This window comes from Paenibacillus anseongensis (genome assembly GCF_009757995.1).
GTDB lineage: Bacteria > Bacillota > Bacilli > Paenibacillales > NBRC-103111 > Paenibacillus_E > Paenibacillus_E chondroitinus.
Genome location: NZ_WSEM01000016.1, coordinates 807,402 through 864,602, shown reverse-complemented (window position 1 = coordinate 864,602; position 57,201 = coordinate 807,402). Strand labels below are relative to the sequence as shown.

Annotated in this window: 63 protein-coding genes and 1 pseudogene (2 of these 64 running past the window's edge); 60 read left to right on the top strand and 4 right to left on the bottom strand. The window is 44.3% G+C overall.

Features of this window, described 5'->3' with window-relative positions:
• On the top strand, positions 1-59 hold the 3' end of the coding sequence (locus tag GON05_RS20260; RefSeq protein WP_157321322.1) for a stalk domain-containing protein. Its footprint begins 595 nt before the window's first position; only the last 59 of its 654 coding nucleotides appear in the window; the start codon falls outside the window, past its left edge; its stop codon occupies positions 57-59.
• Between the two features lie 943 nt (positions 60-1,002).
• Positions 1,003-1,314 (top strand): hypothetical protein, encoded by a 312-nt coding sequence (locus GON05_RS20255; RefSeq protein ID WP_181646155.1) that lies wholly within the window; start codon positions 1,003-1,005, stop codon positions 1,312-1,314.
• A 44-nt stretch (positions 1,315-1,358) separates the two neighbouring features.
• On the opposite strand, the gene GON05_RS20250 is transcribed toward GON05_RS20255, so the two are convergent.
• Complete coding sequence (locus GON05_RS20250) at positions 1,359-1,913, bottom strand: hypothetical protein (protein ID WP_157321317.1); 555 nt, start codon at positions 1,911-1,913, stop codon at positions 1,359-1,361.
• 226 nt (positions 1,914-2,139) lie between these two features.
• On the opposite strand from GON05_RS20250, the gene GON05_RS20245 reads away from it, so the two are divergent.
• From GON05_RS20245 to GON05_RS39385, 6 genes and pseudogenes are all read left to right on the top strand, one after another.
• Complete coding sequence (locus GON05_RS20245) at positions 2,140-2,850, top strand: stalk domain-containing protein (RefSeq protein WP_157321315.1); 711 nt, start codon at positions 2,140-2,142, stop codon at positions 2,848-2,850.
• Positions 2,851-2,920: 70 nt separating this feature from the next.
• On the top strand, positions 2,921-3,214 hold the full coding sequence (locus tag GON05_RS20240; protein WP_157321312.1) for a hypothetical protein: 294 nt from the start codon (positions 2,921-2,923) through the stop codon (positions 3,212-3,214).
• A 561-nt stretch (positions 3,215-3,775) separates the two neighbouring features.
• On the top strand, positions 3,776-5,314 hold the full coding sequence (locus GON05_RS20235) for a stalk domain-containing protein (protein WP_157321310.1): 1,539 nt from the start codon (positions 3,776-3,778) through the stop codon (positions 5,312-5,314).
• A 223-nt stretch (positions 5,315-5,537) separates the two neighbouring features.
• Positions 5,538-5,728 (top strand): annotated as a pseudogene (locus GON05_RS39390) (hypothetical protein).
• Positions 5,729-5,793: 65 nt separating this feature from the next.
• Entirely contained in the window at positions 5,794-6,591 is a 798-nt protein-coding gene (locus tag GON05_RS20230; RefSeq protein ID WP_157321308.1) for a stalk domain-containing protein, read from the top strand.
• A 65-nt stretch (positions 6,592-6,656) separates the two neighbouring features.
• Positions 6,657-6,812, top strand: a complete 156-nt coding sequence (locus GON05_RS39385; RefSeq protein ID WP_246239270.1) for a phage terminase small subunit-related protein — start codon at positions 6,657-6,659, stop codon at positions 6,810-6,812.
• Between the two features lie 596 nt (positions 6,813-7,408).
• On the opposite strand, the gene GON05_RS20220 is transcribed toward GON05_RS39385, so the two are convergent.
• Entirely contained in the window at positions 7,409-7,588 is a 180-nt protein-coding gene (locus GON05_RS20220) for a DUF2524 domain-containing protein (protein ID WP_157321305.1), read from the bottom strand.
• Positions 7,589-8,301: 713 nt separating this feature from the next.
• On the opposite strand from GON05_RS20220, the gene rsmD reads away from it, so the two are divergent.
• Complete coding sequence (gene rsmD / locus GON05_RS20215; RefSeq protein WP_157321303.1) at positions 8,302-8,865, top strand: 16S rRNA (guanine(966)-N(2))-methyltransferase RsmD; 564 nt, start codon at positions 8,302-8,304, stop codon at positions 8,863-8,865.
• A 22-nt stretch (positions 8,866-8,887) separates the two neighbouring features.
• Positions 8,888-9,391 (top strand): pantetheine-phosphate adenylyltransferase, encoded by a 504-nt coding sequence (gene coaD, locus GON05_RS20210; RefSeq protein ID WP_157321302.1) that lies wholly within the window; start codon positions 8,888-8,890, stop codon positions 9,389-9,391.
• A gap of 12 nt (positions 9,392-9,403) precedes the next feature.
• Here coaD and GON05_RS20205 read toward each other — a convergent pair whose 3' ends face one another.
• A complete protein-coding gene (locus GON05_RS20205) occupies positions 9,404-10,684 on the bottom strand; it encodes a nucleoside recognition domain-containing protein (RefSeq protein WP_157321300.1) in 1,281 nt (426 codons plus the stop codon).
• A 126-nt stretch (positions 10,685-10,810) separates the two neighbouring features.
• Here GON05_RS20205 and GON05_RS20200 point away from each other — a divergent pair, with 126 nt between their 5' ends.
• The 26 genes from GON05_RS20200 (at position 10,811) to GON05_RS20075 (ending at position 33,590) form a co-directional block, all read left to right on the top strand.
• A complete protein-coding gene (locus GON05_RS20200; protein ID WP_157321298.1) occupies positions 10,811-11,935 on the top strand; it encodes a SepM family pheromone-processing serine protease in 1,125 nt (374 codons plus the stop codon).
• Positions 11,936-12,025: 90 nt separating this feature from the next.
• Complete coding sequence (locus GON05_RS20195) at positions 12,026-12,535, top strand: YceD family protein (protein ID WP_157321296.1); 510 nt, start codon at positions 12,026-12,028, stop codon at positions 12,533-12,535.
• 38 nt (positions 12,536-12,573) lie between these two features.
• Positions 12,574-12,747, top strand: a complete 174-nt coding sequence (rpmF, locus tag GON05_RS20190; protein WP_029195321.1) for a 50S ribosomal protein L32 — start codon at positions 12,574-12,576, stop codon at positions 12,745-12,747.
• Between the two features lie 119 nt (positions 12,748-12,866).
• A complete protein-coding gene (gene fapR, locus GON05_RS20185) occupies positions 12,867-13,481 on the top strand; it encodes a transcription factor FapR (RefSeq protein WP_164819829.1) in 615 nt (204 codons plus the stop codon).
• Entirely contained in the window at positions 13,465-14,469 is a 1,005-nt protein-coding gene (gene plsX / locus GON05_RS20180; protein ID WP_127458421.1) for a phosphate acyltransferase PlsX, read from the top strand. Before fapR ends, plsX begins: the two co-directional genes overlap by 17 nt.
• On the top strand, positions 14,466-15,452 hold the full coding sequence (locus tag GON05_RS20175) for a beta-ketoacyl-ACP synthase III (RefSeq protein ID WP_127458422.1): 987 nt from the start codon (positions 14,466-14,468) through the stop codon (positions 15,450-15,452). Before plsX ends, GON05_RS20175 begins: the two co-directional genes overlap by 4 nt.
• 72 nt (positions 15,453-15,524) lie before the next feature.
• The gene (fabD, locus tag GON05_RS20170) at positions 15,525-16,460 is read left to right on the top strand and encodes an ACP S-malonyltransferase (RefSeq protein ID WP_157321294.1); all 936 of its coding nucleotides are present in this window, start codon (positions 15,525-15,527) and stop codon (positions 16,458-16,460) included.
• Between the two features lies 1 nt (position 16,461).
• Complete coding sequence (fabG, locus tag GON05_RS20165) at positions 16,462-17,202, top strand: 3-oxoacyl-[acyl-carrier-protein] reductase (protein ID WP_157321292.1); 741 nt, start codon at positions 16,462-16,464, stop codon at positions 17,200-17,202.
• Positions 17,203-17,286: 84 nt separating this feature from the next.
• A complete protein-coding gene (gene acpP / locus GON05_RS20160) occupies positions 17,287-17,520 on the top strand; it encodes an acyl carrier protein (RefSeq protein WP_028558238.1) in 234 nt (77 codons plus the stop codon).
• Positions 17,521-17,614: 94 nt separating this feature from the next.
• Positions 17,615-18,850 (top strand): beta-ketoacyl-ACP synthase II, encoded by a 1,236-nt coding sequence (gene fabF / locus GON05_RS20155; protein ID WP_157321290.1) that lies wholly within the window; start codon positions 17,615-17,617, stop codon positions 18,848-18,850.
• 60 nt (positions 18,851-18,910) lie between these two features.
• Complete coding sequence (gene rnc, locus GON05_RS20150; protein ID WP_127458426.1) at positions 18,911-19,612, top strand: ribonuclease III; 702 nt, start codon at positions 18,911-18,913, stop codon at positions 19,610-19,612.
• A 95-nt stretch (positions 19,613-19,707) separates the two neighbouring features.
• Positions 19,708-23,283: a chromosome segregation protein SMC gene (gene smc, locus GON05_RS20145; protein WP_157321288.1), complete on the top strand. Its 3,576-nt coding sequence runs from the start codon at positions 19,708-19,710 to the stop codon at positions 23,281-23,283.
• A gap of 69 nt (positions 23,284-23,352) precedes the next feature.
• The gene (gene ftsY, locus GON05_RS20140) at positions 23,353-24,339 is read left to right on the top strand and encodes a signal recognition particle-docking protein FtsY (protein ID WP_127458428.1); all 987 of its coding nucleotides are present in this window, start codon (positions 23,353-23,355) and stop codon (positions 24,337-24,339) included.
• A 154-nt stretch (positions 24,340-24,493) separates the two neighbouring features.
• The gene (locus GON05_RS20135) at positions 24,494-24,844 is read left to right on the top strand and encodes a putative DNA-binding protein (protein ID WP_127458429.1); all 351 of its coding nucleotides are present in this window, start codon (positions 24,494-24,496) and stop codon (positions 24,842-24,844) included.
• Between the two features lie 25 nt (positions 24,845-24,869).
• The gene (gene ffh / locus GON05_RS20130) at positions 24,870-26,228 is read left to right on the top strand and encodes a signal recognition particle protein (protein ID WP_157321287.1); all 1,359 of its coding nucleotides are present in this window, start codon (positions 24,870-24,872) and stop codon (positions 26,226-26,228) included.
• Positions 26,229-26,264: 36 nt separating this feature from the next.
• Positions 26,265-26,537, top strand: coding sequence for a 30S ribosomal protein S16 (gene rpsP, locus GON05_RS20125; RefSeq protein WP_127458431.1), 273 nt, complete (start codon positions 26,265-26,267; stop codon positions 26,535-26,537).
• A gap of 26 nt (positions 26,538-26,563) precedes the next feature.
• Complete coding sequence (locus tag GON05_RS20120; protein WP_047672782.1) at positions 26,564-26,794, top strand: KH domain-containing protein; 231 nt, start codon at positions 26,564-26,566, stop codon at positions 26,792-26,794.
• A gap of 83 nt (positions 26,795-26,877) precedes the next feature.
• The gene (gene rimM / locus GON05_RS20115; protein WP_157321284.1) at positions 26,878-27,393 is read left to right on the top strand and encodes a ribosome maturation factor RimM; all 516 of its coding nucleotides are present in this window, start codon (positions 26,878-26,880) and stop codon (positions 27,391-27,393) included.
• Complete coding sequence (gene trmD, locus GON05_RS20110; protein ID WP_157321282.1) at positions 27,390-28,142, top strand: tRNA (guanosine(37)-N1)-methyltransferase TrmD; 753 nt, start codon at positions 27,390-27,392, stop codon at positions 28,140-28,142. Before rimM ends, trmD begins: the two co-directional genes overlap by 4 nt.
• A gap of 168 nt (positions 28,143-28,310) precedes the next feature.
• The gene (gene rplS / locus GON05_RS20105) at positions 28,311-28,652 is read left to right on the top strand and encodes a 50S ribosomal protein L19 (protein WP_127458434.1); all 342 of its coding nucleotides are present in this window, start codon (positions 28,311-28,313) and stop codon (positions 28,650-28,652) included.
• 93 nt (positions 28,653-28,745) lie between these two features.
• Positions 28,746-29,372, top strand: coding sequence for a signal peptidase I (gene lepB, locus GON05_RS20100; RefSeq protein WP_127458435.1), 627 nt, complete (start codon positions 28,746-28,748; stop codon positions 29,370-29,372).
• 11 nt (positions 29,373-29,383) lie between these two features.
• Positions 29,384-30,247 carry a ribosome biogenesis GTPase YlqF gene (ylqF, locus tag GON05_RS20095; RefSeq protein ID WP_127458436.1) on the top strand — a complete coding sequence of 288 codons (864 nt, stop codon included), beginning with the start codon at positions 29,384-29,386 and terminating at the stop codon, positions 30,245-30,247.
• Between the two features lie 136 nt (positions 30,248-30,383).
• Complete coding sequence (locus GON05_RS20090) at positions 30,384-31,031, top strand: ribonuclease HII (RefSeq protein ID WP_157321279.1); 648 nt, start codon at positions 30,384-30,386, stop codon at positions 31,029-31,031.
• A 74-nt stretch (positions 31,032-31,105) separates the two neighbouring features.
• Positions 31,106-32,902: a hypothetical protein gene (locus GON05_RS20085; RefSeq protein ID WP_157321277.1), complete on the top strand. Its 1,797-nt coding sequence runs from the start codon at positions 31,106-31,108 to the stop codon at positions 32,900-32,902.
• On the top strand, positions 32,899-33,213 hold the full coding sequence (locus tag GON05_RS20080; protein ID WP_157321275.1) for an EscU/YscU/HrcU family type III secretion system export apparatus switch protein: 315 nt from the start codon (positions 32,899-32,901) through the stop codon (positions 33,211-33,213). The genes GON05_RS20085 and GON05_RS20080 overlap by 4 nt, the downstream gene beginning before the upstream one ends.
• The gene (locus GON05_RS20075) at positions 33,213-33,590 is read left to right on the top strand and encodes a YraN family protein (RefSeq protein WP_157321273.1); all 378 of its coding nucleotides are present in this window, start codon (positions 33,213-33,215) and stop codon (positions 33,588-33,590) included. Before GON05_RS20080 ends, GON05_RS20075 begins: the two co-directional genes overlap by 1 nt.
• A gap of 48 nt (positions 33,591-33,638) precedes the next feature.
• On the opposite strand, the gene GON05_RS20070 is transcribed toward GON05_RS20075, so the two are convergent.
• On the bottom strand, positions 33,639-35,210 hold the full coding sequence (locus GON05_RS20070) for a YifB family Mg chelatase-like AAA ATPase (protein ID WP_157321271.1): 1,572 nt from the start codon (positions 35,208-35,210) through the stop codon (positions 33,639-33,641).
• 192 nt (positions 35,211-35,402) lie between these two features.
• Here GON05_RS20070 and GON05_RS20065 point away from each other — a divergent pair, with 192 nt between their 5' ends.
• The 24 genes from GON05_RS20065 to GON05_RS19950 form a co-directional block, all read left to right on the top strand.
• Complete coding sequence (locus GON05_RS20065) at positions 35,403-35,660, top strand: hypothetical protein (RefSeq protein ID WP_127451112.1); 258 nt, start codon at positions 35,403-35,405, stop codon at positions 35,658-35,660.
• 322 nt (positions 35,661-35,982) lie between these two features.
• A complete protein-coding gene (gene sucC / locus GON05_RS20060; RefSeq protein ID WP_157321269.1) occupies positions 35,983-37,143 on the top strand; it encodes an ADP-forming succinate--CoA ligase subunit beta in 1,161 nt (386 codons plus the stop codon).
• A 49-nt stretch (positions 37,144-37,192) separates the two neighbouring features.
• Positions 37,193-38,125: a succinate--CoA ligase subunit alpha gene (sucD, locus tag GON05_RS20055; RefSeq protein ID WP_157321267.1), complete on the top strand. Its 933-nt coding sequence runs from the start codon at positions 37,193-37,195 to the stop codon at positions 38,123-38,125.
• A 115-nt stretch (positions 38,126-38,240) separates the two neighbouring features.
• Positions 38,241-39,332 carry a DNA-processing protein DprA gene (gene dprA / locus GON05_RS20050; RefSeq protein ID WP_157321265.1) on the top strand — a complete coding sequence of 364 codons (1,092 nt, stop codon included), beginning with the start codon at positions 38,241-38,243 and terminating at the stop codon, positions 39,330-39,332.
• A gap of 69 nt (positions 39,333-39,401) precedes the next feature.
• Positions 39,402-41,504, top strand: coding sequence for a type I DNA topoisomerase (gene topA / locus GON05_RS20045; protein WP_157321263.1), 2,103 nt, complete (start codon positions 39,402-39,404; stop codon positions 41,502-41,504).
• 12 nt (positions 41,505-41,516) lie between these two features.
• Positions 41,517-42,833, top strand: a complete 1,317-nt coding sequence (gene trmFO, locus GON05_RS20040) for an FADH(2)-oxidizing methylenetetrahydrofolate--tRNA-(uracil(54)-C(5))-methyltransferase TrmFO (RefSeq protein WP_157321260.1) — start codon at positions 41,517-41,519, stop codon at positions 42,831-42,833.
• A 198-nt stretch (positions 42,834-43,031) separates the two neighbouring features.
• Positions 43,032-43,586: an ATP-dependent protease subunit HslV gene (gene hslV / locus GON05_RS20035; protein ID WP_127451100.1), complete on the top strand. Its 555-nt coding sequence runs from the start codon at positions 43,032-43,034 to the stop codon at positions 43,584-43,586.
• Positions 43,587-43,625: 39 nt separating this feature from the next.
• Positions 43,626-45,023, top strand: a complete 1,398-nt coding sequence (gene hslU, locus GON05_RS20030) for an ATP-dependent protease ATPase subunit HslU (RefSeq protein ID WP_127451098.1) — start codon at positions 43,626-43,628, stop codon at positions 45,021-45,023.
• A 38-nt stretch (positions 45,024-45,061) separates the two neighbouring features.
• Positions 45,062-45,847, top strand: a complete 786-nt coding sequence (codY, locus tag GON05_RS20025) for a GTP-sensing pleiotropic transcriptional regulator CodY (RefSeq protein WP_157321258.1) — start codon at positions 45,062-45,064, stop codon at positions 45,845-45,847.
• Positions 45,848-46,072: 225 nt separating this feature from the next.
• Entirely contained in the window at positions 46,073-46,480 is a 408-nt protein-coding gene (flgB, locus tag GON05_RS20020) for a flagellar basal body rod protein FlgB (protein WP_127451094.1), read from the top strand.
• Positions 46,481-46,486: 6 nt separating this feature from the next.
• Positions 46,487-46,936, top strand: a complete 450-nt coding sequence (gene flgC / locus GON05_RS20015; protein ID WP_157321256.1) for a flagellar basal body rod protein FlgC — start codon at positions 46,487-46,489, stop codon at positions 46,934-46,936.
• A gap of 19 nt (positions 46,937-46,955) precedes the next feature.
• Positions 46,956-47,264 carry a flagellar hook-basal body complex protein FliE gene (fliE, locus tag GON05_RS20010; protein ID WP_127451090.1) on the top strand — a complete coding sequence of 103 codons (309 nt, stop codon included), beginning with the start codon at positions 46,956-46,958 and terminating at the stop codon, positions 47,262-47,264.
• A gap of 43 nt (positions 47,265-47,307) precedes the next feature.
• Entirely contained in the window at positions 47,308-48,891 is a 1,584-nt protein-coding gene (fliF, locus tag GON05_RS20005; protein WP_181646154.1) for a flagellar basal-body MS-ring/collar protein FliF, read from the top strand.
• Between the two features lie 12 nt (positions 48,892-48,903).
• Positions 48,904-49,920, top strand: coding sequence for a flagellar motor switch protein FliG (gene fliG, locus GON05_RS20000; protein WP_127451086.1), 1,017 nt, complete (start codon positions 48,904-48,906; stop codon positions 49,918-49,920).
• Entirely contained in the window at positions 49,913-50,737 is an 825-nt protein-coding gene (locus GON05_RS19995; RefSeq protein WP_157321251.1) for a FliH/SctL family protein, read from the top strand. Before fliG ends, GON05_RS19995 begins: the two co-directional genes overlap by 8 nt.
• On the top strand, positions 50,734-52,059 hold the full coding sequence (fliI, locus tag GON05_RS19990) for a flagellar protein export ATPase FliI (RefSeq protein ID WP_127451082.1): 1,326 nt from the start codon (positions 50,734-50,736) through the stop codon (positions 52,057-52,059). The genes GON05_RS19995 and fliI overlap by 4 nt, the downstream gene beginning before the upstream one ends.
• A gap of 9 nt (positions 52,060-52,068) precedes the next feature.
• The gene (gene fliJ, locus GON05_RS19985; RefSeq protein WP_157321250.1) at positions 52,069-52,512 is read left to right on the top strand and encodes a flagellar export protein FliJ; all 444 of its coding nucleotides are present in this window, start codon (positions 52,069-52,071) and stop codon (positions 52,510-52,512) included.
• A 24-nt stretch (positions 52,513-52,536) separates the two neighbouring features.
• Positions 52,537-53,451 (top strand): MotE family protein, encoded by a 915-nt coding sequence (locus GON05_RS19980; protein WP_157321247.1) that lies wholly within the window; start codon positions 52,537-52,539, stop codon positions 53,449-53,451.
• A 36-nt stretch (positions 53,452-53,487) separates the two neighbouring features.
• Positions 53,488-54,921 (top strand): flagellar hook-length control protein FliK, encoded by a 1,434-nt coding sequence (locus GON05_RS19975; RefSeq protein WP_157321245.1) that lies wholly within the window; start codon positions 53,488-53,490, stop codon positions 54,919-54,921.
• Between the two features lie 35 nt (positions 54,922-54,956).
• Positions 54,957-55,400, top strand: coding sequence for a flagellar hook capping FlgD N-terminal domain-containing protein (locus tag GON05_RS19970; protein WP_127451074.1), 444 nt, complete (start codon positions 54,957-54,959; stop codon positions 55,398-55,400).
• On the top strand, positions 55,397-55,792 hold the full coding sequence (locus tag GON05_RS19965; RefSeq protein ID WP_157321243.1) for a TIGR02530 family flagellar biosynthesis protein: 396 nt from the start codon (positions 55,397-55,399) through the stop codon (positions 55,790-55,792). The genes GON05_RS19970 and GON05_RS19965 overlap by 4 nt, the downstream gene beginning before the upstream one ends.
• A gap of 92 nt (positions 55,793-55,884) precedes the next feature.
• Positions 55,885-56,706 (top strand): flagellar basal body rod protein FlgG, encoded by an 822-nt coding sequence (flgG, locus tag GON05_RS19960; protein ID WP_157321241.1) that lies wholly within the window; start codon positions 55,885-55,887, stop codon positions 56,704-56,706.
• 60 nt (positions 56,707-56,766) lie between these two features.
• Positions 56,767-56,988 (top strand): flagellar FlbD family protein, encoded by a 222-nt coding sequence (locus GON05_RS19955; RefSeq protein ID WP_127451068.1) that lies wholly within the window; start codon positions 56,767-56,769, stop codon positions 56,986-56,988.
• A protein-coding gene (locus GON05_RS19950; RefSeq protein WP_157321239.1) for a flagellar basal body-associated FliL family protein crosses the window boundary here: on the top strand, positions 56,989-57,201 show its start. The gene runs 273 nt beyond the window's last position; only the first 213 of its 486 coding nucleotides appear in the window; it begins with the start codon at positions 56,989-56,991; its stop codon lies beyond the right edge, outside the window. It begins immediately after the preceding gene.

Sequence of the window (57,201 nt, the reverse complement as noted above, 5' to 3'; positions counted from 1 at the left end):
TTCAAATTAATTACTTTCCAGTCAATAACATTAAAGCTTCAATTTCAAAAAGTTCTTAAGTAGCTGATAGTCGACATAAAATCCAACAATGTTACTTAGTTCCACTTCATGCTTAGCTGAGTGTTTCGGATGCTGAGATCTATAGAGATTCGGTAAACGAATAAGTAAAATCCTCTGCGAGTAACAACCTTGGGCTAGCGTTAAGTGTACTAAGCTAAAACTTCTAAGATAAATAGAGCAATTATACCTAATAAGCCAAATAACAGAATGCTTAATAAACAATAAGAGAAAAAGCTGAACAATCTTTTGAGGATAAACGGATGATTATAGGTTTTATATTCAAATAGAGATCTTTTAACTGCTAGGTATATAACAGAGGATACTGTACAGATACACCCGAGTACAGTGATGGCTAATCCCAAAATACCATAACCCAAATTACTGAACCCTTCTGCAGGCCTGTGAATTGCATAATTCCAAAAAAGAACACCAAAAACGAATAAAAGAATGCTTAGTAAAATGTTGATTCTGTGTTTCATAATGCACCGCCCTTTAGTTTAAATCTTATCACTTGTAGCAATTGGAAATAAGTACTAATAATTTGTAGTACTTAATATGGGGTTAGTTAGATGAAAATTAAAAAGATCCCCGATATCGAACGTATGTTCCAGTGATCTAGATTAACGCACTGCGGAGGTGTGAGGGAATGAGATGCAATAATTTATCTCAAGGTTATAAACAAACGGTGACCATTTAGCTATTTTTACTAGAAATTATCTATCTAAGATTTTCTCTCAAAATATCTCTGTGAAATATTTAATAATTAGTTCCTTAGTGCAGGTAGTAATACTGGGACCAACGATATTTATTATAAAGGAGTTTAACTTTTCAAACTTTTTGGCTTATACGTTTTTTGGTGTTGGTTTGATAGTGACTCTATTTGTAGATAGTAGAATAGAAAAATTTTATTACAAGAATAGAACAATTTCAGGGAGGTACAGATTGTTTATAAGAGGTATATTAAGAATTAATATGAAAATATTAATTGTTTTTTTAGTAATTATATTGGCAATTTTTTATTTCTATTTTTTACATCAACATAATAGTTATGAGCACAAAGCATTGAATTACATGAAGGAAGTTGATACTAAGCAAACTTATAAATATTTAGGAAAATCCGATGAGGATTGTAAGATGATGCAAGGATGTAGAGTTGAAGTATATCTTGAGGGGAAAATAACAGGAGAAAGTGTAACCATTTTATTTATTAACGGTAGACTTGCTCCGTTTGCAAAAACTCAGGAAACAAAATAAAGCAGCCTATTCCATTCGGGATAGGCTGTTTCTCAACATAAACGTTATTGTAATAAAGCAGAGATTAAGATTATGGCTATGCATATCACGAATACGATAAGAAGTGCTTTCCACTTTTTTGTTTCTGTAGTTCGGAAATACGAAACAACTGATTCACGGCATAGATAAAATAGTAGAAAGCCATCAAAGGCAGAGCGTACACCATTTTTCAGATAATAACTTGTTACATTTTGTGAACTAACATCACCGTATTGTTCAACAAGTGATGGTATAGAAAGCATTGCATTCATATTTCTTGTGATTTCGTAAGCGAAATAAAATAACGCGAGCCACCAACCCCACTTCTTACCAAGGAACATTCCAACTGCGGTTGCAAGACTAAGAACTCCTAAAAATGTGACTGCTGCTTGAAAGAAGTAGCTCGATACTCCAATTAATGAAGATACATCATCCAGCCTGCTAAAAAATGCAACCTGTGCAACTAGAACTATAACAGCTGCAATGGCGATCCAAATAGCTAGTAAAGTAATACCAACTGGTCGATCATATGAATACTCTATAATTTCTTCTTTGTTTGACTTGGGTGCAAAATAAGACAATACTGTTCCTCCTAGAATAATATTTCTCATTGTATCATTAGCACTAAAATGTAACAATGTGGAAATTTTAATATAGTAAGATCTGTGCGATATCTTATTTTTTGAGGGATATGTTCTTAGTGTAATTTTAATCTTACTAGATCCCGTTATGTGATACGATAGATGTTAGATATTTTGGCAGTTTTCAATAAGTTAAATATTAATAAAAAGCAAAGGAAAGATGATTTTGAACCTAAAAAAAATTACTATTATATTTTCAATTACATTAGCGTTTATTCTTGGTGGCTCAATTGGTGTTAGGGCAGATTCAGTATTGGAGTCGATTTCTGCATATCTAGATCATAGTTTTAAAATAAATTTGTATGGAACAGATTTTGCATTAAAGGATTCAGAAGGTAACAAATTAGAGGCAATAAACTATAATGGAAGCACATACCTACCACTTCGATCTGTAGCAGAAGCTACAGGTATGAAAGTAAAGTGGGACGAGGTAGAAAGGACAGCAACGTTAGAAAAGAATTCAATTGTACTTGCTAATTTAACAGCCACAAGTGGAGTTAAAATTAGTGTCGATGGGCTGTGGAGTCCATCTTATATTACAGAGCTTAAGAAAATTTATAGCAACTGGTATATGGGAGTTCTATTTGAGACTACACCAATTGATGATAAAAATTTTAAAGATGTTATTGCAATGAAAACTAAAGAAATTAAGAGTTATTCAAAAATCATTGAAATGAAGGACATGAATATTGGAGTTTTAAAAGGGACTTATATTGATTTTGAAGAACCGGATTCTCGAAGTAAGGTAGTTTACTTAGAAAGTAATAATTCAAAGGAATATTTCACAGTTCAGGTATTTGTTGCAAAAAGTAAATACAGCGATGAGAACAAAGATGCTTTTGATAAAGTCATATCAACATTTGAAAGATATAGATAGTTGTGTTTGAAGGAATAATTGGAATAATTATTTATGGTGAACCCTCAAAATTTTGAAGGAGGATCTGTTGATGGTGAAAATTCAGTTGAGTAACATCACTTTTATAGACAAAGACAAAATTAAGTATTTAATTGGTAATAAAGAAGAAGAGATTGTATTCCAAGAATGTTATGATAACTATGTTAGAAAGAACTCAAACGTAGTGAGTAAATGTGTCGGAGTAAGAGATATTACGGCTAATCCTCCTTTTATTGGATTGTATAGTGATCCTCCATTAAAAATATTGTTTGAATCAGAAGAGGAATTTGCGGACTTTAGAAATAAAATTCATAATTTTGATTGGCTAACTCTAGATTTAAGTTAGGTATAAATCTAATTATATTTAAAGAGTCGCTGAAATGCGGCTCTTTTTGTTGTAGAAGTGCTACCGAGAAATGAAGGGATTAACAATATGAACTTAGAAGCGTCCTAAGTGGTGCTTATCTCTATAACTAAAATCCGACATAACATAAGGGGGATTTAATTTGAGAATCGAAACTATACAAATTGAACATATAAATGCAAATGGCTGGAACCCAAACGAAATGGACGATCATATCTATAGAGCTTTAGTTGAAAGTATCCGGAAACACGGTGTGCTGCAGCGAATCTACACTTATGACTTGTGAACAGATGGACAGGACGTGCAGGACATTGGAGTTGGACCCAGTCTTCTGCGATGTAATTAAGAAGCGGTTTTATGAGTAGGCGGGGATTGAACCAGTTCTTTTAGTTCGGTCTGCAGTTGCTTAAATAATAAGGAACTACAAAATTACACCTAAAGATTTTATTATATGGTAGTATTTAGTGGGATGGAGAGGGACTTTCTCCATTTTTAAACTAGTACTGAAATTTAATATTTTCATAACCGGGGGTAAATTTATTCATGCGATTAAAAACAAAGATTATAAAACCTTTATTTGTCTCGGTACTTGTTTTCACTTTTTCTGGAGGTAGTTTGGTTAGCGCTGATTCTCAATCATCAGAAAATGATGTTAAAGTTGGCTGGGCAGGAATTGGCGCTTTTAACCTAGCAGTCAAACAAGATGGTACAGTTTGGGCATGGAGTGGAAACAGTGATTCAAGGCCAACATCTAACTTAGAAGATGCAGATAATCCAGCTATTATTAAGGTTCCCAAACAAGTTAAAGGGATCTCGGATGTCACTGCAGTCGCCTCAGGTCATGGATTTTCTTTAGCTTTGAAGAAAGATGGTACTGTGTGGGGTTGGGGTGGCAATGGTGATGGTCAACTAGGCGATGGAACCCAATCTGTTTTTGATCTAAAAACCTATGAAACAATAAAAAGTGCGGATAAAGATATACCAGTCCAGGCAAAAGGCCTATCTAATGTGGTTGCTATCGCAGCAGATTGGAACACAAGTTATGCAGTTAAAAATGATGGTACCCTTTGGGCCTGGGGAGGTATCTATTATCGTAAAGCTGATGGAAGTGTTGCCAATTACATTGTCCCGACCCAGCTTAAAAAGTTCTCAGATATAGCTTCTGTCTCTCTAGGTTGGGGAAATATGGTTGCATTAAAGAAAGATGGTACCGTATGGATACCATCACATGGAAATGTTGTTCAAGTCGACGGACTTAGTGACATTATAGAAATTGCAGCTGGAGGACAATATTCGTATGGCCTTAAGAAAGATGGGAAGGTTTGGTTTTGGGGCTCAAATGGGGAGAGTGGGGCAGTAGTTGGTGGGAAAGATACTGCTGATCATTCAAAACCACAATTACTTGAAGGAATTGAGGATGTCGTCTCTGTACAAGCAAGTGCAGGAGGGCCACTTCTCTTGAAAAGTGATGGAACAGTCTGGGCTAGTGGAACAAACACAGGTGGGCAGCTAGGAATAGGCTCTTATGAAGATAGTATTGTACCTGTTCAAGTGAAGGGTTTAACAAGAATAAAAAAAATTGCAGCCTCTGGAACTGAATTTAAATCGATGGCTATAAAAGCAGACCATACACTCTGGTCTTGGGGAAATGGTTATGTTGGAGATGGAACGAAATGGTATAGGACTGTACCAGTATGGATAAAGAGTTATGATTCTGAAGTATTACAAGAAGATCAAATAATGGTGAACTTGGATAATAAAGAATTAGAGTTTGATCAACCACCTACTATTGTCAAAGGTCATACAATGGTGCCTTTGCGAAAAATCTTTGAGGAACTTGGGGCTGATATTCAGTGGGATAAGGATACACTAACTGCAACAGCCACGAAAGGGCAAACTATCATAAAACTAACAGTAGGTAGCAATGTTGCATACATAAATGGAGTTAGCACGATACTAGACTCAGAACCCTTAATTATAGAGGGAAGGACATTAGTCCCCGCTAGGTTTATAGTTGAATCTTTTGGAGCCAAGGTTAGTTGGGAAGAAAATTCAAAGACGGTTTTTATTAAAACTAAATAGTTATGTTTAATTTGCCGCCTTCCAAGAGGCGGTTTTTCATGTTGAATTCTTTCTAAATAAAAAGAAGGACGCGCTAACGTCCTTCTAGGCACCAGAACACTCCTGGTGAGATCATGTTTGCCGTGGCCACGGATATACGAACGCATGATCCTATAACTATTCTAACGAATGTTGTGAGTGTTCGCAATTGAAAGATGAAAATAAGAACAAAGAAAATGAAGAGTTGCTACTCAGCATGAACTTGCATTGATCGAGGGTATCCTGGAATCCAAGTCAAAGTACCGTAAAATCATCCAAGCCGGCATTGCTCACTGAGTGAAGGACTTCCAGGATGGTCGAATCGAAATCAAGTCAGTTGAGAATCTGAAGAAGCTGATTGAGATTGATCTGGAGTTGCAGAAAGATGATCTATAAAGAAGGTAACTAGGACCATATGCAGAATTACAATAGGGAATTATAACCATAAAAGGAGAAATGAAATGCATACCTTCTTTAAAAGCAAAAAAGCAATGGTTTTAGGAGCTTTAACTATTTTTACACTAGGGAATGTTTCAGGTGTCTCAGCTAGCACGAGCTTAAAAGAAATCACTGCATATTTGGATTCAAGTATTCGCCTAGTTGTAAATGGGCTTCCATTCACTGCAAAAGATTCAGATGGAAAAGTTCTTATCCCAATTAACTACGAGGGTAACACTTATTTACCATTAAGAAGTGTTGCTGAGGCCACTGGATTGAGTGTTAAATGGGATGATGTAACAAGAATTGCAACCTTAGGAGCAGTAGGGAACCAAGAATCTGAGAGTCATGTGGAAATTTCCGCTGATAAATCTTTTGAGTTAACCTTTCCTGGAACATGGACTCGAAACGATAAGGGTATTAATAAAATAAACCCAGAAATAGATTTTGGAGCTGTAAATAATAAAGCTGAAGTCTCGGTCTTTATGGGAGTATTATCCGAACCGAAAAGCCTATATTCAGATACAACAAAACTTGAGGATTATCAAAAATTAATTATTGACCAAATGAACAGCTATGAAGGAATTACAAACATCAGACAATCTCAGGAAATTGATTTAACTATTAATGGATTTCCAGCTAAGCAACTAGTATTAAATGGACTTATTAATAAAAGTCTTAATGCTGCATATCTGATTACTTTTGTTGAAACTAATAATAAATTCTATCAAATTATTTTTTGGTCATCAGATAAACAATTGGTTGCTTCCAAAAAAGATTTAACAAAAATTGTTAGTACATTTAAAGAAATAAAACATTAAACGTTAGCATCAAGAGTAAATTCTTGATGCTTTTTATTTTATAGTGCGGAGGTGGGGGATATGTAATGCCAAGAGAGCGCAGCCCTGACAGGGACAAAGCCAAACAAATTTGGTTCGAGAATAACGGGAAGTTAAAGCTCAAAGACCTTGCCGCAGAGCTCGGACTAAGGGAAACTCAGATTCGGAAATGGAAGAGCCAGGATTGTGGTATGATTCATTAAAAAGTAACGTTACTAAACGAATTGGCGCCACTTTAGGAAACAAGAATGCGGTCGGAAAAAAGGGTGGAGCTCCGAAAGGGAGCACAAATGCTCTCGGTAACCGAGGAGGTCATGGTGGCCCAGCAGGTAACAAAAAGGCAGTCACTACCGAGTAGTTCGAAACCATCTGGATGGACACGCTTGAGGAAGATGAGTAAGAACTGGCTCGCCAAGTGGAGACTGTTAGCGGAGTAGAGGATAGGGAATGGATTGCTTACAGAGATGTTCTTAAGGCAGAATTAAGTAATGAATGGACAGAGGATGGAATGATAGATTTGTAAAATAATGAGAGTTTGGGCTAAGAACAGTATCATTATTAATGAAGAAAAAAACAAAGGCCCAAGGGAAAGTTCCCTTGGGCTTATTTTCATATACTTAAGCATGGAAGTAGCTAGGAGGCGAATGTATGGGGACAATTAAAAAGGAAAGCGCAAGGTTCTTAAGAAAAAAAGTTCAAACATTCCGCAGTATGCGATGAGAATTGTGGAGTCGGCAACTTGTGGGAAACATGAAAAAAAGTCCGCTCCCGGTAAAGGAGTATGGACTTTTCTTTCTTCTTAACGGTAACGGAAGTGTTCGTGCGTGATGGAGCATTTATTTTGGATAAAATGGATCTGATTCTCGAGCCGGTTGCGCTGCTCTTCAGGACCCTCGAACTGTTCAAGCTCTTGGATCAGATTATGCAAATCATTGCCCGCATTCGCGCAGTCGTAATTGCTATCCAAATCGTTAAGCATTTGCTTCCCTCCTTAGGTTCCAAATTCCACTTTCGGCGTAGTTATTTGTGTCTTTTTTACTGACCTGATCCGTTGTCCGTGTAGTCGTATCTTGTCCTCGAGATTATTATAAACAAAAAGCATAAATTGATACGACTACTCCTTGGAAGGATAAAAATAAATGCCCGGCGAGCGATTTCATCGTTTGGTTGTATTATGATTAAGGTGATAGCATAGAAATTATTCGAGGATGGGAAGATGAGCCGTTAAATATGCCAAATCAGAGCTTTATCGGCCAAGGTTAAGAAAATTAACTTGTGAATTCTATACTTGGTTTTATCGGATCTTATATGAGGTTATTTATTCTATAAAATTAAATTTCGTCCCCAAACCGTCCCCAACAAGAAAAATATATAACTGTACTACAAGCAATAATAACTCTGTTATATAAATAAAAACCCTTATTTTATAAGGGTTTTAGGAGACTGTTATATAAAATTAATACGACGGCCCTTTTACGGGCCGTCTCATGGGAGAGGAGAAACCGGACGAAGAGCTTATGGGGAAACGTAAGTCTTCTCCGCGGTTGTCTACGACATTCTCTGATGTCGATAGTTCAAGGATGACCGTTTTACAGGAAATTTATACATGGCAGGCACAAAATTTTTGTGTCAGAATAGGGCTTGTGGTACGATAGCAAAAGAATGAACCAGTCAGAAGGGGAAAAGCGCAAGATGAGAGTGATTTCAGGCAGTGCCAAAGGCAGGTCGCTAAAGGCGGTACCCGGTATCAGCACGCGACCAACAACGGATAAAGTGAAAGAAGCGATCTTCAGTATGATCGGGCCTTATTTTGATGGCGGGCAGGTTCTCGATTTGTTCGCAGGCACGGGTGGGTTAGGCATCGAGGCTCTGAGCCGCGGGATGGATAAAGCGGTCTTCATTGATATTGAGAAGAAGAGCATCGATACGATCCAGCATAACCTGCAAGTAGCTGGGCTCAAGGATCAAGCTGAGATTTACCGGACAGATGCCGCTCGGGCACTGAAGGCGTTAGCGAAAAGGGAGCAGCAGTTCCAATTGGTTTTTCTGGACCCGCCATATAAAATGAAAGTGATTGTGGATCTGATCAAAGCAATGGAGACACAGGCTATCGTTGTGACGAGTACCACAATTGTGGTGGAGCATGACGCGAAGGATGTTCTGGACGACATCATAGGCGGATTCAAGCAACAAAGAAGAGCGGACTATGGAGATACCGCTGTTACGATTTACAAGCAATCTATAGGGGATGAATAGGCTTTTGAGAGGAGATGACAGCATGATGAAACAAGAACACGGCATTACTGTAGCTGTATATCCGGGAAGTTTTGATCCGGTGACATACGGCCACCTTGATATTATACATAGAGCAGCGAAGGTGTTTGATAAGCTCATTGTTGCAGTACTGAATAACACGTCCAAAAACCCTCTTTTCACATTGGAAGAAAGAATGGAGCTAATCCGAACAGTGACGAAGGATCTCCCGAATGTAGAGGTGGATGGGTTCAGAGACTTAATGGTGAATTATATGAAGCACCGCAATGTGCGGTTGATTGTGCGCGGTCTTCGAGCTGTTTCTGATTTTGAATATGAGCTTCAAATGGCCTCAACGAATCACAAGCTCAACTCGGATGTGGAGACTTTCTTTATGACCTCGAAGCCCAAGTACTCCTACCTGAGCTCCAGTATTGTCAAAGAAATTGCGCGTTTTCATGGCCCGGTTGTAGATTTGGTACCTCCCGAAGTAGAAATAGCGCTGCAAAATAAATTTCCAAAAGCTTAAAGCAGCAGCGAACTATTGGGCTTTTTTTCGAAAAGTGCTTATAAAAGAAGAAATGATAAGCATAGTGATGATCAAAAGAAGGAACTGAAAGAGGTTAACTCCCCATAAAGCCCATATCGAGCCGCCGTTCAGCTGAGATGCGAATTGTGTGTTCGTGTTTGATGTTTGATCCAACCAGAGAAAACTTGGTTCTGTATCTATGAGAAGGAACTGTACAGGTTTCCAAAGTATGATGGTACCAACAAAGGCAAGCACGGCGTGCAAGATACGTGACTGGAAGAAAAAGCGGTAGCGGGCTTCTGTTTTTTGGTGAAAGCCAGCAACTTGCGCATGTGCGGACAAGCCGCCCCAGCCGAGAAATGCGCTGATGAGCGCCATTTGTGGAAGTAAGGAGACACCTTGGGCTTGGCTCCAAGAATAGGCTCCGAGATGAATCTCCATCAGACCCATAATCCATTGCGCTGATGTATCGGTGTGGACATTCAAAAAGCGCAAGAAGAAGGAAATCAAGGGCTCAAGGACTTCTGTAAGACGGGTAATGGTAATGACATTAATCAATACGGAAAAAATCATCATATATCCGCCGATGAGCATTAACGTTTGAACAGAGGAAATCACTGCATCGCCAAGGAGTTTGCCAAATGCTCGGCCATCGTGCAGATAGGCTTGCCGCATCGTTGACAAAGCCAACTTCCAGATAGAGCCTGCCGATTTAGGCGCGGGAATCATTTGACCATCTGAAGGCTCTTGAGGTACTTTAGGTGCTTTAGGCAGTCGCATCAAGAAGCCGGTGACAATAGCAGTCGTATAATGAACGATGGCAAGGATAAGACCGAGTTTCGGACTGTGCAGAAAGCCGATACCCACAACCATGATTAAGAATAAAGGGCTGCACAGGTGGGATAAAGCGGTTAGACGTTCGGTCTCATCTCGCGAGATGAGTTTTTTTTCGCTGAGGGTGGCAGTAATTTTGGCTCCGCTAGGAAATCCTACAATGAGGCCTGAAGCTAACGCCCAACCGCCCACTCCGGGCAAACGGAATATCACTCTCATGAGTGGGTCTAGCAGAACGCCTGTCCCTTGAATGACGCCAAAACCAATCAACAGCTCGATCATAATGAGAAAAGGCAGCAGGGCAGGAAAGACGAGTTTCCACCAAATCGTAAGCCCCTCGAGCGAAGATTGAAACGCTTTGTCAGGGAAAAGTATGATAGACACAACTACGAGGGCAGTCAAAGAGCCCAGTACGAGCGTCGTCAGCTTGGGAGTGTAGCTTACTTTTGAAGGCTGCATGGTTTCACCTCATCCTTTAACATGCTTCATTTGTACGCAAAAAGACAGAGGTTTAGACCAAGCTTTCATTCTTGTCCATTGGAAGATAGTCATTACATGTAGTAGGCATCAGGAAGGGGAACCTGCATGGAAAACGAAGAAGAGAATCGAATTCAGACGTGGTCTAATGATTCCTATGGATATCCGAGAAGATCGTCGACGAGGCGTTATTTAGTTTCGGCGCTTGTCGGAGTTGTCATTATTTATTTGTTGTTTTTTGTACGGTTACCATTCTTTATTTTCATGCCGGGAACGGCGGAAGAAATTAAACCGATGGTGACAATACCTAGAGGCTCTGATTTGGAAAAGGGAACGTTGATGCTCACGACAGTGCGTGTAGCCGATGCCAATATGATTAATTATCTAATTGGTCTTGTTCACCCTTATGAAGAAATTCAGCCCAAAACGAGTGTTTTGCGCAAAGGGGAGTCCGAGCAAGAGTACACACAGCGCCAAGAATATGTCATGCTGACCTCGCAAGCGAGTGCCATTCAAGCAGCGTACACACATGCGAAGGTTCCTTTTCACATCAATCATGAGGGTGTTATGGTGCTGCAGACGTTGCCAGGCTTGTCGGGAGAGAAGGTGCTCAAACCTGGTGATGTGCTGCTGAAGGCTGGAGAGAAAGATGTGAAAGTGGCTCAAGATTTACTTGATTCATTAAAAGGGAAGAAAGCCGGGGAATCCATCACCGTTACCTACGCTAGGAATAAGGTGGAACAGCAGGCAACATTGGCGCTAGGAGCTCTTCCTCTGCAACAAGGGGAAACGGGTGAACCTCGTGCGGGTATTGGCGTCGTCCCGGCTGATATGCAATCAGTCAAAGCAGATCAAGAAGATCAACAGGTGTCGATTAAGGCTGGAGAGATCGGAGGGCCCTCGGCTGGTTTGATGTTCTCGTTAGAGATTTTTAATCAACTGGTTCCAGAGGATATCACTAAGGGCTATCGCATTGCAGGGACAGGGACCATTGAAACAGATGGCACCGTGGGTCCGATCGGAGGCATTCAACATAAGATTATTGCCGCGGATCGGGAAAAGGCGGATTTCTTCTTTGCTCCCAAAGATGTGACGTACAAAGACGGGACCAAAATTACGAATTACTCCGATGCTGTCCAAAGAGCGAATCAAATTAAGACGAAGATGAAAATTGTCGAGATCGGCACGATGGATGACGCCCTGAAATATCTAGCGGCGCTGCCTCCGAAATAAGCTCTTTGGGATGAAAGTAAATAGATTTATAATTGACAAAAGGCAATCAAACTGGATATAATAATCTTTGTTTGTTTGGGGTGATATAACATGCAGATTCGTTTTAGAGAGCTTTCTCTGAAAGGACACCCGGTCCATATGACGGAAGAGATGAATTTGACGGCTCCTTTTGAAGGACGTCAAGATATCCTTCGCCATGGTCCTGTGCGTGTCGATCTTCTTGCATCGCATGAAGATGGAGTAGCCAAAGTTAACGGAACGTTAACGCTAGACTTGGAGTTAAGCTGTTCACGATGCTTAACGCACACGAATCAAACAATCGAACTTCCTTTTGAGGAAGTCTTCATGCAAAAGCCAGAGGAAGAAGACCCGGAACTTGACGAGGACATTCATTTGGTCGTTGGAGATAAAGTCGATTTAGAGCCGTACGTTGTAGAAAATGTAGTGGTTGGTTTACCGTACATACCACTTTGTGACGAAGCGTGCAAAGGTCTCTGTCCTGTGTGTGGAGAAAATCGCAATCTCAAGGATTGCGGCTGTAAGCAGGAGAAAATCGATCCTAGGCTTGCAGGTCTCGCGGACTTTTTTAACAAAGAATAAGGCAACGCCCGAAATTCGATGAAGGAGGTGTTTTGAATATGGCAGTACCTCAAAGGAGAACGTCCAAAACTCGTCGCGACAAGCGCCGTACTCACTTTAAATTGGAAGTTCCAGGCATGGTGAAATGTGAACAATGTGGAGAACTGAAGCTGGCACACCGCGTGTGCAAGTCTTGCGGAACTTACAAAGGTAGAGAGATCGTAAAAGCATAAGAATAAGCATAGTACTTCATCCTAGTGTGAGGTGCTATTTTTTTTGCTTTCTTTTTGGTTCTAAATTTAATATACTACAGTTTAGTATCTGGTAATAAGATGAGATCTCACGAGATAAGGTGGTGCTAGCCATCGAACGCCTTCCTAAACGACAAAGGCAGCAGCAATTGCTTCAAGCAATTGAAGCGAATCCTTTTATGACTGACGAGGAACTGATGCGAACGTTTCAGGTTAGCATCCAAACCGTCCGGTTAGACCGATTGGAACTAGGTATTCCTGAGCTGCGGGAACGCATGAAACACATGGCTGTCAAAACGTACGATCAAGTGCGTTCACTGTCCATTGATGAAGTCATTGGTGAAGTGATCGATTTACAGCTGGACCAAAGCGGTATTTCGATTTTTGAAATTAAAGAAGATCATGTTTTCTCAAGAACCAAGATTGCAAGAGGACATCATATATTCTCACAAGCAAACTCCCTGGCCGTTGCCGTTATCGACGATCCAATCGCCTTGACAGCCTCAGCAGACATCCGGTTTATACGTTCTGTAAAGCTAGGAGAGAAATGTATCGCCAAAGCCTATGTGCGTTCCGTTTCCAAAGGGAAAGCAAGAGTTGAAGTGTCTTCCTACGTTGGCGATGAGGCTGTGTTCCGAGGTAATTTCGTGATCTTTCATTCGAAGAAAGAGCAACATCTAGAGAGGGAGGACAAGCTGCATGCGGATCGCGATTGATGCCATGGGCGGCGATAATGCCCCGAAAATTGTAGTGGAGGGTGCTTTAGCGGCGGCCAAAGAGTGGAAGGACGTACATATCATTTTGGTCGGCAACAGCGCTGTAATTGAAGCCCATCTCACAGAGAGACCGGCAAATATAAGTATCCGTCACACGGAGGAAGTTATTGAAGCGGAAGATGAGCCTGTGAAAGCAGTGCGACGCAAAAAAGACGCCTCCATGGTTGTAGCGGGTAAACTAGTACGGGAGAAAGAAGCGGAAGCGATGATTTCCGCTGGAAATACAGGCGCATTGATGACGACGGGCTTGCTCGTAGTTGGGAGAATCCCGGGCATTGAGCGTCCGGCTCTGGCGCCGATGATCCCGACAATGGATGGCAATGGTGTGCTAGCCCTCGATTTGGGTGCGAATATGGATGCTACGCCGGAGCAATTGCTCCAGTATGCAATCATGGGCAGCATTTACCGTTCCAAAGTGCATGGCATATCTAAGCCGCGCGTAGGTCTTTTGAACGTAGGAACAGAGGCGGCCAAAGGGAATGAACTAACCAAAACGGCATATCCTTTAATGGAGCAAGGACCTATTCATTTTGTAGGAAATGTCGAATCTTCTCAGGTTCTCCGCGCCAAATGCGATGTTATCGTATGCGACGGGTTTGCCGGGAATATTATGCTGAAATCGCTGGAGGGTGCGGCATCCGCCATTTTTTCGGCATTGAAACAGGAATTTACGAAATCGCTATTTACCAAGCTGGCAGCAGCGGTTTTGAAACCGGGTCTTACCAATTTCCGCAAGAAGTTGGACTATAACGAGCATGGAGCGGCACCTTTCTTGGGGATAGATGGATTGGTCCTGAAGAGCCATGGTTCCTCCGATGCAAATGCCATAAAAAATGCGGTTCGCCAAGCTAGAATAGCTTTGCAAAATGATTTGGTTGGCACGATATCTGCCGAAATAAGCCATGGGAAGAGAGATATTACAACATGAACCTAATACCAGTTGGGGTACTTGGTACAGGGAAATATGTACCTGATCGCATATTAACGAATCAAGAATTGGAAACGATGGTTGAGACGAACGATGAGTGGATCGTCACGAGAACAGGCATCCGTGAAAGAAGGATCGCCGCTGAAGGACAAGCAACGTCCGATCTTTGTTACGAAGCATCATTGATCGCACTGGCCAATGCCGGCATTACGGCAGACCAACTTGATCTGATTGTCGTTTCCACCATAACACCGGATATGGCATTCCCATCAACGGCTTGCATCCTGCAAGAGAAGCTGGGAGCCAAAAAGGCGGCGGCATTTGATTTATCCGCGGCATGCTCAGGTTTCGTATATGGACTGGCTAATGCATCTAACTTTATTGCAACCGGAACTTATAAATATGCCCTTGTTATTGGTGCAGATTGTTTATCCAAGATTACAGATTATACAGACCGGAACACGTGCATTCTGTTCGGTGATGGTGCTGGAGCCGTTGTGATTGGCGAAGTGCCAGAAGAAAGAGGCTTCAAGTCCTTTGAACTTGGTGCTGACGGCACAGGCGGACCGCTGCTCAAAATTGAGGGCGGGGGATCACGCAATCCTGCTTCACAAACATCGATCGATCAACGTATGCATTACATCTACATGGCTGGCGCTGAAGTTTTCAAATTCGCAGTGCGGATTATGGGGAACGCAGCAGATGAAGTTCTCAACAAAGCAGGCTGGGACAAATCAGATATTGATTTGCTAGTTCCGCATCAAGCAAACATGAGGATTATTCAAGCTTCCTTAAACCGACTGGAAATGACCGCAGATAAATGTATGATCAATCTCGATAAATACGGCAATATGTCGGCAGCCTCCATTCCTGTAGCGCTCGCAGAAGCTGCTGAGCAAGGCAGACTAACAGAAGGCGATCGCCTTGTGCTGGTTGGTTTCGGCGGAGGTCTGACTTGGGGCGCAACCGCGTTGGTTTGGTAGTTTAGTTCATTTTATACATGAAATTTATCTATTTTATTTAAAATCTATTGCCAAAGGGGATCCTATTCTCGTATGGGTAAAATTGCGTTTGTTTTTCCTGGCCAAGGCTCGCAGTCAGTAGGAATGGGCCATGATTTATACACGAATCATCCGGCTGCCAAAGCTTATTATGACCGCGCCAATGAAGCGCTGGGCTTTTCCTTGTCTGATCTGATCTTCCAAGGTCCGGATGACCAATTGAAGATCACGTACCACACGCAGCCTGCCTTATTGACAACAAGCATCGCTTGTCTGGAAGCATTCAAGGCTGCGGGCATCACGCCAGACTATGTCGCTGGACATAGTCTAGGTGAATACAGCGCGCTAGTCGCAGCCGGCGTGCTCGCTTTTGAAGACGCGGTTCGCACGGTGCGGGCCCGCGGCGAGTTCATGGAACAGGCCGTCCCTGGCGGCCTGGGCGCAATGGCGGCCGTGCTCGGAGCCGAGCGCGAAGCGCTTGCGGAGCTGTGCAAGGCTATCACAAGCGGCGGCTCCGTCGTGGAGCTCGCCAATGTGAACTGCCCGGGACAGATCGTCGTATCGGGCAGCAAAGAAGGTGTGCAAGCGGTTGTCGAGCGCTGCAAAGAAGCGGGTGCGAAGCGGGCGATCCCGCTTGAAGTGAGCGGACCTTTCCACTCATCGCTGATGAAACCGGCTTCGGAGCGTCTCGCTGACGTGCTCGCATCCATCGAGATGAGCGAGGCCGCCGTTCCCGTTGTGGCGAACGTTACAGCACGCCCTGTTACAGCTCCAGCAGAAATTCGCGGTTTACTTGTCGAACAGGTATATTCCCCTGTATTATGGGAGGACACAATTGCGTACTTGATCAGTGAAGGTGTAGATACGTTTATTGAACTGGGATCAGGAACCGTGCTTGCCGGTCTGATCAAAAAGGTCGATAAAACGGTCAAAACCGTTTCGATTGGCAGCCTCGAAGCTTTGGAGAAGTATTTACAGGAGGTGCAATAACATGCTAACGGGTAAAGTAGCACTGGTAACCGGGGCATCCCGAGGCATTGGCCGAGCGATTGCTTTGCATTTGGCTGAGCATGGCGCAGATGTTGCTGTAAATTATGCAGGAAGTGAAGCCGCTGCTGAAGAAGTAGTAGCAGCAATTGAAGCAATGGGGCGCAAAGCCATCAAACTCCGCGCTGACGTGAGCAGCTATCAGGAGTCCGAGGAATTAGTTAAGCAAACCATTGAAAAATTTGGTAAGATTGATATTCTTGTGAATAATGCAGGTATCACAAGAGACAATCTAATCATGCGAATGAAGGAAGAAGAGTTTGATCAAGTCATTGCTACGAATCTGAAGGGTGTATTTAACTGTGTGAAAGCTGTTACTCGTCCTATGATGAAGCAAAGATTCGGTCGAATAATTAATATATCTTCTGTAGTCGGCGTGCTCGGAAATCCGGGACAGGCTAACTATGTAGCAGCCAAAGCCGGCGTGATTGGTTTAACCAAGGCTACGGCGAGGGAGCTTTCCACTCGGGGTATTACCGTGAATGCGGTGGCGCCTGGTTTCATTGAAACCGATATGACTGACAAGCTGTCAGCCGAGATGCGCGAGCAAATGTTAAAGCAAATTCCGTTGGAACGCCTTGGTCAACCCGAGGAAATTGCGAAGGTTGTTCGCTTCTTGGCATCCGACGATGCGTCCTACATGACAGGCCAAACACTTCATGTGGATGGCGGCATGTACATGTAAGATTCGCCAAAAAGGGAATCTCCAAATTGCCTACTGGCAATCTGTCAAAGATTCTCGTATAATACCAAAGAGGAGGTGAACCGGATGTCCGACGTATTGGATCGTGTTAAACGAATTGTAGTCGATCGTCTAGGGGTTGATGAAGCTGAAGTCACCCTCGAAGCATCTTTCAAAGAAGACCTTGGAGCTGATTCTCTCGATGTAGTTGAATTGGTTATGGAATTAGAAGATGAATTCGATTTAGAAATTTCAGATGAAGATGCTGAGAAGATTACGACAGTAGGAGAAGTTACGAATTACATAAAATCTCATACGTAATAGTCTACAGAGTCCCGTTTCTAATCAAGACGGGACTTCTCTCCATTCTTAGTCAATTAAAAAATCAAGATTCACTACATAGAAGGTGGTACAGATGAAAAGAGTTGTAATTACAGGTATGGGCGTAGTTACTGCCCTTGGTCAAGAGTTGGATACGTTTTGGGGCAATTTGACGGCCGGTAAGTCCGGTGTCAGCTTGATCGAGAATTTTGATGTAAGCGAATACCCGACACGCATTGCAGCAGAAGTGAAAGATTTTAATATTGAGGATTATGTGGATCGCAAAGAATCCCGCCGGATGGACCGTTTCGTACAGTTCGCCGTAGCAGGCGCTCTTAACGCTCTGAAGGACGCAAATTTGAACCTGAAAGAGGATACGGACCCAGAACGCGTCGGGGTATCCGTTGGCTCTGGAATCGGCGGTTTGAATACGTGGGAAGAGCAGCATAGAATCCTTTTGGAAAAAGGTCCTAAACGTGTTTCTCCGTTCTTTATTCCAATGATGATCGCGAATATGGCTTCGGGCCACATTTCGATGGTTACAGGGGCTAAAGGACCGAACTCCACAGCTGTGACAGCTTGTGCGACAGGAACGCATTCCATCGGTGATTCCTTCAAAATGATTCAACGCGGCGACGCGGACGTAATGATCTGCGGCGGAGCAGAGGCAACGATTACGCCGATTGGTGTGGCTGGTTTCTGTGCGCTGCGCGCGATGTCCACTCGCAATGATGAGCCGCATTTGGCAAGCCGTCCATTTGATACGGACCGTGACGGTTTCGTTATGGGCGAAGGATCAGGCGTTCTGATCCTGGAGTCACTTGAACATGCGGAACAGCGCGGGGCACGCATCTATGCGGAAGTCATCGGGTATGGGATGAGCGGTGACGCCTATCACATGACAGATCCGGATCCGGACGGAGCAGCACGTTGTATGGTGAAAGCGATCAAGGATGCTGGCATTGCGCCAGATGAGATTTCTTACATTAATGCTCACGGAACATCAACACCAGTTGGTGATAAGTCGGAAACAACAGCGATCAAGAAAGCGCTTGGCGATCATGCGTACAAAGTAGCGGTTAGTTCTACGAAGTCCATGACAGGACACTTGCTTGGAGCTGCCGGAGGCGTTGAAGCCGTAATCTGTGGTCTGACAATTGCTAACAGTTTGATTGCGCCTACGATTAATCTGGTGAACCAAGATCCGGAATGTGATTTGGATTACGTACCGAACCAAGCACGACAAGCAAAAGTTGATATTGCAATGTCCAATTCATTTGGTTTTGGCGGTCACAATGCAACGATTATTATGAAAAGGTTCCAAGCATAATTTGCCTGCCTGCGAAGAAAGATAACGAAATAGCATTCTCTCTGGGTGGTGAATTAAGCAATGAACCGCAATGTTAAGGAATTGCAGCAGCGGATTGGCATCACATTTCGAAAGTCAGAGCTGCTGAAACAGGCTTTTACCCATTCTTCTTATGTGAATGAGCATCGTATTGCCGGACATAAAGATAACGAGCGTCTGGAATTTTTAGGAGATGCCGTATTGGAATTAACCGTTTCGGAATTTTTATATGATTCTTATCCCGGGCGTTCGGAGGGCGAGTTGACGAAGCTGCGCGCATCGATTGTTTGTGAGCCGTCACTCGTTACGTTTGCTGAAGATTTGGATTTTGGCGCATTTGTATTACTTGGTAAAGGCGAAGAGTTGACTGGCGGACGTAACCGCCCGGCTCTTCTTGCCGACGTTTTTGAATCCTTCATTGGTGCTTTATATTTGGATCAAGGCATAGATGTTGTCAAAGGTTTTTTGAAGAAATATGTATTTGCAAATATCTCCAGTGAAGGTAAGTTGCTCGTTATTGATTACAAGACTCAGCTGCAAGAGCATACTCAGCATCATGGAATGGGTTCTCTGGAATACCGGATCGTGAATGAGCGGGGACCTGCGCATGAGCGTGAGTTTGTAGCTGAAGTACACATGGATGCCGACCTTCTAGGAACCGGAGCGGGACGTTCCAAGAAAGAAGCTGAGCAGCAGGCTGCTGCGCAAGCTTTGTTGAAATTGAATGTGACCGTTCAGCGGTAAGTCATATAGCATAAAGAGGCAGCTGCGGCTGCCTTTTTTGTTTTTTTCTCTTATTTTTAGAAGGGATATGTTACAATAATTTCTGAGGTGAGACCATGTTTTTAAAACGGATTGAATTATCCGGGTTTAAGTCTTTCGCAGACCGGACGGAGCTGGAATTTGTGCGCGGTATCACCGCGGTTGTAGGTCCGAATGGGAGCGGAAAAAGTAATATTTCCGACGGCATCCGATGGGTGCTGGGGGAACAAAGCGCGAAGTCTTTGCGTGGCGGTAAAATGGAGGATGTTATTTTTGCGGGTAGTGATGCGCGCCGGGCGGTCAATTATGGCGAAGTCTCGCTGACACTGGATAACACTTCACAATCGCTTCCGCTGGATTTTAATGAAGTAACGGTTACTCGCCGAGTACATAGGAGTGGGGAAAGCGAATATTTAATCAATAAGCAGCCCTGCCGCCTGAAAGATATAACGGAATTGTTCATGGATACGGGAATCGGGAAAGAAGCGTATTCCATTATTGGACAAGGACGTATTGAAGAAATTCTTAGTACGAAATCAGAGGATCGCCGAGGTATTTTTGAAGAGGCTTCGGGGATTGTTAAATATAAATCGCGTAAAAAGGAAGCGGAAAAGAAGTTAAGTGACACCGAGCAAAATCTGCTCAGGATTCATGATTTGGTTTCAGAATTAGAGGATCAAATTGAACCGCTGCGTGAGCAATCGGAGAAAGCGATTCGTTACAAAGAGCTGCGCGAAACGCTCAAAAGCAGTGAGATTGCCATGTATGTTCATCAGATTGATCAGATCTATATCTCATGGAATGAAGCTTCGCAGAAGCTCGAGAAGCTCGTGAAGGAGCAGACAGAGCTTTCAACCATTGTGAATCAGCATGATGCGCATTTGGAGAAGCATCGGTGGGAGACGCGCAGGCTGGAAGAGGAGCTGGAGAAGCTTCAAGAAAGTTTGCTTGTTCTGAGCGAGGAATTCGAGAAATGCGAAGGGCACGGCGAGGTACTCAAAGAGCGTAAAAAAAATTACGTTGCCAATTTCCAGCAGCTTAGCAGCACAATTGCCTTGCAGGAACAGCGCAAAATAGACAAGGAAGCTGAGATTAGCGAGCAACGTGAGAAAATCATTCAAATCGGCGCGCAGCTTTTTGAATTTCAAGCGAAGCTGACGGCCGAAGAACAACGGTTGCTAGGGGTTAACGGTGGAATTAGTTCTTCGCCGGAAGATCAACTAAAGGGTGAGCTCTTAGAGACTTTGAACCGGATGGCACAAGCCCGGAACGAAATTCGTTATGCGGAGCAGCAAACGGAAAGTATCGGTCGCAGGCTGGAAAGGCTTGATGATGAGCGGCAAAAATGGGCGGAGCAGCGCGAGAAAATCACCGTCCGCAAACAAGAGTTAACGTTAAAACTAGAAGTAACGGTTAAAGAAATCGAAGACGCCAGACAGCAGTATGTCCAACTGACGCAAAGCATGAAAAATAAGCAGGGCTTGCTCGATGATGCCTTGGGCATGGTACGCAAATGGGAACAGAAGTTGGATGCTCTGACATCACGCCGCGACACCATGAAAGAAATGGCCAACGATTATGACGGCTTTATGCAAGGTGTTAAAGAGGTGCTTAAAGCGAAAAGCCGCAAGGATTTGCGGGGGATTCGCGGTGCCGTTGCCGAACTCGTGAAAGTGCCGGCTGATGTGGAGATTGCGATTGAAACCGCTTTAGGCGGGGCTTTACAAAATATCGTCGTCGAAACCGAAGCCGATGGGCGTGAAGCGATTGCATTCTTGAAACGCCGTCAAATGGGACGGGCTACGTTCTTGCCGATGAATGTTATTCGCGGTCGGTCGATTTCAGACAACGAGATCAGCTCTCTCAGATCGGCAAAAGGTTTTGTAGGTATCGCAGTAGATCTAGTATCGTTTGATTCTACTTATCAAAACATTTTCTCTAGTCTTCTAGGCAATGTGGTTGTTGCACAAACATTAGAAGATGCGAATCATATTGCTGCTAAAGCACAATATCGTTATCGGGTTGTAACGTTAGAAGGCGATGTGGTCAATCCCGGAGGATCAATGACGGGGGGGAGTTTGCAGAAAAAGTCAACAAATCTGCTAGGCCGTCAGCGCCAAATCGAAGAGCTGGATAATGAAATCAAGCATTCGGAGCAGCAGCTCAGTGGTTTGCGTGGTCAGACCAGCGTCATGAAGCGTGAAATTACGGATGAGATGATGGCTGTGGAGCAGCTTCGCCAACTAGGAGAGCAAAAGCGTATTGAAGAGCAGCAAATCCGCGCGGAATTAAATCCGCTGGAAGCGGAGAACCGCACGGTGGAGGAGCAGCTTTCCCTGGATAGCCAAGACAGGGGGGCGTTGCTTGAAGAGCAAGCTGATCTTGGACGCAGGAAAACAGAGTCCGAGGCGGCGCTTGCCGAGCTGCAGGAAGAAGAAGCTTCCTTGCAGCAAGCTATTCGTGATGCCGAAAGTTCGCGAAAAGCCAGTGAATCCGAGAAAGAAGAGCTGCAAGGTCAGCTAACGGATCTCAAGGTGAAGGTGGCTTCCATTTCCCAAGAGAAGCAGTCTCTTCAGGATCAGCAGCGGCGGTTGCAGCAGGATCTTAGCGAGTCCGATCGAGAGATGGAAATGAATCGCGGGCTTCTGCAGCAGTTGGAGCAGGATATGAGCGCTCTTGAACAGGAAACGGTCCTTCAAGTAGAATTGCTTAACGATCTCAAACTGAAGAAGCAGCAGTGCACAGAGAGCATTGATTTCAAACGAGCGGAGCGAACCGAATGGTTGCAAAAGCTTGAGCAGGAAGAGAATGAAACGCGTGCACAGCGCGTACAGTTAAAGCAGGTTGAAGAAAGCTTGCATCAAACCGAAGTGCGTGTAACTCGTCTGGATGTTGAGCTTGAAAATTTGTTGAAAAAGCTGGGCGAAGAATATGAGCTTAGCTATGAGCTAGCCAAAGAACGTTATCCGGTTCCGGAAGATATCCAGGGTACACAGAGCAAAGTGCGTGAGATCAAACGCGAAATTGCTTCGCTTGGCGATGTCAATCTCGGTGCGATCGAGGAATATGCGAGGATCTCTGAGCGTTACGAGTTTTTGAGCGCGCAGAAAAATGATTTGATCGAAGCCAAAACTACGCTTTATCAGGTCATTCACGAGATGGATCTGGAGATGTCCAAGCGCTTCAAGACAACTTTTGATGCCATTCGTTCGCATTTTGGCGTTGTTTTCTCCAAATTGTTCGGTGGAGGACGCGCAGATTTGATCTTGTCAGAGCCAGAAAATATGCTGGATACGGGGATTGAGATCGTGGCCCAACCGCCAGGAAAAAAACTGCAAAATCTTCAGCTCTTATCAGGGGGCGAACGTGCGCTTACGGCAATTGCGCTGTTGTTCTCCATCATTCGGGTCAAGCCGGTTCCTTTCTGCGTATTGGATGAAGTAGAAGCTGCCTTGGATGAAGCGAACGTATCCCGTTTTGCGGAATATTTGCGCGAGTTCTCGGAAATGACGCAATTTATCGTCGTCACCCACCGCAAAGGAACGATGGAAGAGGCTGACGTGCTATACGGTGTAACCATGCAAGAGGGCGGCGTTTCCAAGCTCGTTTCTGTTCGATTGGAAGATGAGGAAGCGGAGATGTCAGCGTCTTAATGAGTTTTTTATTTTGACAAACGCGCTCGTCCCATGGGACGGCGAAGTTGTTTATTCTTGGGAGGAACTATGAGTTTTTTTAAACGGTTAAAAGAGAGTATTTCGAGCAAGGCCGAAGCGGTAACGAATAAGTTCAAAGAGGGACTAAGCAAAACGAGAGATGTATTCGTTGAGCGTGTCGATGACTTATTCAGCCGCCGCAAAAAGATTGATGAAGATTTCTATGAAGAGCTGGAAGAAATTCTGATTGGCGCGGACGTAGGCGTGAATACGGTTCTTAAGCTCATTGATCAGCTTCGTGCAGAAGTGAAAAAGCGCAAAATTGAAGATCCCGCAGAATTGCAGCCTATTCTTTCGGAAAAACTGATCGAGCTGCTGAAAGGTGACGCGGATGCAGGCCTGAATTTAAACCCTAACGGTTTGTCGGTTATTTTGTTCGTAGGTGTCAATGGCGTTGGGAAGACGACAACGATTGGTAAAATGGCGCACATGTTCAAATCCCAAGGGAAAAAAGTGCTCATGGCTGCCGGTGATACATTCCGTGCCGGAGCGATTGAGCAGCTGGAGACTTGGGGGCAGCGTGTCGGCGTTGACGTCATTAAGCAGCAATCCGGGGCTGATCCTGCTGCGGTTATGTATGATGCTGTGCAAGCAGCCAAAACCCGCGGCGTGGATATTTTGCTCTGTGACACGGCAGGACGCCTGCAAAATAAAGTGAACCTGATGGAAGAGCTGAACAAAATTTACCGCGTTATCCAGCGTGAAGTACCGGATGCTCCTCATGAGGTCATTCTTGTGCTTGATGCGACAACAGGTCAAAATGCGCTTAGCCAGGCTAAGCTGTTCGGGGACAAAACCGGTCTGACCGGACTAGTACTCTCCAAGCTTGACGGAACAGCCAAGGGTGGTATCGTGGTGGCGATCCGTCAGGAACTATCCCTGCCTGTGAAGTTTGTCGGTCTCGGTGAAAAAATGGATGATCTTCAGCCTTTCGATTCCGAGCAGTTTGTGCATGCCTTATTTGGCAAATGGATCGGCGAGCAAAAAGAAGAATAGTCGCGATAAATTCTCCTCTGCCGATAGTCGGTTAGAGGGGGATTTTTTTGTTTGCGAACTGACAAGGTAAAACGCTTGACATTCATCTCGGAATTCAGTATGATAGGTTCTGTTGTGCTGGTGTCAAGGGTGCAACCTTTACGGAGGTGGGTTCATGACTGTCGATCAAATGCTTGCGAAAACCAATCGCATTAATCTGTTATTTGATTTCTATGAACCACTTTTAACCGAGAAGCAGAGAACTTTCCTTCAGTTGTATTTTCATGATGATTATTCGCTCGGAGAGATTGCCGAGAATTTCGAAATAAGCCGCCAAGCGGTGTATGAACATATAAAACGAGCAGAGTTAACTTTACAGGAATATGAAGCTAAACTGCATCTGTTACATAAGCACGAACAACGCATGAAGCTGCGCACAGAGCTGGATCACATGCTGGATGGCTGTGAACCTGAGCTAAAGAGGAAAACAGCGGAGCTTTTTGATACAATAATAGGGATCGATTAAAAAGTGTAAGCAGGAGGTGAAGCGCATGGCATTTGAAGGATTAGCCAACCGATTACAGAACGTATTCGGCAAGCTGAGAAGCAAAGGTAAGCTGACGGAAGAAGATGTAGGCGAAGCGCTTCGCGAGGTCAGACTCGCTCTGCTTGAAGCGGACGTTAACTTTAAAGTGGTGAAAGACTTTATTGCTAAGGTGAAGGAACAAGCTATCGGACAAGAAGTGCTGAAGTCCTTTACACCGGGCATGGTCGTTATCGATATTGTTAACAAAGAGCTTACGGCATTGATGGGTGGCACACAAAGCAAGCTGGCGCGCTCCAATCGACCGCCGACTGTTATTATGATGGCAGGTTTACAAGGGGCAGGTAAAACAACAACGTCCGGTAAACTGGCCAAGATGATCCTTAAGCAAAATCATAGACCGCTGTTGGTTGCGTGTGACATTTATCGTCCTGCGGCAATCAAGCAGTTGGAAGTACTCGGCGATCAGTTAAAAGTGCCTGTATTTTCACTGGGAGATCAAGTAAATCCTGTTGAAATTGCAAAAGCAGGCCTGCAACACGCCAAAGATAATGGCAATGATTATGTGATCATTGATACTGCAGGTCGTCTGCATATTGATGAGAACTTGATGGATGAGCTGAAAAATGTTCGTTCCGTCGTTGATCCTGATGAAATCTTGCTAGTTGTAGATGCGATGACGGGGCAGGATGCTGTCAATGTTGCGGAGAGTTTCCATCAGCAGTTGGAGCTTACAGGTGTCGTACTTACCAAGTTGGATGGCGATACCCGCGGTGGTGCCGCGTTATCTGTCAAGGCAGTAACAGGTTGCCCGATTAAATTCGTAGCAAGCGGCGAAAAGATGGATGCATTAGAACCATTTTTCCCGGATCGTATGGCGTCAAGAATTCTTGGCATGGGCGATATGCTTACTTTGATTGAGAAAGCGCAAGCTGGCATCGATATGGACAAGGCGAAAGAAATGGAGCGCAAAATGCGCAACGCCGAATTCACCTTCGAGGATTTCCTTGATCAAATGGAGCAAGTGAAGAAGATGGGGCCGCTTGATCAGATTCTGGAGATGCTGCCAGGCGCGAACAAGATCAAAGGCATGAAAGATATGAAAGTCGACGACAAACAGATGGCGCGTGTTGAAGCGATTGTGAAGTCGATGACCAAGGAAGAGAAGCGCAAACCTGAATTGCTAAATGCAAACCGCCGTAAGCGGATTGCACTAGGAAGCGGGAACTCGGTACAAGAGGTCAACCGTTTCATTAAGCAGTTCGATGATATGCGCAAAATGATGAAGCAATTTTCAGGCATGATGGGGCCGAAGGGCGCCAAGGGCATGAAGAAGTTAGGCAAAGGGTTTAAATTCCCCTTTTAAATAATGCTTTTTATTCTAAGTAGGAGGTGATTTTTCATGGCAGTACGTATTCGTCTTAAACGTGTAGGCGCTCATAAAGCTCCTTTCTACCGTGTGGTGGTTTCGGATTCCCGTTCCCCGCGTGATGGTCGTTTTATCGAAGAAATCGGAACTTATAACCCGATTGCAGAACCAGCAGCTGTAAACCTTGATGAGGAGAAAGCGCTGAAATGGCTTCAAACTGGCGCTCAACCGTCCGATACAGTTCGCAGCCTGTTCTCCAAAGCAGGTTTGATGACTAAGTTTCACGAGCTGAAATTACAGAAGTAATCTGTTAACTTTCGGAGGGTGGGTTCATGAAGGATCTTATCACCGTTATTGCTAAGGCTCTTGTAGATCATCCGGAAGAAGTACGTGTCGCTGTCGTGGAGAAGGATGACAAAATTGAGTACAGGCTGTCTGTTCACCCCGACGATGTCGGTAAAGTGATCGGGAAGCAGGGCAAGATTGCGAAATCGCTCCGCACAGTCGTCACGTCAGCAGCAGTGAAAGAAACGAAGCGGGTAGCCGTTGAAATCGTTTCATAAGAAATCAGGTTAGGATTCAATTCCTAACCTTTTTCTTATATGGTCTTGAAAGGTAAATTATAGTGGAGGTTGGGCAAGCGCAAATGACCGAGAAACTCATAACTGTTGGTAAAATCGCAAATACCCACGGGATTCGTGGGGAATTGAAAATAGTGCCGGAAACGGATTTTCCAGAACGCTTTGACAAAGGAAATGCCTTAATTATTGTTGACCCTCAAAATAAGCAAACGCCGGTGACGGTTCAAACCTCCCGCTTACATAAAAATGTGTTTATCGTCCAATTTACGCAGTTCAGCAATATTAATGAGGTTGAGAAATTCAAAGGTTCTTTGCTAAAAATCGAAGCTAAGAATCAACAGCCCTTGGAAGAGGGAGAATACTATTACCACGAAATTATTGGCTGTAAGGTCATAACGGAAGAAGGCCAAGAACTAGGGTTAATTTCCGAGGTATTGACGCCTGGTGCAAATGACGTTTGGGTTGTGGACTTGCCAAAAGGCAAACAGCTGCTGCTTCCTGTGATCGATGATGTGATCCTGGATGTGGATGTTGCTGCCAAAACAATCCGGATTCATTTGATGGAAGGACTAATGGAATGAGAATCGATGTATTGACCTTGTTTCCGGAAATGTTTGACGGGGTATTTTCGTCGAGCATTTTGGGGAAAGCTCGTGACAAGGGAATTGTTAGTCTAAATACCGTGAATTTTCGTGAGTATTCCAATAACAAACACAATACGGTAGATGATTATCCCTACGGTGGCGGCGGTGGAATGGTCCTAAAGCCAGAACCGATCTTTGCCGCAGTTGAAGCTTTGCCTAAACATCAAGAGGCAGGAGAAGTACCTGCTAAACCGCGCGTCATTCTCATGTGTCCGCAGGGTAAGCCATTTTCTCAGAAAATTGCCGAAGAACTCTCAAGCGAAGAGCATCTTGTGTTTATTTGCGGTCACTATGAGGGCTACGATGAACGCATTAGGCAGTATCTGGTGACCGATGAGTTGTCCATAGGTGATTATGTATTAACTGGCGGAGAATTGCCTGCTATGGTCGTTATAGACAGCGTAGTGAGGCTTTTGCCTGGTGTGCTTGGCAATGAGATGTCAGCGGTGACCGATTCGTTCTCGACAGGCCTGCTGGAATACCCGCACTATACAAGGCCGGCGAAGTTTAGAGAGTGGGAAGTGCCTGAAATGCTTTTATCAGGACATCATGAGAACGTGAAGCGTTGGCGCCGTAAGGAATCCATCCATCGTACGCTTGAGCGCCGTCCTGATTTGCTGGAAGGTAGAGAGCTGACCAAAGAAGAAAAGGTTTGGATCATGGAATGGCAAGAGAAAAACAAGTGAAGTAGCCCCCAAAAACTTCTCTATTGAATTTCTTTTCTATCTATGATAATATATATTCTGTTGTGAATTTTTCAACAGTTCGAGTCTGGTGGTCCTCTACGCATAACAGCTAAGACATACTATGTAGATAAGCGGAATGAACACCTGTGTGGAAGGAGGGAGTCAACTATGAATCTTATTCAAGAGATTACGAAAGAGCAACTCCGTACGGATATTCCTAATTTCCGTCCAGGAGACACACTTAAAGTACACGTAAAAGTTATCGAGGGTACACGTGAGCGTATTCAGCTGTTCGAAGGTGTTGTTATCAAACGCCACGGCGGTGGAATCAGCGAAACGTTTACAGTTCGTAAAATTTCTTACGGTGTGGGTGTGGAAAGAACTTTCCCATTCCATTCTCCGAAGATTGAGAAGATTGAAGTGGCTCGCCGTGGTAAAGTTCGTCGTGCGAAACTTTATTATCTGCGTGGTCTTCGTGGTAAAGCAGCAAGAATCAAAGAAATTCGATAAGAAAACGGGGGGCTTGTTTAGGCAAGTCTCCTTTTCATTTTTACAGGGCAAACTATATACATAAAACCAAAACTGGAAAAGAGGCAATCAGTGATGGAACAGAATGAGCAAGATCAGCCTAGAGTAAGCTCAGTTGCGACCGCGGAAGCTGTATCAGCAAAACCTGTAAAAACAGCAAAAAGCGAAACTTGGGAATGGATTAAAGCATTAGTAATCGCGGGCGTGCTCGTTATTATTATTCGCTGGTTCCTGTTCTCACCTTTCATCGTCGATGGTGATTCCATGCGTCCGAATTTTTCTACTGGCGAGCGACTCATTGTCAATAAAATTGTCTATGATATTCGCGCACCGAAACGGGGAGAAGTGATCGTTTTCCACGCGCCGGAGGGGAAAGATTACATTAAGCGTGTCATTGCGCTCCCAGGCGAAACCGTTAAAGTAACAGGCGATAAAGTGTTTATTAACGGCCAAGAGATTGATCAGCCATTTATCAAGGAAGCCATCGAACAAGCGAATAAAGAAGGACATGCTTATAACACATTGTCAGATTTCCCGGAAACGAAAGTGCCGGATGGAGAGCTGTTTGCAATGGGGGATAATCGTCCAAACTCGAAAGATAGCCGGGCTAAAAGTGTAGGCTTCGTTCCATTCGAAAAGATCGTTGGCCGTGCGGAAGTTATTTTCTGGCCGCTGAACAAAATTAGTTTTATACATTTTTGAGGTGAAATAGAATGACCATTCAATGGTTTCCCGGTCACATGACCAAAGCTCGAAGGCAGATTGAAGATAAGCTAAAGCTGATTGATGTCGTCATTGAGCTCTTGGATGCCCGCGTACCGCTCTCCAGCCGGAACCCGATGGTAGATGAAATTTTGAAGGGCAAACCCCGTTTGGTCCTTTTGAATAAAACCGATTTGGCGGATCCCCAAGTGACAGCACAATGGGTGAAATATTTTGCTGAACAAGGACTGCCTGCTTTGCCAATTGATGCAGCTACTGGAACAGCGACCAAAGAAATTTTACCCCGCGTGAAACAGCTGTGGGCAGATAAGATTGAACGTCAACTTAGCAAAGGGATTAATCCTCGTGCTGTAAGGGCGCTCATCGTCGGCATTCCGAACGTTGGGAAGTCAACGCTAATCAATCAGTTGGCTGGTAAAAAAATCGCAGCAACCGGTGATAAACCGGGTGTTACCAAAGGTCAACAGTGGATCAAAGTCGGAACGGAAATGGACTTGCTGGATACGCCAGGTATTTTGTGGCCGAAATTCGAGGATCAATTGGTTGGTCAGCGTCTTGCAGCGACCGGTGCGATTAAAGAAGAATTGCTGCATTTGGATGAAATTGCCCTTTTTGTTGTTCGCTATATGGTTGAACATTATGGTGCAGCTCTTCAAGAGCGATTCGGAGTAACCGACCTTCCGGAGGATATGGAGAATGTGCACGAAGTGGTTAAGGTGATGGAGGCAATCGGTCGGAAGCGCGGAGCCATTGTGAGCGGTGGTAAAGTGGATCTGGATAAAGCTTCCTTAATTATCATCCGTGACCTTCGAGCAGGTAAAATGGGGCGTATTTCCTTGGAAAAGCCTCAGTAATACGAGAAACATAAAAAGCCACTTTCGGACCGAGCAGTTAAGGCGGGGCGGAGGTGGTTTTTTGCTGAAAAAAATGGGTGTAGCTTGGCGAAGCGGCAATCCCTTATAATGATGAGATGGAAAGGGGCGAAAGCCATTGCTGGAGCACGAAAAAGAAGTATGGGAGCAAGGATTCAGCCTTGTTGCCGGGATTGATGAGGTAGGAAGAGGATGTTTATTCGGAGATGTCGTTGCGGCAGCTGTTATTCTTCCACAAGGGTATGTATTGGATGGGGTCAATGATTCCAAGAAACTCTCTGAGAAAAAACGGGATGCCCTCTACGAACAAATTATGAGCGAAGCTCTAGCTGTAGGGGTTGGCATTGTTGATGTTGATCAAATAGAAGCGATAAATATTAAACAAGCAGCGAGATTAGCCATGAAGCAGGCTGTCGAGCAGTTAAGCCAAGTACCGGATTACTTACTTGTGGACGCAGAGAAAGTAGATTTGGAAATTCCACAAACGGCTATTATACATGGAGATGCATTAAGTCAATCTATTGCAGCAGCATCGATTATCGCCAAGGTGACGAGGGATCGGATGTGCGCTGATTGGGATGAGCAATATCCCGAGTACGGACTCGCGGTACATAAAGGTTATGCCACAAAGCACCATAGAGAGATGCTATTGCGCTATGGTCCGACGGCGCTCCACCGTAAATTATTTATACGCAAAGTGATGGCGCAGCTGGAGGAGAAAAAAGCGCAGCCGCAGTCTGAACAATTGGAACTGGACTTCATATGACTTCATCTTATTCAGAAATGCTGAGAAGCAGCCGATAATATACATAAGGGATAGAAAGATTTGAGGTGAACGGGATGAACATAAGTGGATTGATTCGCAGCTTGGTGGGTGATTTAACGGCTTCGGATAGCAAGGTGCTTGAACTAAAAGTAGGACAAGTTGTCAAAGGTGTCGTTCTTCAACTGCTTAGCGATCAAGAAGCATTACTTAATATAAGCGGCGTACAAGTCAGAGCCAAACTGGAAACTCCTCTTAAGCAAGGAGATGTGACTTACCTGCAGGTTCAACCGGAATCAAGCGGCGGACAAATTATGATGAAGCCGTTGACGGCGTCGGATGTACAGATTACAGAAGATTCCCTCGCTGATCTCCTTAAAGCTTTTTCGGTTAAGGATACGGCCGGCAATCGGCAAATGGTTCAGCTCATGCAGCAGGAAGGCGTTCCTGTATCCAAGGAAACGGTAAAAGCTTTTGAAACTTTAATGAGTAACATACCTGAGGGTGTGAATAAGGAAGAATGGGCACAAGCTGCTGTGCTGGCACACAAAAAGGGTTTGCCCCTTACACAAGAAACAGTAGGGGCCTTAAGACAGGTTACTTCCGGCCCTCCAGTTGGGAAGGTGCTGGAGCAGTTGGAGCAGCAGGCTGCGAAATTGCTTGAGCAGCAGCCGGAGCATCCCGCAGCCGACACTGCGAAGCAGGTCGTCGCGGTGCTTAGAGAGCTGCGGGCCTCCGCCGCAGCTGTGTGGCCCGCGCGGCCGCCGGAGGCGCCGGCGGCCGCGGCTCCGCCAGCTGCTGCGCAGGCTGGCGCCAGCGGCACGGCGGCGCCCGCAGAGCCGCCGCCGCGTGTCGGCAGCGCGCCCGGGGCCGCTGCCGTAACCGCCCCGCCCGATGCAGCGGGCGGGGAGCTTGCCGCCGCCCCGGCGCAGCCGGCGGCGGAACCGCAGGCCGCCCGCACCGCGAGGGCGGCCATGCCGGAGGCACAGGCGCGAAGCGCTGTGCCTGCGCCTGAAGGCGAACCGCCGGTGGCGGGTTCGCCTGTGCAGGAGCCGCCTGCGAAGCAGAAGGCGGCGGAGCCGTTAGAGGCGCGCAGAAGTGCGCCTCAGGAGCCCGAGGCTGATCCAGAGCCTAACTGGATCAGCAGGATGCTCAAAGCCGTCGGCGTGGAGCATGAGGCTCATCTGGCAGCGAAGCTGGATGAGCGCGGAGAGGTCATGCAGCGCGGCCGGCTCCCTAAGGACGATCAGCTGCCGAACCTGATCGCCATGGCTTCTCAGCAGGACGATACGGCCAAGCCTGCAGCTGCTGAGACACTGAAGAGCTTGCTCTTGCAGCTCACGGCTTCCAGCGATACGCCGGCTCCACTGAGAGAGGCGGCGCAGCAAGCGGTCGGGCAAATCACGGGTCAACAGCTGATGTTGACTGGTGACAAAACCGCCATGTTTGCCCATATGACCTTGTTTATTCCTTTTATGGATGGGACAGGTCAGCAGTCCGCAGCCGTTCATATTCAATCCCACAAAGGGAAACGCGGTGAAGTAGACGCAAGCAATTGTCGCTTGTTGTTCGATCTACAAATGAAAGTCATGGGGAATACGTTAGTAGACGTACATGTTGTTAATAAGATCGTCTCATTGACGATTCATAATGATCATCCGGCCTTAGCTCCTATGATGGAGGAGTCCAAGGAAGAAATAACATCGGCGATGAACAAAGCGGGTTACCAGTTTATTTCGTTGAAATGTTCACCCTATCCACAGCCTGTAAGCAACGAGGATGAGGGGAAAGTGAAGGGTGTTACAGATGGTCGGGCAGATCTTCGCTCGCTCTACCTCCCCAAAACGTATAAGGGGGTAGATTTTCGGGCATGACCAAGCAAAAGAATCCAGCGGGAACACCTGAACCAACGCCGATCAAGAAGGCTGTAGCGCTTCGCTACTCCCCTGAAGCGCAGAAGGCTCCAACCCTGATTGCCAAAGGTAAAGGCCATGTGGCTGAAGCGATTTTACAAAAAGCCAAGGATAACGGGATTCCTGTTCAAGAAGATTCTTCCTTAGTCGAAGTATTATCCAAGCTGGACCTGGATCAGGAAATTCCTCCTGAGCTCTATCAGTTGGTGGCGGAAGTGTTAAGCTTTATCTATCGATCGGATAACCGGATGAGAACCCAGAGGGACAGATAATGAAAGAACCAGGGAAAGATAACAGGAAGCAGCTTGGCAAGCTTGGCGAAGATGCGGCGGAGGCATTTTTGATCAGCAAGGATTATCGGATCTTGGAGCGGAACTGGCGCTGTCGAACGGGAGAACTGGATATCGTTGCTGAGCAAGCAGGTACGCTCGTATTTATTGAGGTCAGAACAAGACGTTCTACCGGCCGCTTTGGAATCGCCAAAGAGTCCGTTGATGTCCGTAAGCAAATGAAAGTGAAAGAAACGGCGCAATTTTACTTGCATCGTTTTCAAAAATATAACAACTCCGTTCGCTTTGATGTCATTGCCGTCGAAATATCCTTGGATGGGGCAACGACTCAAATTGAACATATTCAAGGAGCATTTTGAGCCTGATTCGTAGAGAAAACGAACGGGCTCAAAAGGCTCTTATTTGTGTCATCCTTCTTGCTCTTTTTGCTGCTTATCGAGATTTCGGTATTGAATGGCTTCAGCCAGGTGATGAGACAGAATACGATCACTTTCCTCTAAGTCTGCAATCGTTAAAGCTAACCGCAGAATGCGGTCATGGGCTCTAGCGCTTAGTCCAAGAGCCTCAAAAGATGCGCTCAGCAGCTGCTCTCCCTCAGCCGTCAGCTGGCAAATTTGTCTCATTCGAGTACCACTTAATTCATTATTATGCTGAATGCCGGTGCCTGCATAGCGCTTTTGCTGTCGCTGATGGGCAATTAAAACTTTCTCCAACATTTCCGTGGATGATAAAGGATTATTGATTGTGTGCTCCTTTAACTGAGCATAACTCAGTTTAGGCACCTCCACATGGAGATCGATGCGATCAAGGAGAGGACCGGATATTTTGGAACGATACTGAACGATTTTTGCGTGCGAGCAAATACAGGCATTTGCTTCATTTTCTGCTCCGTAATAGCCGCAGGGGCAAGGATTCATGGCGGCAGCTAAAATAAACTGCGAAGGAAATGTATAAACGGCTCGTGCTCTAGCGATTGTAACAGAGCGCTCCTCCAGTGGCTGTCTAAGAACTTCGAGTGCATTTCGTGTAAACTCCGGCAGTTCGTCCAGAAACAGGATTCCACGGTGAGCTAAACTGACTTCGCCTGGTTTCGGTATCGTTCCACCTCCAACTAGACCTGCAGACGATATGGTGTGGTGCGGAGCTCGAAATGATCGAGTGCGCATTAGCGAGGAGCGATCTATGAGCTTGCCAGAGGCGCTGTAGATTTTGGTGACTTCCAGTGCTTCGTGATCCGACATGGGGGGTAAAATGGAAGGCATGCGCTTTACCAACATGGTTTTTCCAGTCCCGGGAGGGCCGATTAATAGGATATTATGCATGCCTGCAGCAGCTATCATCATCGCTCGTTTGACTTGGTGCTGCCCGTTGACATCGGCATAATCTTCGATATCCTGTTGAGTTATTGAGGAAATTGTCGAAAATCTATTCTGACTGCTCGTATTACTATTTAATAGATACTCGTGGTGAGATTGCCGATTCCAATTTCTAAAATCGGAGAGAGTGGTTATCCCGCAAACTTCCATGCCGTCGATTAGTGCAGCTTCAGAGGCATTGGAGAGGGGGACACAGACTCGGTTAATGCCTAACTTTTTTGCTGCATGAGTCATGGATAACACCCCTGGAACAGGCCGGAGGGATCCGTCCAATGCTAATTCGCCTAAAAATAAGGTCTTGTGTAAAAATTCACTGCTAACCTGACTTGTCGTTAGTAAAATAGCAACCGCAATCGCTAAATCGAAAGAGGAGCCCTCTTTGCGCAAGTCTGCAGGTGCTAGATTCACCGTGATTCGATCCATCGGAAACTTGTATCCGCAATTTTTGATAGACGTACGAACTCTCTCCACAGATTCACGGATGGCGGAATCCGGAAGTCCCACCAAGTTCATTTGAGGTAAACCACTGGAGATATCAACCTCTACTTCGATTGTTTTTCCTTCAATTCCTTGTAAACAAGCGCTCCAGACTTTGCCGTACATACAATAAACACCTTCCTCTCCTTAGTAGAGCAGCAGTTTGAGCTACTGTTCGTGAGGATAAAAGGTGCTTCCTTATTGATCCGTTTTATTTCCTCTATTGTATAGAAAATGGAAAATTTACGCAATCTGCAAATAGCTTTTTTACGTTTTAAATAAAGGCTATATGCACATACTGGAAGATGAGGTGATGATATGCAGGAGAAGCCGTATTTTTGTCCAAACTGCCGTTCTAATCGTATTAAATTCAGTGTAATTACCAGCTATGCGCAGCCGTTTCTGAAAGATGCACTATCCGGCAATATAACGGAATTCAATGACCCTGATGCGATTCCTGAGGAAGAACCGATGATTCAATGTCTAGTTTGCAGTTTTACTGGAAATGAGATGAGATTTATCAAACAAGCGGAGCGCGAACCACGAATGAATACTCCGACAACGCCGCATTATTGACAAATAAAGAGGTAGACGTATTTTTCAAGTGAAAAATACGTCTTTTTTATGAACATTTTTGTCATTTAAACACAGATGTGGGCGTTTGATGGTCGTAAGTGATAGGGAAAGTTTTTCAGCGTGAAAGGAAAATTTGAATGGATTAACGAAAAAAATAAGGAAACTGTCGAAAATTAGTGATACAATGGTTAGGGCTTGTGAAGAAGTGTGATACTAATTCCGGCAGCAAGATTTATTTCGTGCACAACACACATAGGAAATTACACTTTTTCCCCTGTATAGCACGTATAGAAAGTCCATACTGATAGGAGGATTTTAGGAAATGAATATCCATGAGTACCAAGGCAAAGAAGTCCTGAGACAGTACGGAGTCAGCGTTCCTAACGGGAAAGTTGCTTTCACCGTAGATGAAGCTGTTGCAGCTGCAAAAGAACTCGGAACATCCGTCGTCGTAGTTAAGGCGCAAATTCATGCCGGAGGTCGCGGTAAAGCAGGCGGCGTTAAGGTAGCTAAAAACCTCGACGAAGTTCGTACATATGCTAGCGAAATTCTTGGCAAAGTGCTTGTCACTCACCAAACAGGTCCTGAAGGTAAAGAAGTTAAACGCCTTTTGATCGAAGAAGGTTGTGACATTAAAAAAGAATATTATGTTGGTGTTGTTGTTGACCGTGCGACAGGTAGCGTCGTTATGATGGCTTCCGAAGAAGGCGGTACGGAAATTGAGGAAGTTGCTGAGCATTCTCCTGAGAAAATTTTCAAAGAAGTTGTAGATCCTGCGATCGGTCTTCAATCTTTCCAAGCTCGTAGACTTGCATACTCGATCAACATTCCTAACGAGCTTGTTAACAAAGCGGTTAAATTCATGCTTGCGCTTTACAAAGCGTTCGTAGAAAAAGACTGCTCCATCGCTGAAATCAACCCATTGGTTGTTACGGGTTCCGGCGACGTTATGGCTCTTGACGCTAAATTGAACTTCGATTCTAACGCTCTTTTCCGTCACAAAGATATCGTTGAACTTCGCGACCTTGAAGAGGAAGATGCGAAAGAAATCCAAGCTTCTAAATATGATCTGAGCTACATTGCTCTTGACGGTAATATCGGTTGTATGGTTAACGGCGCAGGACTTGCGATGGCTACTATGGACATCATCAAGCACTACGGCGGAGACCCTGCTAACTTCCTTGACGTAGGGGGCGGTGCTACGAAAGAGAAAGTTACAGAAGCATTCAAAATCATTTTGTCCGATGAGCAAGTTAAAGGGATTTTCGTTAACATCTTCGGTGGAATCATGCGTTGTGACGTAATTGCTGACGGCGTTGTTGCTGCAGCTAGAGAACTTGGTCTTTCCCGTCCGCTTGTTGTTCGTCTTGAAGGAACAAACGTGGAACTTGGTAAAAAGATTCTTAACGAATCCGGCTTGAACATTGTTGCTGCTGACTCCATGGCAGACGGCGCTCAAAAAATCGTTGCACTTGTGAAATAAATTAAACCCGTGCGGTTTTAAATAATATAGGGGATGTGAACAAAAGATCATGAGTATTTTGGTCAATAAACATACAAAAGTCATTACTCAAGGGATTACCGGCGCTACGGGTTTGTTTCATACCAAAGGCGGTCTTGAATACGGCACACAAATGGTTGGTGGCGTAACCCCAGGTAAAGGCGGAACAAAAGTAGACATCACACTGGAAAACGGTGAGCTTGTTCAACTTCCGGTTTTTAACACAGTTATCGAAGCTAAAAATGCAACTGGTGCAACAGCATCCGTTATTTATGTACCACCTGCTTTTGCAGCAGAGTCCATTATCGAAGCAGTTGACGCTGATCTTGATCTCGTTATCTGTATCACAGAAGGTATTCCGGTACTTGACATGGTTAACGTGAAACGTTACATGGAAGGCAAGAGAACCGTTCTAATCGGACCAAACTGCCCAGGCGTTATCACGCCAGGCGAGTGCAAAATCGGTATTATGCCAGGTTACATCCATACACCAGGTCACGTAGGTGTTGTTTCCCGTTCCGGAACACTAACTTACGAAGCGGTTCACCAATTGACAACTCGCGGTATTGGACAATCCTCCGCTGTTGGTATCGGTGGAGACCCTGTTAAAGGTTCCGAGTTTATCGATATCCTCAAACGTTTCAATGAAGATCCGGACACTTATGCTGTCATCATGATCGGTGAGATCGGTGGAACAGCAGAAGAAGAAGCGGCTGAGTGGGTTGCTGCCAACATGACGAAACCGGTAGTTGGTTTCATCGGCGGTAAAACGGCGCCTCCAGGAAAACGTATGGGCCATGCCGGTGCGATTATTTCCGGTGGTAAAGGTACGGCAACTGAGAAAGTTGCAACTATGGAAAGATGCGGAATCCGCGTAGCGGCTACGCCATCTGAAATGGGTTCAACGCTTGTTAGTGTACTTGAAGAAAAAGGTATGCTTGACAAAGTTATCACAAAAAAATAGTCTCGCCTTTTTGAAGGTAAGCAACCTTCCAACTCCCTTAAACAGGGATTTGGAAGGTTTTTTGTTTTTCTAGCTTTGCAAAGATTTGTCATTCGAGTAAGGAGTGTATATACTAATGGATAATCGAATCATTTTATTTGGCCTTCATGAACTTGAAGGGGTCGGCTGGAAAACCATGCTTCAGCTCGTTAGCCGGTTTCCAGACCTGCAAGTTTTATTTGAGCTCTCCGCAGCGGAAATCTCGGCTCAAGGTATTCGTGCTTCCGTAGCTGAGCGAATTTCCTCCCGATTTACTCAAGCCTTCATTGAGGAAAGACTTCAATTATATATGAAGCAATCCATTCAGATCCTAACGATTTTGGATGAGGAGTACCCTCAGATATTGAAAGAAATTGCGCAGCCCCCTTGGGTTTTATATGTGAAAGGCAAATCAGCCATACTGAATGGACGACTCCTGGGAATGATTGGTACCCGTACGCCAACGCCTTATGGGAAAAAGATTGCAGAGGAATGGGCAGCAGCGCTTTCACGTGCTGGATTCGGTATTGTGAGTGGGCTGGCAAGAGGAATTGACAGCAAAGCTCATATCGGCGCCTTACAAGGAAAGTCAAAGACGGTAGCTGTTCTTGGTTGCGCTATCAATCAGATTTATCCGCGTGAGAATGCTTTATTATTTCGAAATATTGAGCAAGAAGGAGTTATCATTTCTGAATACCCGATTGGTACAGGGATGAAGCCTGGTATGTTTCCGCAGCGGAACCGTATTATTGCGGGATTGTCATTAGGCATTACGGTCGTTGAGGCAGCTGAGGACAGCGGATCGCTGATAACGGTAGAGTTTGCTCTCGATGAGTCACGGGATGTGTTCGCGATTCCAGGACCCATTCACTCGCGTGTAAGCAGCGGCGTTCATAGGCTTTTAAAGGATGGCGCGAAATTAGTTACACGTGTGGAAGAGATTGTAGACGACTACAACTATATGATAAGTTCAGATGAAAAACGTGCTCTAAATAAGCCGTTGACATTATTTTCACTTTCGGAAGAGGAAGGCGAAATTTTCAGTAAGTTGTCGAATGAACCCATTTCAATTGATGCCCTCATGGAGGACGGACAATTTACGTTTGGACATTTGCATGCAGTTCTGTTATCTTTACTATTGAAAAAGGCGATTAAACAGCTTCCAGGTTCTACCTACATCCAAGCATAGGCTATTCAAGAAGTTTTTCTTCTCGCCAATAGACTTAACCTTGAAATTAAGAGGGGAGGAAGGACGATCATGGCAGATTCATTAGTCATTGTTGAGTCACCAGCTAAAGCCAAAACCATCGGCAAGTATTTAGGCAGCAAATTTATCGTAAAAGCCTCGATGGGTCATATTCGCGACCTTCCGAAAAGCCAAATTGGCGTAGAAGTAGATCGTAACTTTGAGCCTAAATACATAACTATCCGTGGTAAAGGTTCTATATTAAAAGAATTAAAAGATGCTAGTAAAAAAGTGAAAAAAATATATCTGGCGGCTGACCCGGATCGTGAGGGTGAAGCGATTGCCTGGCATTTAGCGCATTATTTGGATGTTGGTTCCGATGAGCTATGCCGTGTTGTATTTAATGAGATTACGAAGGATGCTGTGAAGGACGCATTCAAAACACCTCGCCGCATCAATCAGGATCTTGTTAATGCTCAACAGGCTAGACGGATATTGGATCGACTTGTAGGTTATAAAATAAGCCCTTTACTTTGGAAAAAAGTGAAGAAAGGTTTATCGGCAGGCCGTGTACAGTCCGTCGCAGTTAAGCTGATTCAAGATCGCGAGAATGAGATTAAAGCTTTTGAGCCTGAAGAGTACTGGTCCATTACAGCACTGTTGGATGCGGGAAAAGCGGGATTCGAAGCAAAGTACCACAGCATGAACGGCGAGAAAAAGGAACTGCATTCGCAAGAGGATGTTAACGAAGTTTTAGCCGCAATGGGCAACGGGAAATTTACCGTGAAAGAAGTGAAAGAGAAAGAACGCGGACGTAACCCGTCTCCACCTTTCATTACGAGCTCCATGCAGCAAGAAGCGGCACGTAAACTGAACTTTCGGGCGTCCAAGACGATGTCTGTGGCGCAGCAGTTATATGAAGGAATAGACTTGGGAAAAGAAGGTACGGTTGGTTTAATTACGTACATGCGTACGGATTCAACACGGATTTCACCTGTCGCCCAAGAAGAAGCCAGAGAGTTTATTATAACGAAATATGGTGCGGCATTTTATCCGGAAACACCTCGTGTGTACACGAAAAAGAATGCAAATGCACAAGACGCGCATGAAGGAATCAGGCCTACCTCCGTGCTTCGCGAACCCGAACAATTGAAAGAGTTCCTCAGCAGAGACCAATATCGGCTTTACAAACTCGTATGGGATCGTTTTGTTGCCAGTCAAATGTCATCCGCCATCTTGGATACGATGACCATCGATTTGACCGCAGGTGACACGGTATTCCGGGCGAATGGCTCCAAAATGAAGTTTGCGGGCTTTATGAAGGTATATGTTGAAAGCAATGATGATGGAACGACGGAAGAGGACAAATTGCTTCCACCATTATCGAAAGGCGATGTTTTGGAGAAACAAAGCATTGATCCCAAACAACACTTTACTCAACCGCCTCCACGGTATACGGAAGCCCGTTTAGTGAGAGCTCTCGAGGAAATGGGCATTGGCCGACCAAGTACGTATGCACCGACGCTGGAGACGATTCAGAAGCGCGGTTACGTTGCGATCGAAGAGAAAAAATTCGTTCCTACCGAGCTAGGCGAGCTTGTTATTCAATTGATGCAAGAGTTCTTCCCTGAAATTCTCGATATTGAGTTCACAGCCCATATGGAAGAGGAACTTGATTTTGTAGAAGAAGGCAAAGAAGATTGGGTAAGAGTCCTGGATACTTTCTATACGTCCTTTGAGAAACGGCTTGAATTTGCCGAAGAAGAAATGAAGGAAATTGAGATTCAGGATGAAGTATCTGATGAGATCTGCGAGAAATGCGGCAGGCACCTTGTCTATAAAATGGGACGCTTCGGCAAATTCCTGGCATGTTCCGGATTCCCGGAATGCCGGAATACGAAACCGATCATCAAAGATATTGGTGTCACCTGCCCAAGCTGCCATGCAGGCAAGATTGTAGAGCGCAGAAGTAAGAAGGGCAGAGTGTTCTATGGCTGTGATCAATATCCTACTTGTGACTTTGTCTCATGGGATAAGCCGGTTAACAAACCTTGTCCGGTTTGCAGCTCAATGATGATCGAGAAAAGAAGTAAGAACGGCCTCAGCATTCAATGTACGAATTGCGACCATAAAGAAGAAGTAAACGAAGATCAGAACGAAGATATGAAAGATTAGAGGTGTCCGATTTTGCCAGAATACCCAAGAGTAACAGTCATCGGTGCAGGACTCGCTGGAAGTGAAGCAGCTTGGCAGATTGCACGTCAAGGTGTGCCTGTTACTTTATACGAAATGCGTAATGTCCGTAAAACACCAGCTCACATTACAGATCAATTCGCTGAACTTGTGTGCAGTAATTCCCTTAGATCCAATGGCTTGACGAATGCAGTTGGCGTACTGAAAGAAGAGATGAGAAGAATGGATTCCTTGATTCTCTCCTGCGCTGACCAGCACGCCGTACCGGCTGGTGGAGCCTTAGCCGTTGACCGTGATGGGTTCTCCCAAGCCGTTACCCAAACGCTGCGGAACCATCCGCTCATTGAAGTGATCAACGAGGAAGTGCAGGTTTTGCCGGAAGGCATCACTGTGGTAGCATCGGGTCCGTTAACTTCTCCTGATTTGTCTGCCCAACTAAAAGAGCTAATGGGTGAGGAATACTTATACTTCTACGATGCGGCAGCACCGATTGTAGAGAAAGATTCCATTGATATGAATAAAGTTTATCTTGCTTCTCGTTACGACAAAGGTGAGGCTGCTTATCTCAATTGTCCGATGACGGAAGAGGAATTTAACGTTTTCTATGAAGCCTTAATTACGGCTGAGGTAGCTGAACTTAAGGAATTTGAAAAAGAGATCTACTTTGAAGGATGTATGCCTTTAGAGGTCATGGCTAAACGTGGTAGACAGACAGTGTTATTCGGGCCGATGAAACCAGTTGGATTGATTAACCCGCACACCGGAAAACTGCCGCACGCAGTCGTACAGCTTCGCCAAGATAACGCCGCGGGAACCTTGTACAATTTGGTTGGTTTCCAAACCCATTTGAAATGGGGCGAGCAAAAACGTGTTCTCTCTTTGATTCCTGGTTTGGAAGAAGCGGAATTCGTTCGTTATGGCGTGATGCATCGTAACACATTTATTAATTCGCCGAAGCTTCTTGAACCGACGTATCAATACAAGCGTCGTGAAAATCTGTTTTTTGCAGGACAAATGACAGGCGTTGAAGGTTATGTGGAATCTGCTGCATCCGGTTTAATCGCTGGGCTTAATGCCGGTCGACTGGCAAAAGGGCAATCATGCTTGGTGCTGCCAGAGGAAACAACATTAGGCAGCATGGCTCATTACATTACGACAGCTGATTTTAAACATTTTCAACCGATGAATGCCAATTTCGGATTACTTCCACAACTTCCAGAACGAATTCGGAATAAAAAAGAAAAATACGAGAAGCTGGCTAACCGTGCAATAGAGAGTATTCAGAATTTTTCGAAAACAATTACTGAATAAGTTGTAATCACACTATTCACTGTGTTACTATAATTATGTTTTGAATTATTATTCATTCGTTTTCTCATACATTTACCTCTAGATGCGGTCTTAATTGTGAAATTGACCTCGCTAGAGGTTTATCTCTTTTTATTAGGTCGAAACCAAGTTAAGATTTTGTTTTTCCGGTGTATGATTCCATTGGAGGGGTGAGAAGAGATGGATGCCAGTCAGGCGCAATTCCATGCGACAACTATTTTTGCCATTCGTCATCAAGGTAAAGGTGCAATTGCCGGAGATGGCCAGGTTACATTTGGCAACAGTATGATTATGAAGAGCAGTGCCAAAAAGGTGAGGCGTTTACATAGAGGGAAAGTGATCGCAGGTTTTGCAGGATCCGTAGCTGATGCGATTACCCTTTTTGAAAAGTTTGAAGGCAAGCTCGAAGAACACCATGGTAATTTACAACGTGCTGCAGTCGAACTCACGAAGGATTGGCGGCAAGACCGCGTATTACGTCGATTAGAAGCAATGATGATTGTTATGGATGCTACTGGTTTATTGCTTCTCTCAGGCAATGGGGAGATTATTGAACCGGATGATGGCATTCTGGCGATTGGTTCTGGCGGCAGTTTCGCATTAGCGGCGGGTAGAGCATTACATCGTCATGCACCATCGCTAAGTGCCAAAGAGATTGCCCATGCTGCTCTTACAACAGCTGCTGAAATTTGCGTGTTCACGAATCATAATATTATTGTCGAAGAAATCGAGTAAATCAGAATTGATTACGCACTTTTTTAGGAGGGTACCCGAATGGCAAACAGCTCCCTAACACCTAAACAAATTGTACAGGAATTAGATCGATACATTGTAGGACAGAAGAAAGCGAAAAAATCGGTTGCTATTGCTTTACGGAATCGTTATCGGAGAAATCTGGTGGATGAAGCCATGCGGGATGAGATTGTTCCCAAAAACATTCTGATGATTGGACCAACAGGCGTAGGTAAGACTGAGATTGCACGCAGACTGGCAAAATTGGTTGGAGCCCCTTTTATTAAAGTGGAGGCAACCAAATTTACAGAGGTAGGTTACGTTGGCCGTGACGTAGAATCGATGGTAAGGGATTTAATTGAAACTTCTATTCGTATGGTAAAATCCGAACGCATGGAAGCGGTCAAAGATCGCGCAGAGAAATTAGCTAATGAGCGAATTGTTTCTTTGCTGGCTCCAAGTCCGTCACGCACCAAATCGCAGCGTAATCCGTTTGAAATGTTGTTTGGGGGCCAAAATCAACCCGAGCAGGAAGAGAGTGCGCCAGATCCAAATCTTTCGTCAAAAAGGGCCCAAATCGCCGAACAATTGACTAGTGGTAAATTAGAAAACGAGATCGTTGAGATCGAGGTCGAAGATTCATCGCCTTCCATGCTGGATATGTTAGCAGGGCAAGGAAACGAGCAAGCCGGCATGAATATGCAGGAGATGTTTGGCAGCCTGATGCCGAAAAAGATGAAGAAACGCAAGCTTCCAGTCAAAGAAGCAAGAAAAGTTCTGACCCAAGAGGAAGCACAAAAATTGATTGACATGGACGATGTTATTCAAGAGTCCATTCACCGCGCTGAGCAGTCAGGTATCATATTTATTGATGAAATCGACAAAGTAGCAAGCAGCTCCCGCGGCGGAAATGGTCCGGATATTTCACGTGAAGGCGTACAGCGCGACATCCTCCCGATCGTAGAAGGTTCTACCGTTGTAACCAAATATGGACCTGTGAAAACCGATTATGTTTTATTTATTGGTGCTGGAGCTTTCCATATTGCAAAACCTTCGGATTTAATTCCAGAGCTTCAAGGGCGTTTTCCGATTCGGGTAGAACTGAGTGATTTAACGCTTGAAGATTTTGTTTCTATTTTGCAGGAGCCCAAAAATGCGCTGACGAAACAGTACACGGCGTTGTTGCAAACAGAAGGTATAACCGTTGAATTTGCTGAAGAAGCTATTCATGAAATTGCTCGAATTGCGGTCGAGGTCAATCAGAACACGGAAAATATCGGAGCACGTCGCTTGCATACAATCCTGGAGAAATTGCTTGAGGATCTTTCCTTTGAAGCCCCTGAACTTACATTGGAATCTTTCATCATCAATCCGGAATATGTGCGCGAAAAACTGAGCGGTATTGTTCAGAATAGAGATTTGAGTCAATACATTTTATAATGAGCGATTGCAGGGTTACGTAAGTAGGAGGCAGTTACATGAGTTTATTAAACAAAACAAGAAGGCTAAATCGATTGCTGCAAAAGGAAGCAGGGAATGCGGTTAGCTTTATGGATATGGCAGAAGTTCTTCGTGATATTGTTATTGCGAATATCTATGTCGTCAGTCGTAAAGGGAAGATTCTTGGTTATGCTACGACGAATGATCCTGTTTCATCTGAAATGAATCAGGCGATTTTACTTGAACGCAGATTTCCGTCAGAATCCAACAATCTTCTATTGAAGATAGAGGAAACGACGTCGACGTCGGAACCAAGCAGCCCGTATTATTACTATACAGAACAAATGAAAGACATGTTCCCTTACACACATACGACGCTAGTTCCTATTATCGGTGGTGGCGACCGGTTAGGGACATTAATCTTAAGTCGTAATGAAAGCCTGTTTATTGATGATGACTTAATATTAGCTGAATATGGTTCGACAGTAATCGCTATGGAGATCTTGAGAGAAAGAGCGGAAGAGATCGAAGAAGAAGCAAGAAGTAAAGCGGTCGTTCAAGTAGCAATAGGCTCTTTATCCTTTAGCGAAATGGAAGCTGTAGAGCATATTTTCGAGGAATTGGATGGCAAAGAAGGGCTATTGGTCGCGAGTAAAATTGCTGATCGCGTTGGAATTACGCGTTCTGTAATCGTGAATGCACTTCGTAAGCTGGAAAGTGCCGGAGTCATAGAGACACGTTCGCTTGGTATGAAGGGCACTTTTATCCGAATTTTAAATGAGCAATTAATACAAAGCATCGAACAGATAAAAACGAAACTATAGCTTGGCACGATTGAAAAGCCCTGTCTGCTAAAAAAGATAGGGCTTTTTTCTTATTGTAACTTAAGCGAATATCTTAGATGATTAGGAAGGCAATGAACTTACAAAATTCTACAACAGGAAACTTTTTCTATTAGTTTTGTGAAAACAATGTCGAAATAAGAAGGAATACATACTTTCTGTGTGGAAGTATAGTGTCGAATACTCTATTGAAAGGGGGTAACGTACATGTCTTTGTTGGACAAACCCAGTTGGAACTTGATGGAGCGTTCGCTTGATGCTTCGACTCTCAGACAAAAAGTGGTAGCAAATAACGTTGCCAATGTGGACACACCTTACTTTAAACGTTCAGACGTATTGTTTGAAGAGTTATTGCAAGGTGAAATGAATTCATCAACGCCCTCTATAGAAGGTTATCGGACAAACCCTAAGCATTTCTTTATAGGCAAATCGACAAATTTACCGAATTCAGAAATTAAAACCGATGAATCGACAGCGATTAACAACAACATGAACAATGTCGATATGGACTATGAAATGTCTTTAATGGCTAAAAACCAACTGAAATACAATACAATGATTCAGCAAATGAACAGTGAATTCAAAAAAATGCGCACAGTATTAGGGGGGAAGTAATAACAAATGAGGCTTACTAACGGATTTGATATCAGCTCATCAGCACTGACTGCGCAACGTTTAAGAATGGATGTCGTCTCATCAAATATTGCTAATGCGGATACAACGCGTGCCAAGTTTGTAGACGGGAAATGGGTACCTTATACGAGGAAGGTAGTTGCATTTGAAACAAAATCACAACCGAGTTTCGCACAGTCTTTGCAATCGGCTATGGCAGATGGGACTGGCGAAGGAGTACGAGTGAACAAAATCTTCGAGGATCAGTCGCCGCTCAAACAAGTTTATAATCCTAATCATCCTGATGCAGATGCAGATGGATTTGTTTATATGCCCAATGTTGATGTGCTTAAAGAGATGGTTGATATGATTTCGGCAACAAGATCTTATGAAGCTAACGTTACCGCGCTTAATGCAAGTAAATCCATGATTACAAAGGCATTGGAGATCGGTAGATAATTAATCGGGAGGTTGCAGCATGATTGACAAAATCAGCTATAGTCCAATAAATATCATGAGCTCGGTTCAACCCAAAGACAATTCCGGTGAAGGCGCTGCTGACCTGGGTAAACAATTCGGATCCTTTTTGAATGAAGCGATGACGAATTTAAATGCCCAACAACAACAAGTTGATCAGTTGAATCAAAGTTTCATTAAAGGAGAGCTTTCAGACGTTCATCAGCTCACGATTGCTTCCGAAAAAGCATCATTAGGTTTGGAACTTACGGTGCAAGTTAGAAATAAAGTCCTTGAAGCTTACCAAGAAATGATGAGAATGCAGCTGTAATTAACCAAATGCTGCTAAAACTTTGGTTCGATGGGGTGACGGAGTGAACGAGAATCTCCTCCAGTACTGGGAAAAAGTAAAACAGTATTGGAATCGATATAGTAGAACAACAAAAATAACATTTATCGCAACGGTTGCCCTTTTGATTCTTACGGCTGCAATTATCAGTGTTAATTTATCTAAGACGGAATATTCCTTAGCATTTACCGAACTTCAGCCAAGTGACGCTGCTGCGATCAAAGGTTACCTGGATACAGCTAAAATTCCATACAAACTTAGTGCTGATGGTAAAAGCATCGAAGTACCTACAAATGAAGTGGCGAATGTGAAACTCGGTGTAGAGTCACAAGGCTTGAACAAAAATGGTTCTCTAGGATTCGGTGCTTTTAGCAACAGTAGTTCATTTGGTATCACAGATAACGAATTTAAAGTGAAATACTTAAATGCGATTCAAGGCGAGTTGCAGCAGCTTATTAACTCGAATCAAGCGATATCCGGTTCGAAGGTTCTTATTTCACTTCCTGAGGATGGCCCTTTCTTGCAACAGCAGGAAGAGAAAGCAACAGCATCTGTTGTTCTTCAAATGAAACAAGGTTACACACTGGATCAAGGTAAAATCGATACCATCTATAACTTGGTTTCACACAGTATCAAAAATCTTCCCGTTGAGAATATCACGATCTCAGATCAGTATGGGCAAAGCTTAGTTTCTTCCAAATCAGGTGGACAGTCTTCCTCGAGCTTAGTGACAAGCCAGTCCGATATTAACGATAAGTTTCAAAAAGATTTGCAGAAAAATATTATGAACATGCTGGGAACGATGTTTGGTCGCGACAAAGTAAATGTTAGTGTTTTCTCTACCATGAACTTTGATCAAAAGAAGAGTAAAGAACAGCTCGTCTCTGCGCCAAATCAAGTAGATCAAAAAGGACTGGAAATTTCCCTGCAAGAAGCATCCGAGTCTTATCAAAATAACGGTGCTGATACAGGCGGTGTTCCTGGTACTGGTACGACGGATGTGCCTGGTTACCCAGGATCATCAAATTCCGGTAAATCGAATACCGAGAAAAACAGTAAGACAGTAAACTACGAAGTGAATCGGATTACGAATGACATTGTGGCAACACCTTATGTAGTGAAAGATTTGAGCATTAACGTCGGAATTGAACCGCCGGTTAAAGATGATCCGACTTCTTTGACGGCTGAGACGAAAACTGCTGTGCAAACCGCTTTGGTCAATATTGTGAGGACCGCACTGGCAGATAATAAGGTTACATATACTGACGATGAATTGCAGAAAAAAGTTACAGTTCTTGCTCATACTTTTGCACGGCCAGCTGATACATTTGCTTCAAAAACAACAACGTACTTAACTTATGCTGGACTAGCTCTAGCGGCGCTTGCGATTGGTGCGATTGCTGGTTTTGCAATTAGAAAACGTAGAAAAGCTGCACAACAATTAATGGAACAAGATCTGAACCTTGCAGCAAATAAAGCGGAACTTCCAACGATTGATATTGAAAATGTAACTAATGACAATCAAGTGCGTAAGCAGTTAGAAACTCTTGCGAAAAAGCGACCAGAAGACTTTGTCAATCTGCTTCGGACTTGGTTAGTAGACGAATAGAGGTGCGCTTGTATGGCCAAAGCTGCTGTAAACGGGTTAACCGGACGACAAAAGGCAGCCATTCTTTTGATCAGTTTAGGCCCTGAGGTGTCTGCTCAAATATTTAAACATTTAAGAGAAGAAGAGATTGAGCAGTTAACACTGGAAATTGCAAATGTAAGGAAAGTAGATTCTTTCGAAAAAGAAGCGATTCTCTCTGAGTTTCATCAGATCTGTCTTGCACAAGAATTCATTTCACAAGGCGGTATTGCTTACGCTAAGGATATCTTGGAGAAAGCGCTTGGTTCTCAGAAAGCACTTGATATCATTAACCGTCTGACGGCCACATTGCAGGTGAGACCTTTTGACTTTGCCAGAAAAGCGGATCCTGCTCAAATTCTTAACTTTATTCAAAATGAAAATTCGCAAACCATTGCGCTAGTTTTGTCTTATTTGCAAGCGGATCAAGCGTCTATCATTTTGTCTTCGTTGCCGCAAGAAAAACAAGCCGATGTTGCAAAACGTATTGCATTGATGGACAGCACTTCTCCAGAAGTAATCAGTCAGGTAGAACGTGTATTGGAACAAAAACTTTCGTCGACTGTTACACAGGATTACACAAATGCTGGCGGCATTGCGTCTATCGTTCAAATTTTGAATGGGGTTGACAGGGGGACGGAGCGTACCATCCTTGATTCTCTGGAAATTCAAGATCCTGAATTGGCTGAAGAGATCAAGAAACGGATGTTTGTCTTCGAAGATATCGTTAATATTGATAATCGCTCTATACAGCGTATTATTCGTGATATTGAGAATGCCGATTTACAACTTGCTCTCAAAGTTGCGAGCGAAGAAGTGCGTGATGTTCTATTCAAAAACATGTCCAAACGGATGGCAGAGACATTCAAGGAAGAAATGGAATTTATGGGACCTGTTCGTTTGCGTGACGTTGAAGAAGCTCAAACGAGAATTGTTGCTACAATCCGCCGCCTAGAGGAATCGGGTGAAATCATCATTGCACGTGGTGGAGGAGACGATATTATTGTCTAATATCATTAAATCATTTGCTTATTATGCTGTAGATGATAAGAAATTGGTTGAAACGATCTCACCATTTCACTTGAATGGAGATCTTGATGCGAGTAGTCAGCTAACTCCCGAACAACAGCAGGAAATAGCGGAAGCGACGAATTTGAAAGATCAAATTCTTCAAGATGCTGAAGCTTTTGCCAATGAGCAGATTCATCAGGCTATGCATGAATGTACGACTCTTCGTGAACAAACGCAGGAAGAAATTAATGCTTGGTGGCAAACACGCCGTGCAGAAGATGAAGAGCATGTCGCTCAATCCAGGCAGGCTGGTTTTGAAGAAGGCTATCAACAAGGAATTGCTCAGGCTGAAGAAGCGCTTAGACAGGAATACAGTGAAATGTTAACGGAAGCTCAAGGTATTCTGGAGCAATCCTACAAACTTAAGCAGCAGATCATTCAGGAATCTGAGCCATTCTTAATCGAACTAAGCACATCCATAGCAGAGAAAATCATAGGCAAACAGTTAACCTTAAATCCAGAATGGGTTGTTGAGTTGATTCAAACCGTTCTGTCGCGCAGACGCGAAAAAGGGATCATTGCTTTATGTGTATCACCTTCACAATTCGCTTACATTCAAGATGCGCGTGAAGAACTGTTAACTTCTATTGATTCACAGGCTGAATTGCAAATTATTCCTGATTCCACAGTACAAGATCGTGGATGTGTGATTCGTTCTTCATTTGGAAGTATTGATGCTCGCATCGATACGCAGCTGAAAGAAATAAAATCAGCCCTGCAACAGTTGGCCACTCAAAGTGAGGGTACAGGATCATGAGCAGCGCATTACCAAAAGTAGATAAGTACAAAGAACATTTGCATGCCATTGACCCCATTCGTGTTAATGGAAAAGTAACACAAGTCATTGGGTTGACGGTTGAGTCGGAAGGGCCGGATGTGAGCATTGGTGATCTTTGCTACATATACCCGCATAAATCCAATAAGCCATTGAAGGCGGAAGTCGTTGGTTTTCGCAGCAATAAAGTCGTGCTGATGCCTTTAGGCGATTTGGACTCTATTGGCCCTGGTTGCGATGTTGTTGGTACAGGGAAACCACTTACTGTTCAAGTAGGCCATGAACTTCTTGGTAAAGTACTGGACGGATTGGGACAGCCATTGGATGGTTCGTTCCTGCCTTCAAGAATGGCTCAATATTCTACGAATAATGCGCCGGGCAATCCGCTAACTCGTCCGAGAGTACTGAATCCAATCTCTGTAGGTGTTCGATGCATTGATGGATTATTGACGATTGGCAAAGGTCAGCGCGTTGGTATTTTTGCAGGTTCTGGTGTTGGTAAAAGTACGCTGATGGGAATGATTGCCCGTAATACATCTGCTGATGTTAACGTCATTGCACTTATCGGTGAGCGGGGCAGAGAGGTCTTGGATTTTATCGAAAGAGATCTAGGTCCCGAAGGACTAGCAAGATCAGTCGTTATCGTTGCAACATCTGATCAGCCTGCGCTTATCCGTATCAAAGGAGCAATGATCGCGACAAGCATCGCTGAGTATTTTCGTGATCGCGGTCTCAATGTGATGATGATGATGGACTCCGTCACTCGTTTTGCCATGGCACAGCGTGAAGTTGGCCTTGCTGTAGGGGAGCCTCCAGCGACGCGAGGCTATACGCCTTCGGTCTTTGCTATGCTGCCACGGCTGCTTGAGCGATCAGGTACCGGGCCGAAAGGATCCATTACTGCTTTTTATACGGTGCTAGTTGACGGTGATGATATGAACGAGCCAATTGCTGATGCTGTTCGAGGGATTCTCGACGGCCATATTGTTCTAAACCGCAGCATTGCCAATAAAGGCCATTATCCCGCCATTGACGTTTTGTCCAGCGTAAGCCGTGTAATGAAAGAAATAGTGCCTTCTGAACACATGGAAGCTGCTGATCACTTAAAGCGACTTCTCTCTATATATAAAGATTCGGAAGACCTTATCAATATCGGGGCGTACCAAAAAGGTTCTAATCCAAATATTGATGTTGCCATGGATCATATTGAAGCCATATGGGACTTCACCAAGCAAAAAACGAGTGAAAAACTAACCTATGAAGAAGCTCAAGAACGATTGATTCACGAATTTTATAAGGGATGAGGGTCCTAAATGCAATTTCGTTATTCTTTCCAGCAAATTGTCGATTTGAAAAACAATGAACGAACACAGGCAGAATGGATTTTATCTGAGGCAATGGGCCAATTACGGAACGAAGAAACGAATTTACATGGATTATTTGAACAAAAAGAGAGCTTGCATCAGGAAATGGTGACAGCTACAAGCCATTCAGTATCTATTTCGAAGATGCTCATGCTGCAAACTTATATGAACCATGTGGATCAGCAAATTGCACGTAAACATCAAGATGTTCAGAAAGCTAAGCATATTGTGCTCAAAAAGCAGGAGCATCTATCGGAAAGAATGATCGATGAGAAGGTGTGGTCGAAAGCTAGGGAAAAGGCATTCGGCCAATTTCAATCCTTTGTCGCCAAAAAAGAGCAGGATGCTCTGGATGAAATGGCAACAAACCGGTTCAAACGACTCTCTTATTGAGGAAGGTAAAGGAGGTACAAGGAGATGGCCGATACAAGCATGGAAGGTGCATCTTATAGTGCGCTGGAGCGGTTTCTGATATGGTTTGTCATCCCCTTTGTGTTTACGGCTGTCTTACTTTTCGTGTTACTGTCCATCTTTGATTATGATATCAAGAGCAGTATTCAGAAAGCGTTGCATAACACTCCGGTGATTGGAGCAATTGTTCCCGCGCCCAAAGAAAAAAGTGTTGTAAGCGGAACTGGTAAAGAGACAACTCCTGAACAAAGCATCAAAACCAAGGATGATGAGATTACGAAGTTGAATGCCAAATTGGCGGAACTTCAGTCCGCTTTGCAGAAAGCTGAATCAACAACGGAGATGAAAGATCAATCACTCAAAGATGCAACCGCAAAGATAACGGAACTTGAAGAAAAGCTGAAAGACAAGACGCAAACAGAAGAAGAGTACACGAATCAAATAACTCAGCTTGCCAATATGTATGCAAAAATGACACCGAGCAAGGCGGCTCCAATCATTGAAGCACTTACACCGAAAGAAATGGTGCTGATCTTCTCCATGATGAAAGCGGACAACCGCGGAGCGATCCTGGAGAAAATGGATGCAACGAAAGCAGCAGAAGCTTCCATGGGGCTTAAAGACGTTACACCTGTAAGAGATAAAGAGATTGCCGCTTTACAAGAAAGATTAGCAACGAATGGAGCAAGCACAGCAAAAGCGATGACATCTGTCAGCAAGTCGGATTTAGGGCAGACGTTTGCTAACATGACTCCCAAAAGTGCTTCTAACGTGCTAATCGAAATGAATAAATCAAATCCCGACAAAGTATTAGCCATTCTGAGTGGCATGGATAATGCTTCCCGTTCCAAAGTCATGTCGGCCTTGTCCGATGCGAATAAGGAAACCGCTGCTGCAATTTCAGCTAAGCTTGTTCAGTAACCGACGTTGAACTTAGGAGGGAGGTGAACAAATAAAATGGATGTACAAATACAGACAACACCTACTGCAAACTCTGCTTCAACTTCGACGAATAAGGCAGGAGCGGCTGGAACTACTTCGAAGGATGGTTTCAATCAAGTCTTGGATGGTCAATTATCTCAAGATAGCACGGCTAAGACTGAGACGAATTCTGCAGATCCAGCACTTTCTCTGGACATGCTGTTGCAAATGCTTCAGAGTTTGGTAGCACCTCTGCAAGGGACTGATACGCAGGATGTAAAGACAGAAGATCAACCGCTTTCTGAAGTCGTTTTGGAAGCTATGAACAGTAATCCAGCGCTTGCTCAGCAATTATTGCAGGACCCAAAGGTTCAGCAATGGTTTGAAGAAGCAGAACAACTTCTACAAACGTTAAGTGGAGCTCAATCAGCTCCATTGGCTACTCTCCCAAGTACGCTGAAGCTTCAAGCAACTGAAGTTTCAAGCCTACAAGCTCAAAATACGTTGCTAGCATTAGCTTCTCTGTCAAAGCAGCAGCCTGACAATCCAATTGTGAAGTTTCTGAATCAAGATCTACAGAACGTCATCCAACCACTATTACCGGAGTTGATGACGAACTTGAAGGGCCAGAATTTGGATGCTACTACAAAGAGCGCTGCCGAAGCAATGGAAGGTTTGTTGAATGCAGGTAAGAAGGAAGCTAATTCTACGGATAAGCTAAATCATCACAAGCTTAGCAGCAAAAAAACATCAGATCAGAACATTGATATGACAAACCCGGTGACGATAGCACAACCTGCAAAGTCAAAATTAGAGCTTCTTGCTCTGAAAAGTGGTTTCTTAACTACGCAGGTGAGTACATCTTCTACATCGGGAGATACGCTGCCTAATCTTGTAGATCTGCCCACTGAACCTGAAATGAATACTAGCTCAGTAGTTACGATCGGTGATTTACAGAGAACGCAACAGTCGCAGGCTATTGTTGACAAGACCGTAGTTCCAACGATGAATGCAGCTAATTTCGCTGAAGAAATGACGGAGCATGTTCTTAAGAACATGAAAATAACTCTAGCAGACGGCTTCTCTGAAGCTAAGTTATCGTTGTTTCCAAAAAATCTAGGGCATATCGATGTGAAAATATCGATGCATGATGGCCAGCTTATTGCGCAGTTTGCTGCCGAATCAGCAGCAGCAAAACAGCTTTTGGAAAATCAACTGCCGCAGTTGAGACAAGCTCTTTTAACGCAAGGTTTGCAAGTTGAAAAGCTTGAAGTCACACAAAGCCAAAACATGCAATCCAGCATGTTCCAAGAACATCGTCAGCAGCAAGCTTTTGGTCAGCCTCAACGTCAAAATAAGAACAATTCTGGCGGATTCGAGGTTGAATCCCTTGATTTCGAGCAAGAAATTGATGCTAACGTACAAGTTAAACCGGCCATACATGGCAATTCCTTTGACGTAACTGCCTAAATGTGAGTCCATTTGATGCAGTTGGAGGTGAAAGTATGGATACAAACCCCATCACAGGTAACGTTACAGATTTAATCAATGCTGGGAAAAATGTCAAAACGAAAGACAAAGATAACAACACGTTAGGTAAAGACGATTTTCTTAAAATCTTAATTACCCAACTTCAGAATCAAGACCCAACACAACCTTTACAAGATAAAGAGTTTATTGCCCAGATGGCTCAGTTCACTTCCGTTGAGCAATTGACCAATATGGCCGGTGAGATGAAACTCATGCGTCAATCTTTGGGATTTGTTTCAGGTTTGATTGGAAAATCGATCACTTGGGATGATACGGACTCCACCGGAGCTTCTGTCGAAAAGTCGGGCGTCGTTGACTCCATCACGTTCAAGGACGGCAATCAATTTGCCAATGTGAAGGGAGTGGAAATTTCTCTGGACAAACTCAAGAAGATTGAGGATGCCGGAGAAACCAAATGACAGAGAGAATATCCATAGGGCAGCTTTATCCTAATGCGGTTTCTCCTGCGTCTACGAGACGAACACCTGTACAGCAACCGGTATCCACACCTGCATCCGGTAATCCTACATTTCAAAAGCTTCTTCAGGAGCAATTTGTTCGTTTCAGTCACCATGCAGAAGTTAGGCTGAAAGAGCGAGGTATTCAACTGAAGCCGGAGCAGCTGGATAGTCTTAGCAAAGCGATCGATAAGGTAGCAGCAAAAGGCGCTAAGGATGCACTGATGGTTTTAGGCGGAAATGCATTGATTGTTAATGTTCCTAACCGAACTGTTGTTACGGCGCTTGACGGGAACGCGATGAGTGAACATGTTTTTACACAGATCGACAGTGCAATCATTATATCTACATAAACAGGCTCGACCGCACAGGAGGCCTGGAGCTGTGGAGCGAAAGAAGCAGCTCATAGTTTACGTTATTTTAATCCGATTAGGAGGCTAGTAAGATGTTAAGATCTTTATACTCTGGTGTTTCAGGTATGCGTGGTTTTCAAACGAAATTAGATGTTATCGGTAATAATATCGCCAATGTAAACACCATCGGATTTAAAGGAAGCCGCGTTATGTTTAAAGACATTCTTAGCCAAACTGTTTCTGGCGTTAGTGCAGCTGATGAGAACCGTGGCGGCGTGAATGCTCAGCAAGTTGGTTTAGGTGTAAGCGTAGCTTCAATTGACACCGTACATACCGCTGGAAGTGCGATGACAACGAACGTTCCTACGGATTTACGTATTAATGGCGATGGATTTTTTGCAGTAGGAACTACAGAACAAACAGATGCCCCATATTTGACGAGATCCGGAAACTTTACTTTAGACCCAACTAGAAACTTGGTGAATGCTGAGGGCCTTCATGTCATGGGAGCTGATGGTGCTGGTCCGATCGTGATTCCGGATGATATCGTATCGTTCTCAATCTCTCAAAACGGCGATATTATCGGTGTTGACACGACAGGTGCAACGGTTGCGACTGGCCAAAAAATTGGCATCATCAAAGTTGTTAACCCATCTGGTCTTGAGAAAATTGGCGGCAATCTGTACCGTATGACAGCGAATGCTAATCCGGAGGGTGCGATTGAGGTTGGGGCTCCTGGTAACACAGAAACCGGAACAGGAACACTGATTTCTGGACAACTAGAAATGTCCAACGTTGACTTGACTGGAGAGTTCACAGAGATGATTATCGCTCAGCGTGGTTTCCAAGCAAACTCCCGTATTATCACAACTTCGGATGAAGTGCTTCAAGAGGTCGTAAATCTTAAACGTTAATTTTCATTGAAATGACAGAGGGGAGCTAGTCTCCCCTTATCCTGATGCAGGAGGAGAAGCATGATTTCTCTCACTCGTTTAAACGGTAAAGCCATCATCCTTAATGCTATTTTAATTGAATTGATTGAAGAGACGCCAGACACCATGATTACTTTGACGACAGGGAAGAAGATCACAGTTCTTGAGAAAGCAGAGGTCGTGGTAAGCCTAGTGCGGACCTACATGCAGGAAATTGGCTCAGTACGAGCGACGATTATGTCAAGGGATGCGGAGGGTTCGTAATTGTTTAAGAATAAAATTTTCATACTGATCGTATCAATTTTAATTGCTATCACATTAATTTTGACCGCTGCATTCGTTTTGTGGAATTTTATGGAGAAAAGTAATCAATCCAAAGATCCTGCGGCACAAGCACAAGATGCTGTTGCAAGTGTGAAACCAACGAAAGCACCTTCTGCTGAAGCGGTAAAGGCGAACACGGCAATCATCAAAGAT

What these genes read in the sequence shown, in the direction of transcription:
- GON05_RS20240 (WP_157321312.1), top strand. Translation starts at nt 2,921, where the DNA reads ATGGTGAAAATTCAGTTGAGTAACATCACTTTTATAGACAAAGACAAA.
- GON05_RS20235 (WP_157321310.1), top strand. Translation starts at nt 3,776, where the DNA reads ATGCGATTAAAAACAAAGATTATAAAACCTTTATTTGTCTCGGTACTT.
- GON05_RS20230 (WP_157321308.1), top strand. Translation starts at nt 5,794, where the DNA reads ATGCATACCTTCTTTAAAAGCAAAAAAGCAATGGTTTTAGGAGCTTTA.
- GON05_RS39385 (WP_246239270.1), top strand. Translation starts at nt 6,657, where the DNA reads ATGCCAAGAGAGCGCAGCCCTGACAGGGACAAAGCCAAACAAATTTGG.
- GON05_RS20220 (WP_157321305.1), bottom strand. Translation starts at nt 7,588, where the DNA reads ATGCTTAACGATTTGGATAGCAATTACGACTGCGCGAATGCGGGCAAT.
- rsmD (WP_157321303.1), top strand. Translation starts at nt 8,302, where the DNA reads ATGAGAGTGATTTCAGGCAGTGCCAAAGGCAGGTCGCTAAAGGCGGTA.
- coaD (WP_157321302.1), top strand. Translation starts at nt 8,888, where the DNA reads ATGATGAAACAAGAACACGGCATTACTGTAGCTGTATATCCGGGAAGT.
- GON05_RS20205 (WP_157321300.1), bottom strand. Translation starts at nt 10,684, where the DNA reads ATGCAGCCTTCAAAAGTAAGCTACACTCCCAAGCTGACGACGCTCGTA.
- GON05_RS20200 (WP_157321298.1), top strand. Translation starts at nt 10,811, where the DNA reads ATGGAAAACGAAGAAGAGAATCGAATTCAGACGTGGTCTAATGATTCC.
- GON05_RS20195 (WP_157321296.1), top strand. Translation starts at nt 12,026, where the DNA reads ATGCAGATTCGTTTTAGAGAGCTTTCTCTGAAAGGACACCCGGTCCAT.
- rpmF (WP_029195321.1), top strand. Translation starts at nt 12,574, where the DNA reads ATGGCAGTACCTCAAAGGAGAACGTCCAAAACTCGTCGCGACAAGCGC.
- plsX (WP_127458421.1), top strand. Translation starts at nt 13,465, where the DNA reads ATGCGGATCGCGATTGATGCCATGGGCGGCGATAATGCCCCGAAAATT.
- GON05_RS20175 (WP_127458422.1), top strand. Translation starts at nt 14,466, where the DNA reads ATGAACCTAATACCAGTTGGGGTACTTGGTACAGGGAAATATGTACCT.
- fabD (WP_157321294.1), top strand. Translation starts at nt 15,525, where the DNA reads ATGGGTAAAATTGCGTTTGTTTTTCCTGGCCAAGGCTCGCAGTCAGTA.
- fabG (WP_157321292.1), top strand. Translation starts at nt 16,462, where the DNA reads ATGCTAACGGGTAAAGTAGCACTGGTAACCGGGGCATCCCGAGGCATT.
- acpP (WP_028558238.1), top strand. Translation starts at nt 17,287, where the DNA reads ATGTCCGACGTATTGGATCGTGTTAAACGAATTGTAGTCGATCGTCTA.
- fabF (WP_157321290.1), top strand. Translation starts at nt 17,615, where the DNA reads ATGAAAAGAGTTGTAATTACAGGTATGGGCGTAGTTACTGCCCTTGGT.
- rnc (WP_127458426.1), top strand. Translation starts at nt 18,911, where the DNA reads ATGAACCGCAATGTTAAGGAATTGCAGCAGCGGATTGGCATCACATTT.
- smc (WP_157321288.1), top strand. Translation starts at nt 19,708, where the DNA reads ATGTTTTTAAAACGGATTGAATTATCCGGGTTTAAGTCTTTCGCAGAC.
- ftsY (WP_127458428.1), top strand. Translation starts at nt 23,353, where the DNA reads ATGAGTTTTTTTAAACGGTTAAAAGAGAGTATTTCGAGCAAGGCCGAA.
- GON05_RS20135 (WP_127458429.1), top strand. Translation starts at nt 24,494, where the DNA reads ATGACTGTCGATCAAATGCTTGCGAAAACCAATCGCATTAATCTGTTA.
- ffh (WP_157321287.1), top strand. Translation starts at nt 24,870, where the DNA reads ATGGCATTTGAAGGATTAGCCAACCGATTACAGAACGTATTCGGCAAG.
- rpsP (WP_127458431.1), top strand. Translation starts at nt 26,265, where the DNA reads ATGGCAGTACGTATTCGTCTTAAACGTGTAGGCGCTCATAAAGCTCCT.
- GON05_RS20120 (WP_047672782.1), top strand. Translation starts at nt 26,564, where the DNA reads ATGAAGGATCTTATCACCGTTATTGCTAAGGCTCTTGTAGATCATCCG.
- rimM (WP_157321284.1), top strand. Translation starts at nt 26,878, where the DNA reads ATGACCGAGAAACTCATAACTGTTGGTAAAATCGCAAATACCCACGGG.
- trmD (WP_157321282.1), top strand. Translation starts at nt 27,390, where the DNA reads ATGAGAATCGATGTATTGACCTTGTTTCCGGAAATGTTTGACGGGGTA.
- rplS (WP_127458434.1), top strand. Translation starts at nt 28,311, where the DNA reads ATGAATCTTATTCAAGAGATTACGAAAGAGCAACTCCGTACGGATATT.
- lepB (WP_127458435.1), top strand. Translation starts at nt 28,746, where the DNA reads ATGGAACAGAATGAGCAAGATCAGCCTAGAGTAAGCTCAGTTGCGACC.
- ylqF (WP_127458436.1), top strand. Translation starts at nt 29,384, where the DNA reads ATGACCATTCAATGGTTTCCCGGTCACATGACCAAAGCTCGAAGGCAG.
- GON05_RS20085 (WP_157321277.1), top strand. Translation starts at nt 31,106, where the DNA reads ATGAACATAAGTGGATTGATTCGCAGCTTGGTGGGTGATTTAACGGCT.
- GON05_RS20080 (WP_157321275.1), top strand. Translation starts at nt 32,899, where the DNA reads ATGACCAAGCAAAAGAATCCAGCGGGAACACCTGAACCAACGCCGATC.
- GON05_RS20075 (WP_157321273.1), top strand. Translation starts at nt 33,213, where the DNA reads ATGAAAGAACCAGGGAAAGATAACAGGAAGCAGCTTGGCAAGCTTGGC.
- GON05_RS20070 (WP_157321271.1), bottom strand. Translation starts at nt 35,210, where the DNA reads ATGTACGGCAAAGTCTGGAGCGCTTGTTTACAAGGAATTGAAGGAAAA.
- GON05_RS20065 (WP_127451112.1), top strand. Translation starts at nt 35,403, where the DNA reads ATGCAGGAGAAGCCGTATTTTTGTCCAAACTGCCGTTCTAATCGTATT.
- sucC (WP_157321269.1), top strand. Translation starts at nt 35,983, where the DNA reads ATGAATATCCATGAGTACCAAGGCAAAGAAGTCCTGAGACAGTACGGA.
- sucD (WP_157321267.1), top strand. Translation starts at nt 37,193, where the DNA reads ATGAGTATTTTGGTCAATAAACATACAAAAGTCATTACTCAAGGGATT.
- dprA (WP_157321265.1), top strand. Translation starts at nt 38,241, where the DNA reads ATGGATAATCGAATCATTTTATTTGGCCTTCATGAACTTGAAGGGGTC.
- topA (WP_157321263.1), top strand. Translation starts at nt 39,402, where the DNA reads ATGGCAGATTCATTAGTCATTGTTGAGTCACCAGCTAAAGCCAAAACC.
- hslV (WP_127451100.1), top strand. Translation starts at nt 43,032, where the DNA reads ATGGATGCCAGTCAGGCGCAATTCCATGCGACAACTATTTTTGCCATT.
- hslU (WP_127451098.1), top strand. Translation starts at nt 43,626, where the DNA reads ATGGCAAACAGCTCCCTAACACCTAAACAAATTGTACAGGAATTAGAT.
- codY (WP_157321258.1), top strand. Translation starts at nt 45,062, where the DNA reads ATGAGTTTATTAAACAAAACAAGAAGGCTAAATCGATTGCTGCAAAAG.
- flgB (WP_127451094.1), top strand. Translation starts at nt 46,073, where the DNA reads ATGTCTTTGTTGGACAAACCCAGTTGGAACTTGATGGAGCGTTCGCTT.
- flgC (WP_157321256.1), top strand. Translation starts at nt 46,487, where the DNA reads ATGAGGCTTACTAACGGATTTGATATCAGCTCATCAGCACTGACTGCG.
- fliE (WP_127451090.1), top strand. Translation starts at nt 46,956, where the DNA reads ATGATTGACAAAATCAGCTATAGTCCAATAAATATCATGAGCTCGGTT.
- fliG (WP_127451086.1), top strand. Translation starts at nt 48,904, where the DNA reads ATGGCCAAAGCTGCTGTAAACGGGTTAACCGGACGACAAAAGGCAGCC.
- fliI (WP_127451082.1), top strand. Translation starts at nt 50,734, where the DNA reads ATGAGCAGCGCATTACCAAAAGTAGATAAGTACAAAGAACATTTGCAT.
- fliJ (WP_157321250.1), top strand. Translation starts at nt 52,069, where the DNA reads ATGCAATTTCGTTATTCTTTCCAGCAAATTGTCGATTTGAAAAACAAT.
- GON05_RS19980 (WP_157321247.1), top strand. Translation starts at nt 52,537, where the DNA reads ATGGCCGATACAAGCATGGAAGGTGCATCTTATAGTGCGCTGGAGCGG.
- GON05_RS19975 (WP_157321245.1), top strand. Translation starts at nt 53,488, where the DNA reads ATGGATGTACAAATACAGACAACACCTACTGCAAACTCTGCTTCAACT.
- GON05_RS19970 (WP_127451074.1), top strand. Translation starts at nt 54,957, where the DNA reads ATGGATACAAACCCCATCACAGGTAACGTTACAGATTTAATCAATGCT.
- GON05_RS19965 (WP_157321243.1), top strand. Translation starts at nt 55,397, where the DNA reads ATGACAGAGAGAATATCCATAGGGCAGCTTTATCCTAATGCGGTTTCT.
- flgG (WP_157321241.1), top strand. Translation starts at nt 55,885, where the DNA reads ATGTTAAGATCTTTATACTCTGGTGTTTCAGGTATGCGTGGTTTTCAA.
- GON05_RS19955 (WP_127451068.1), top strand. Translation starts at nt 56,767, where the DNA reads ATGATTTCTCTCACTCGTTTAAACGGTAAAGCCATCATCCTTAATGCT.